This window comes from Pseudomonas sp. GT1P32 (assembly GCF_054897805.1).
This window is the reverse complement of sequence record NZ_CM142704.1, coordinates 6,713,821-6,771,491: the sequence shown is the minus strand read 5'-3', so window position 1 is coordinate 6,771,491 and position 57,671 is coordinate 6,713,821. Positions and strand designations below refer to the sequence as shown.

The window sequence follows — 57,671 nt, the reverse complement described above, 5'->3', positions numbered from 1 at the left end:
CATCCGGTTCATCGTGGGCATAACGGTACTCGTCGCCGTAACCGAGTTGCTTCATCAACTTGGTCGGGGCATTGCGCAGGTGCAACGGCACTTCCAGCGAACCGTGTTCGGTGGCGCTGCGCATCGCGGCTTTGAAGCCCATGTACACCGCGTTGCTTTTCGGCGCACACGCCAGATAGGTGATGGCCTGGGCCACCGCCAACTCGCCTTCCGGGCTGCCGAGGCGTTCCTGCACTTCCCACGCGGCCAGGCACAGACTCAAGGCGCGCGGGTCGGCGTTGCCGATGTCTTCGCTGGCCATGCGCACCACGCGCCGGGCGAGGTACAGCGGATCGCAACCGCCATCGATCATCCGTGCGAACCAGTACAACGCGCCATCGGGATTGGAGCCGCGCACCGATTTATGCAGCGCGGAAATCTGGTCATAAAACGCTTCGCCGCCCTTGTCGAACCGCCGACGGGTATCGCCGAGCAGACTTTGCAGCAGATCGACGCCGATTTCGCTGTTGTCTTCGGCAAGGTCCGAGGCGTTTTCCAGCAGGTTGAGCAGGCGCCGGCCATCGCCATCGGCGGCGGACAGCAGCATCTGAAAGCCTCCATCACTGAGGGTCAGTTGCCGTTTGCCCAGGCCACGCTCTTCGGTCAGTGCACGATGCACCAGTTTGCGCAGCGCCGCTTCGTCGAGGCTTTTGAGCACGTAGACGCGCGCCCGGGAAAGCAACGCGTTATTGAGTTCGAACGAGGGGTTTTCCGTGGTCGCGCCGATGAAAATCAGCGTGCCGTCTTCGACGTATGGCAGGAAGGCGTCCTGCTGCGACTTGTTGAAGCGATGCACTTCGTCGACGAACAGGATGGTGCGTTTGCCGTACTGACCGGCCTGTTGCTTGGCGATTTCCACCGCCTGGCGGATTTCCTTCACGCCGGCCAATACAGCCGAGACCGTTTCGAAGTGCGCATCCGAGACTTCCGCCAGCAACCGCGCCAGGGTGGTTTTGCCCACGCCCGGCGGGCCCCAGAAAATCATCGAATGCAGCGCACCCTGCTCCAGCGCTTCGCGCAAAGGCTTGCCGCGAGCGAGCACGTGTTCCTGACCGACGTACTCGTCCAGATTGGCCGCACGCAAACGGGCGGCCAAGGGCTGAGCTATCGGGGCGCTGCGAAACAGGTCCATCACTGCTTATGAAACCTCACTTTGAACACCGAATCTCCTGTGGGAGCGGGCTTGCTCGCGAAAGCGGTGTGTCAGCTTCGTATACGTCATCTGATACACCGCTTTCGCGAGCAAGCCCGCTCCCACAGGGGTTTTGCGTTTATTCCTGGATGATGTCCGCGCCTTTAGGGATGTCGAACTTGAATTTCGACGCCGGGATCGGCTCGTTGGCCTTCACGCCGGTAAACAGGATGTTGGTGCGCTGACCGACGCTGTCGATCAGTTGCATGTCATTGACCAGGCCATTGCGGAACGACAGGCGCAGGCTGTCGAACAGGGTGTCCTTGGATTTCGGCTTCAGGGTGAAGTCGATCACGCCGCCGGCTTCCTTGGCACTGATGGCGAAGCTCTGGCTGATCTTGGACACGTCACCGGACAACAGCAACGCCGGCGTCTGGCTCAGACGCAGATCGAGGGTCTTGATGGTGGCCTGTTCCAGGTCCGGGTCCCACAGCGTGACCTTCTTGCCGTCAGAAACCACGACTTGCTCGGCCGGCGCATCGGTGTGCCAGTAGAACAGGCCCGGGCGCTGCAGAGACATTTCACCAGCCGTTTCCTGCAATTGGGTGCCGCTGCCATCGAGGGTCAGCTGCGAGAAACGGGCGGTCAGGGTCTGGGATTTTTCCAGCAGTTGGGTCAGGCGCGCCACGTCCTTGTCGTCGGCGTGGGCCGAGAGCGTGGTCAAAGCCAGAACCGGCAGCAACAGCATGCGGATAAGACGCATGGGAGTCCTCATAACATTCGTGGGGAGTACGATGGCGCGTCACTGCGCCATCGTTCAAAACTTCAAATCAAATCAGTCGCGCACCGGGCCAGGCGCCAGGACTTCACGCGAACCGTTGGTGTTCATGGACGTCACGACCCCGGCCATTTCCATGGCTTCGATCATGCGTGCGGCGCGGTTGTAGCCAATCTTCAGCTTGCGCTGAACCGCAGAGATGGACGCGCGACGGCTTTCCAGTACGAACTGCACCGCTTCGTCGTACAGCGCATCGGTTTCAGCGTCGTCATCACCGCCGCCACCGCCATTCTCAAAGCCGCTACCGGCCTCTTCAACACCGGCGAGGATGTCATCGTTGTATTCCGGCGCACCGCGCAGTTTCCAGGCTTCCACCACCCGGTGAACCTCGTCATCGGACACGAACGCGCCATGCACACGAATCGGCAGGCTGGTGCCCGGCGGCATGTAGAGCATGTCACCGTGGCCCAGCAGCTGCTCAGCGCCACCCTGGTCGATGATGGTCCTCGAGTCGATCTTGCTCGACACCTGGAACGCCATGCGCGTCGGGATGTTCGCCTTGATCAGACCGGTGATCACGTCAACCGACGGACGCTGGGTCGCGAGGATCAAATGGATACCGGCGGCACGGGCCTTCTGGGCGATACGGGCGATCAGCTCTTCAACCTTCTTGCCGACGATCATCATCATGTCGGCGAATTCGTCGACCACCACGACAATGGTCGGCAGCTTGGTCAGCAGCGGCGCTTCGTCGTGAATGCTTTCGCGCTTGTACAGTGGGTCGGTCAACGGCGTGCCGGCGTCCTGGGCTTCCTTGACCTTGGCGTTGAAGCCGGACAAGTTTCGCACGCCCATCTTCGCCATCAGTTTGTAGCGACGCTCCATCTCCGCCACGCTCCAGCGCAGGGCGTTGGCCGCGTCCTTCATGTCGGTCACTACCGGGCACAGCAGGTGCGGAATGCCCTCGTAGATCGACAACTCAAGCATTTTCGGGTCGATCATGATCAGTTTGGCGTCTTCCGGGCCGGACTTGAACAGGATCGACAGAATCATCGCGTTCACACCCACCGACTTACCGGAACCGGTAGTACCGGCCACCAGCAAGTGCGGCATTTTGGCGAGGTCGGTGATGACCGGCTTGCCGCCGATGTCATGACCGAGGGCCAGGGTGACCGGGGATTTGAAGTTGTCGTACTCAGGCGTCGACAGCACTTCGGAGAAGCGCACGATCTGCCGGTCTTCGTTGGGAATCTCGATACCGACGGTGGTCCTGCCCGGAATCACTTCCACCACCCGCACGCTGGTCACGGCCAGGGAACGCGCCAGGTCTTTTGCCAGGTTGGAGATACGGCTGACCTTGACCCCGGCGGCTGGCTGGATTTCGTAACGGGTAATTACCGGGCCCGGGTGGATCGAGTCCACCGAGACTTCGACGCCGAATTCCTTGAGCTTGATTTCCAGCAAGTGGCCGACGGCTGCCAGCGACTCCGGGGAATAATTGAGTTGTTTCTTTTCGGCAGGATCGAGAATCGAGATCGGCGGCAAGGTGCCTTCGACGGCGCTGTCGACGAACAGCGGCGCCTGTTTCTCTTTTTCCACGCGCTGGCTTGGCGCGGCGGGTTTCGGCGGCGCGGGGGCAATCACCGGCGGGACCTGCTTCTCGCGGTCCGACATGTGCTTGCTCAGGGCTTGCTCGCGCTCGATCAGGCGCTCCTTGACCTTGGCTTGCTCGCGCTTGTCGGTAACGGTCGGCGCGACCACCTCATGCACGCGATCATCGACTTCACGCAACTGCGCAACCAGCTGCTTGCGCTCGACACGGGCGGCCCACCAGCGGTTGGCCGCGCCCTGGAACAGTTCGAACAGGTCGAGGGTGATCTTGCCGGTAACGTCCATCACCTTGAACCACGAAAGGTCGGTGAACACCGTCAGGCCGAACAGGAACAACGCGATAAACAGCAAGGTGCTGCCCTGGATGTTCAGGGCGTTTTTGGCCAGATCGCCAAGGCTTTCGCCCAACGCGCCGCCCGCGCCGGCCGGCAGACCGGTCGGGGCATGGAAATGGATGTGGGCCAGGGCCGCGCCCGACAGCACCAGGAACACCAGGCCGATCAGGCGCCAGGAAAACAGCCAGCCGCTCCACTGCCATGGCTCGTGGCGTTGGCGGAAGATCTGGTAAGTCTTGACCGCCAGCAACAACGGGAAGATGTAGGCGAAGTAACCCAGCACCATGAACAGGATGTCGGCGCTGTAGGAGCCGACCGGTCCGCCAAAGTTCTGAACATCGTCGATCTTGCTGTTATGGCTCCAGCCCGGATCGTCCTTGCCGTAAGTCAACAAGGCCATCATCAGGAACAGGCACAGGCCGCCGATGGCGATCAATGCACCTTCCTTGAGCCGGTAGTGCAAATGCTGGCGCCAGAGCGGAACGACGGCTGGTTTAGGTGCTGCGGTGGATTTCTTCAAAACGCTTCTTTTCCTGCGCCTATGGCGCGTCCATCTGTTGAATGACTATAAAAAACTGCCCAATCCAGGCAGGTAAAAAAGTTAACCGGCGCAACTGGGACTACTTTTAACACTGCACTCCGGTTTTTATAAACACGGTGCGCACTGAATATTCAAGTGACCGGCACGCATTGTACGGGTTTGTTCGTACGATGCCATGCTGGCAGGCCATGGATCAGCATAGCTAACGGCGCACCGATTGCGATTCAATTTGAGCACGCATTCTCTTTCGTGACAAAGGCTTATGAGGTGTTTTATGAGCGAATCCAAGCATTGCCGCCTGATCATTCTGGGTTCCGGCCCTGCCGGTTACAGTGCAGCGGTTTATGCCGCCCGCGCCAACCTCAAACCTGTGGTCATTACCGGCATACAGGCAGGTGGCCAGCTCACCACCACCGTCGAAGTCGACAACTGGCCCGGTGACGTCGAAGGCCTGACCGGCCCGGTACTGATGGAACGCATGCAAAAACACGCCGAGCGCTTTGACACAGAGATCGTTTACGACCACATCCACACAGCCAAGTTGCAACAGCGCCCGTTCGAACTTATCGGCGACGGCGGCACTTATACGTGCGACGCACTGATTATCGCCACCGGCGCTTCGGCGCAGTATCTGGGCCTGCCCTCGGAAGAGGCCTTCGCCGGCAGAGGGGTTTCGGCCTGCGCAACGTGCGACGGCTTCTTCTACCGCAATCAGGTGGTCGCTGTAGTCGGTGGCGGTAATACCGCTGTCGAAGAAGCGCTGTATTTGTCCAACATCGCCAAGGAAGTCCACTTGATCCACCGACGCGACAAGTTGCGCTCGGAGAAAATCCTTCAGGACAAACTCTTCGAAAAAGCCGCCAACGGTAATATCCGTTTGCACTGGAACCAGAATCTCGATGAAGTGCTGGGCGACGCCAGCGGCGTGACCGGCGCCCGCCTGCGCGAAAGCCACAGCGGCGAAACCAGCGAGCTATCGGTGGCCGGCGTGTTCATCGCCATTGGCCACAAGCCCAATACCGGGCTATTCGAAGGCCAGCTGAAAATGCGTGACGGTTATCTGCTGATCAGAGGCGGCAGCGAAGGCGATGCCACCGCCACCGAGATCCCCGGCGTGTTCGCTGCCGGTGATGTGGCCGACCACGTTTATCGCCAGGCCGTCACTTCCGCCGGCGCCGGCTGCATGGCCGCACTCGACGCCGAGAAATACCTCGACGACATTCCGGCCGTTTGACGGCAAACTTCACGGTGGGCCCAACCGCCCACCACTGCCCTCCCCTTCTGTAAGCCCGGATGCCATGCTGACTTGGTTACAACGCAACACCCTGACCTTTCCGCCGCTGGATAAAGCCATGCGCGATCCCAACGGATTGCTGGCTGCGGGTGGCGATCTGTCCGCCGATCGTCTGATTCAGGCCTATCGCCATGGCTGCTTTCCGTGGTTTTCGGAAGGCCAGCCGATCCTCTGGTGGTCGCCGGATCCGCGTACCGTGCTGTTTCCCGACGAACTGCATGTCTCGCGCAGTCTCAACAAGCTGCTGCGTCAGCAACGCTATCAAGTGACCTTTGATCAGGATTTTGCCGCGGTCATTCGCGCATGCGCTGCACCGCGTGATTATGCCGACGGGACCTGGATCACCGAAGCGATGCAGAACGCCTACCTGGCGCTGCATCAGCGGGGCTATGCGCATTCGGTGGAGGTCTGGGATCAGGGTGAACTGGTCGGCGGGCTCTATGGCCTGGCGATGGGGCAGTTGTTTTTCGGCGAATCCATGTTCAGCCGCGCCGACAACGCCTCCAAGTTCGGCTTTGCCACTTTGGTCAAACACCTGAAAGAATCGGGTTTCGTGCTGATCGACTGCCAGATGCCCACCGACCATTTGCACAGCCTGGGCGCCCGCGCCATTCCTCGTCGCGAGTTTGCCCGCTATCTTGCGCAGCATCTGGACCAACCCAGCCGTGCCACCTGGGTTTGCTGAGCGACTTTCGCGCCGGTGGCTTACACTTAATTCAAAGCTTATACCGAGGGTTGATCATGACCGAGTTGGCGCGTTTGAAGTTTTATGCCACTCAGCCCCACTCTTGCAGTTATCTGCCCGAGGAGCAGGCCACAACGCTGTTCCTCGACCCTAGCCAGCCCATGGATGTGCATGTCTATGCAGACCTGTCTGAAATGGGTTTTCGTCGCAGCGGCGATCATCTTTATCGGCCACATTGCCAGAATTGCAATGCGTGCGTGCCTGCGCGCATTCCGGTAGCGCAATTTTCGCCGAATCGTCAGCAGAAACGCATTTTCAAGCGCAATGCCGACGTGCAGGTGCGCCCGACCAAGCCGAAGTTCAGCGAAGAATACTTCGACCTGTATCAGCGCTACATCGAACAGCGCCATGCCGATGGCGACATGTACCCGCCGAGTCGTGACCAGTTCTCGACCTTCCTGGTGCGTGACCTGCCATTTTCGCGTTTCTACGAATTTCGCCTGGAGGGCCAGCTGTTGGCAGTGGCGGTCACCGACTTGCTGCCGAATGGTCTGTCGGCGGTCTACACCTTCTACGAACCCTCTGAAGAACGCCGCAGCCTGGGGCGCTATGCGATTCTCTGGCAAATCGCCGAGGCCCAGCGCCTGGGGCTTGAAGCGGTCTACCTCGGATACTGGATCAAGAACTGCAAAAAAATGAGCTACAAGACCCAATATCGCCCGATCGAACTGTTGATTAATCAGCGCTGGGTCATCCTGAACTAGAACCCCTTGGCTTAAACCCCATTTTTCGGGCACAATGCACGCCGCTTTTGCCTGGCGCAGTTGCACCGGGCCATTCATTGGACACCGAGGGCTTTACTGCATGTCGAAAGAAGACAGCTTCGAAATGGAAGGCACTGTCGTCGACACCCTGCCCAACACCATGTTTCGCGTGGAGTTGGAAAATGGGCACGTCGTAACCGCGCATATCTCCGGCAAGATGCGCAAGAACTACATTCGTATTCTTACCGGTGACAAAGTGCGCGTCGAGCTGACGCCCTATGACTTGAGCAAAGGGCGCATCACTTACCGCGCTCGCTAATCAAGTCAATACAAGACGCCCGGCTTTTGCCGGGCGTTTTTGTTTGTCTGCTTTTTGTAGCTTGAGATTTGGGTGTATATCCATTTTTTCGGTAACAGCCACTTATGGTTTCGCTTTTACAGCGAGTCACTTGGAAGAGCCCCAAGTAACCAAGGGCTCTTGCCCCTTTCGTTCGGTGGCTCGCTAAGGCTCGCCATACCCTCGCTCCGGTCCTGCTCCGTGGGCCCGCCGCCATCGGCCATCCATGGCCGGGGGCGGCTAACCCGGCATCCATGCCGGGTTGCCCACTGCGCAGAACCTCCACTCGGCCTCTCGAGGGGGCGACTACCGCCACAGCCGCCGAGGCGGCCTGAAAGCCGACCTGGCTCTTCGGTCGTGCGCACACTTCCGCACTGTGGTGGCCCCCACTAATTTTGGATGTTTGCACATTCCCCTGTAGGAGCCGGCTTGCTGGCGATAGCGCCCTCCCAGCCGCCCCTTACTCACGAATGTCCGCAACCTCCTGTAGGAGCTGGCTTGCCGGCGATGGCGTCCTTTCAGGCAACAGATGTGTCGATTGACCCACCGCCATCGCCGGCAAGCCGGCTCCTACAGGGAATCGCGTTTGCTTTGGATTTTCACCACTCATCAGGCCGAGCGTTAGCTCGCCTTCAGCTTTTGATCTGAGCGCCCCCTCGAGAGGCCGAGCGCAGGTTCTGCGCAGTGGGCAACCCGGCATGGATGCCGGGTTAGCCGCCCCCGGCCATGGATGGCCGATGGCGGCGGGCCCACGGAGCAGGACCGGAGCGAGGGCATGCCGAGCCTAGGCGAGGCACCGAACGAAAGGGGCAAGAGCCCTTGGTTACTTGGGGCTCTTCCAAGTGACTCGCCGTAAGGGCGAAACCAATAGCCGCCATTACCGAAGAAACGGATATGTACCCAAACCAAGCAGACAACAAAAAAGGCGCCCGAAGGCGCCTTTCGCTTTACAACAGATCAACAACCGTCAGGCCATTTCAGCCGTGGTTTCAAACTCGAAGGTCAGCTCGCCGTCCTTCAGGTCGATATGCACCACACCACCATGGTCAGCCAGTTCGCCAAAGAGAATCTCTTCCGCCAGCGGACGCTTGATCTTGTCCTGGATCAAACGCGCCATCGGCCGAGCGCCCATTGCCGAGTCGTAGCCACCTGCCGCCAGCCAGCTGCGCGCCGCGTCGGTCACTTCCAGCTGCACGCGCTTGTCTTCCAGCTGCGCCTGAAGCTCGGTAAGGAACTTGTCCACCACGCTTTTGATGACCTCATGACTGAGGCGACCAAACTGGATAATGGTGTCCAGACGGTTGCGGAACTCCGGCGTGAAGCTCTTCTTGATCACTTCCATCGCATCGGACGAGTGGTCCTGATGGGTGAAACCGATCGAAGCACGCGCTGCGGTTTCGGCACCGGCGTTGGTCGTCATGATGACGATCACGTTACGGAAGTCCGCCTTGCGCCCGTTGTTATCAGTCAGCGTACCGTGGTCCATGACCTGCAACAGCAGGTTGAAGACTTCCGGATGCGCCTTCTCGATCTCATCGAGCAACAGCACGCAATGAGGCTGCTTGGTGATGGCTTCGGTCAACAGACCGCCCTGATCAAACCCGACGTAGCCAGGAGGCGCACCGATCAGACGCGATACGGTGTGGCGCTCCATGTACTCGGACATGTCGAAACGAACCAGCTCGATACCCAACGCCTTGGCCAACTGACGCGCCGCTTCGGTTTTACCGACACCGGTCGGACCTGCGAACAGGAACGAACCGACAGGCTTGTCAGGCGACTTGAGGCCGGCACGGGACAGTTTGATCGCGGTCGACAGCGAGTCGATTGCGGCATCCTGGCCAAACACCGTGAGCTTCAGATCACGCTCAAGGTTACGCAGCAGCTCTTTGTCGGAGCTGGTGACGTGCTTAGGCGGAATCCGTGCGATTTTCGCGACGATGTCCTCGACCTGAGGCACTTCGATGCGTTTCACGCGCTTCTCGATCGGTTGCAGACGCTGGTAGGCGCCCGCCTCGTCGATCACGTCGATGGCCTTGTCCGGCATGTGCCGGTCATTGATGTAACGCGAGGCCAGTTCGGCAGCGGCGCGCAGGGCTTCATCACTGTATTCGATATTGTGATGGAGCTCGAAACGCCCTTTCAGGCCGCGCAGGATACCGATGGTGTCTTCCACCGACGGTTCCGATACATCGACTTTCTGGAAGCGTCGTGCCAGGGCACGGTCCTTCTCGAAGATGCCGCGAAATTCCTGGAAGGTGGTCGAACCGATGCAACGGATGTCACCGGACGACAGCAGCGGCTTGAGCAGGTTCGAGGCATCCATGACGCCACCGGACGCAGCACCCGCACCGATGATGGTGTGGATTTCGTCGATGAACAGGATCGCCTGCGGACGTTTTTTCAGCTCATTGAGCAACGCCTTGAAGCGTTTCTCGAAATCGCCGCGGTATTTGGTCCCGGCCAGCAAGGCGCCCAGATCGAGGGAATACACCACGCTGTTGGCCAGCAGGTCCGGCACCTGGTTGTCGACAATACGCTTGGCCAGGCCTTCGGCAATCGCGGTTTTACCCACGCCCGCCTCGCCCACCAGCAGCGGATTGTTTTTGCGTCGACGCGCGAGGATCTGCGCGACACGCTCGACTTCGAGCTCACGGCCTACCAACGGATCGATACGACCCTGGCGCGCGAGTTCGTTGAGGTTACTGGCATAAGCATCCAGAGGATTGCCTGAAGAAGAAGACTCACCGCCCTCGTCGTCCTGCATATCTTGCTCACCTTCAGAGTGATCGCCATGCCCCGGCACTTTGGAAATGCCGTGTGCGATGTAATTGACGACATCAATGCGTGCAACGCTCTGCTGTTTCAGCAGGAACACAGCCTGACTTTCTTGCTCACTGAAGATCGCAACCAGCACGTTGGCGCCGGTCACTTCGCGTTTGCCCGAGCTCTGTACGTGGAAAACAGCACGCTGCAGAACACGCTGGAAGCCCAGGGTAGGTTGGGTCTCGCGATCCTCATCATGAATAGGGATCAACGGCGTGGTGGAGTCGATGAACTCCTGCAGATCATGCTTGAGTTTGTCGAGGTTGGCGCCGCAGGCACGCAAAACGGTGGCGGCAGCCTCATTGTCCAATAAGGCCAGCAGAAGATGTTCGACGGTCATGAACTCATGACGCTTCGAACGGGCCTCCTTGAAGGCAAGATTGAGGGTGACTTCGAGCTCGCGGTTTAACATAGCTTCACCTCATACCCAAGTGGTCGGCGATTAACCGTCCTTCTCGATTTCACAGAGTAGCGGATGCTGGCTTTCCCTGGCGTACTGGTTGACCTGCATGGCCTTGGTCTCGGCAATGTCGCGGGTAAACACTCCACATACTGCCCGTCCTTCTGTGTGGACGGCCAGCATGACCTTGGTCGCCAGCTCGCGATTCAGGTTAAAAAACACCTCGAGCACTTCGACGACGAAATCCATCGGTGTGTAGTCATCATTGAACAAAACCACCTTGTACATCGGCGGCGCCTGTAAAGCAGGCTTGGCCTCCTGAACAGCAATACCTGCGGAATCGTCGTCGTGTAAATCAGGGCGATCCTGATTGAATGTTAGTCGAATCTGGCTGATTGCATGCATGGAAAGAAAGGTTCGTCAGTTGTGCGAATACAGTAGTGGGGACGGTTATGAACGATTTCAATACCGACTGCCGGGTCACCTTGACTATCGGCAAAACGGTGTTACAACCAATAGAGCCCACAGTGGGTAAAAAAGGTCCGCGGAGTCAATCTTATTTACAGGATTCGACTGCGGATGTACTGGATGATACTCCAGTGATGGAGTCTGTTGCAGAGGGATATGAGCATGGCTGTCGGTAAGGTGAAATGGTTCAACAATGCCAAGGGATTCGGTTTCATCAACACCGACGCCCGCGAAGGGCAGGACGAGGACGGCAAAGAGATCGATTTCTTTGCCCATTATTCCGCCATTGAAATGGACGGGTATAAAACTCTCAAGGCCGGGCAACTCGTGAAATTCGAGATCGTCCAGGGCCCTAAAGGCCTGCACGCGGTGAAGATTAAGGCTGCGACTGTCGCAAACGAACAGCCCGTACCCGCCACTCAAGAAGAAACAGTGTCGAACTGACGCAAGCCGTCATCCAGTCATAAAAAAACCGCCCGAAGGCGGTTTTTTTGTTCCGATTCGCTTACATGTGCGAAATCAGTGCATCGCCAAACCCGGAAGACGACACCAGCTTCGCGCCGTCCATCAGACGTTCGAAGTCATAGGTCACGGTCTTCGCGGAAATCGCGCCGTTAGTGCCCTTGATGATCAGGTCGGCCGCTTCGGTCCAGCCCAGGTGACGCAACATCATCTCGGCGGACAGGATCAGCGAACCCGGGTTGACCTGGTCTTTGCCGGCATACTTCGGCGCAGTACCGTGGGTCGCTTCGAACATGGCGATGGTGTCGGACAGGTTGGCACCCGGTGCGATACCGATACCGCCCACTTCCGCCGCCAGGGCGTCGGAGAGGTAGTCGCCGTTCAGGTTCAGGGTCGCGATCACATCGTATTCGGCCGGGCGCAGCAGGATCTGCTGGAGCATGGCGTCGGCGATGGCATCCTTGACGATGACGTTCTTGCCGGTTTTCGGGTTTTTGAACTGCATCCACGGACCGCCATCGAGCAGGGTCGCGCCGAACTCTTCAGCCGCCACTTCGTAGGCCCATTCCTTGAAGGCACCTTCGGTGAACTTCATGATGTTGCCTTTGTGCACGATGGTCAGCGAATCGCGGTCGTTATCGACCACATATTGCAGAGCCTTGCGCGCCAGACGCTTGGTGCCTTGCAGGGACACCGGCTTGACGCCGATGCCGCAGTTTTCGTCGAAACGGATCTTGGTGACGCCCATTTCTTCTTTGAGGAACTTGATGACCTTGGTCGCTTCCGGCGAACCGGCCTTCCACTCGATACCGGCATAAATGTCTTCCGAGTTTTCACGGAAGATGGTCATGTCGACGTCGCCTGGCTTCTTGACCGGGCTAGGCACGCCTTCGAACCAGCGCACCGGGCGCAGGCAAACGTACAGGTCGAGTTGCTGACGCAGGGCCACGTTCAGGGAACGAATACCGCCGCCGACCGGCGTGGTCAGAGGGCCCTTGATGGAAACCACGTAATCCTTGACTGCGTCCAGGGTTTCCTGAGGCAGCCAGGTGTCCTGATCGTAAACCTGAGTCGCTTTCTCCCCGGCGTAGACTTCCATCCAGGAAATTTTGCGCTCGCCGCCGTAAGCCTTCTTAACAGCAGCATCGACAACCTTGATCATGACCGGGCTGATATCAACGCCAATACCATCGCCTTCGATGAAGGGGATGATCGGGTTGTTAGGAACATTGAGAGAATGGTCCGCGTTGACGGTGATTTTGTCGCCGACGGCTGGAACCTGAATCTTCTTGTATCCCATGCTGAACTCCATTGTTTGGATTGAACATCTGGCTTCGTCCGAGCGTACCCCAGTTAAATCGGCGCGCAAACCCTATGTTCTGCCCATCGACTGCAAAGCTGCGCAGTTCGTGTTCTACAAGCCTGAAAGCAAAGGGAAAAGCGCCAAACTCAAGCACGGCCAACGACTCTACGCCCTGCACTCCCCTGCGACCTTTAGACCAATGGACGACAATCGTTACGTATGAACCATCGGCAGATTGCCAGCTACCTATGTATAATGCCGCCCGCTGACCACAGAGTCACGACGGCCGACCTCTCTAGCACGAGACTTTGGACCCGAAAAAGCAGGACTGTTACCGCAGTCCACCCGCTTGACGCTCGACTGATGCACCCAACATCACCGCGCACAAATCTCGACATTCGGCTCATGGATGACTTTGAACGAACGCGCTTACCCGGCGCCCCTCGAGTTTCTGCGCACGCTTTAGCAAAGAAGAGAGAGTTAATCCGAATATGCCCACCCGCTCGAAGATCATCTATACCTTCACCGACGAAGCCCCAGCCCTCGCCACCTATTCACTGTTGCCTATCGTAGAAGCGTTCACCGCTTCGGCTGATATCGCCGTTGAAACCCGCGATATCTCTCTTGCAGGGCGCATCCTGGCCAGCTTCCCCGAGCAATTGGGTGACAAAGCCGTAGCCGACCACCTCGCCGAACTGGGCGACCTGGCCGTTACACCAGAAGCCAATATCATCAAGTTGCCGAACATCAGCGCTTCGGTTCCGCAACTGCAGGCCGCGATCAAAGAGCTGCAAGCCCAGGGCTTCGCACTGCCGGACTACCCGGAAACCGTGACCAGCGACGCCGACAAAGAAGCCAAGTCGCGTTACGACAAGATCAAGGGCAGCGCCGTGAACCCGGTTCTGCGCGAAGGCAACTCCGATCGTCGCGCACCACTGTCGGTCAAGAACTACGCTCGCAAGCACCCGCACAAAATGGGCGCCTGGGCTGCGGACTCCAAGTCCCACGTCGCGCACATGAGCACCGGCGATTTCTACGGCAGCGAAAAAGCCGCCCTGATCGACGCCGCTGACGCCGTCAAAATCGAACTGATCGCTCAAGACGGCACCACCACCGTCCTGAAAGAAAAGACCACCGTGCAAGCCGGTGAGATCCTCGATTGCGCGGTCATGAGCAAAAACGCTCTGCGCCGCTTCATCGCTGCCGAGATCGAAGACGCCAAAGCCAAGGGCGTGCTGCTGTCGGTTCACCTGAAAGCCACCATGATGAAGGTCTCCGACCCGATCATGTTCGGCCAGATCGTTGCCGAGTTCTATAAAGACGCACTGGCCAAGCACGCTGACGTGCTGGCACAGATCGGCTTCAATCTGAACAACGGCATCGGCGACCTGTACGCTCGCATCAAGGCTTTGCCTGCCGAGCAACAAGCGCAGATCGAAGCGGACATCCAGGCGGTCTACGCCGTTCGTCCTTCGCTGGCCATGGTCAACTCCGACAAAGGCATCACCAACCTGCACGTGCCGAGCGACGTCATCGTCGACGCCTCGATGCCGGCGATGATCCGTGACTCCGGCAAAATGTGGGGCACTGACGGTCAGTTGCACGACACCAAGGCTGTGATCCCGGATCGCTGCTACGCGACCATCTACCAGGCCGTTATCGAAGACTGCAAGCTGCACGGCGCTTTCGATCCGACCACCATGGGCAGCGTGCCAAACGTTGGCCTGATGGCGAAAAAAGCCGAAGAGTACGGTTCGCACGACAAGACTTTCCAGATCAAGACCAACGGTGTTGTCCGCGTGACGGACAGCAAAGGCGCCTTGCTGCTGGAGCAGTCGGTTGAAGCCGGCGACATCTTCCGCATGTGCCAGACCAAAGACGCGCCGATCCAGGACTGGGTCAAACTGGCCGTCAACCGTGCTCGCGCAAGCAGCACCCCAGCGATTTTCTGGCTGGACCCAATGCGCGCTCACGACGGCGTAGTGATCGAGAAAGTTCAGGCTTACCTGAAGGATCACGACACCTCCGGCCTGGACATCCGCATCATGTCGCCAGTCGACGCGATGGCCTTCACCCTGGGCCGCACCCGCGAAGGCAAGGACACCATCTCGGTGACCGGCAACGTACTGCGCGACTACCTGACCGACCTGTTCCCGATCATGGAGCTGGGCACCAGCGCCAAGATGCTGTCGATCGTTCCGCTGATGAACGGCGGCGGTCTGTTCGAAACCGGCGCTGGCGGTTCGGCACCGAAGCACGTTCAGCAACTGTTGGAAGAGAACTTCCTGCGCTGGGACTCCCTGGGCGAGTTCCTCGCTCTGGCCGCTTCCCTTGAGCACCTGGGCGTTACTTACAACAACCCTAAGGCGCTGGTTCTGGCCAAGACCCTGGACCAGGCCACCGGCCAGTTCCTGGACAACAACAAGTCGCCATCGCGCAAAGTCGGCAACATCGACAACCGCGGCAGCCACTTCTACCTGGCGCTGTACTGGGCTCAGGCCCTGGCCGCCCAGACTGAAGATGCTGCACTGCAAGCGCAGTTCGGCGAGCTGGCAAAAACCCTGACCGAGAACGAGGCGACCATCGTTGCCGAGCTCAACGCCGTTCAGGGCAAGCCAGTGGACATCGGCGGTTACTACCACGCCAATGCCGAGCTGATCAGCAAGGCCATGCGCCCAAGCAACACTTTCAACGCCGCGATCGCTGCGCTGGTTTAAGGTTGTAAGGATGCAAAGAAGCCCCGGCCCTGTGCCGGGGTTTCTGTTTCTACAGGCTGACCACAATCCTGTAGGAGCCGGCTTGCCGGCGATTGCAATTTATCATTCAACATTTTTATTGATTGACACACCGCGATCGCCGACAAGCCGGCTCCTACAGGTTTCGCATTTCAACATTTGAGGACTATCTATGGACTGGAAACCCCACATCACCGTCGCCACCATCGTCGAAGACAATGGCCGCTTCCTGATGGTCGAAGAAACCAAGCACGGACGGACGGTACTCAACCAGCCCGCCGGCCACCTCGACCCGAACGAAACCCTGACCGAAGCCGCCGTACGCGAAACCCTCGAAGAAACCGGCTGGGACGTCGAGGCCACCGGCGTGGTGGGCATTTACCTCTACACCGCGCCCAGCAACGGCGTGACGTATCAGCGAGTCTGCTTCATCGCCAAACCGCTCAAGCACCACCCCGACTATCAACTGGATGACGGCATCGTCGGCGCAAAATGGCTGACGCGTGACGAACTGCTGGCACAACGCGCAAACTGGCGCAGTGAGCTGATCATCCGTTGTATCGATGATTATCTGGACGGCAAACACTTCGGTCTCGAACTGATCCGCCCTTCTCTTTAGCCTTGTGGGCTGCGGCCTGCTAGAATCGCGTCCTTTTTCAAGACACTCATTGAATCCCTATGCGTGATCCAGCCCCTTCTGACACACAAAAGAAGCGCGTCATTGTCGGTATGTCCGGCGGCGTGGACTCTTCCGTTTCCGCCCTCCTGCTGATCGAGCAGGGTTATGAGGTGGAAGGCCTGTTCATGAAGAACTGGGAAGAAGACGATGGAACGGAATACTGCACCGCCATGGACGACCTGGCGGACGCCCAGGCCGTGTGCGACAAAATTGGCATCAAGCTGCACACCGCCAACTTCGCCGCCGAGTACTGGGACAACGTGTTCGAGCACTTCCTGGCCGAATACAAGGCCGGTCGCACGCCGAACCCGGACATCCTGTGCAACCGCGAAATCAAGTTCAAGGCGTTCCTCGACTACGCCATGGTGCTCGGCGCCGACCTGATCGCCACCGGCCACTACGTGCGCCGCCGCGACATCGACGGCCGCACCGAACTGCTCAAGGGCCTGGACCCGAACAAGGACCAGAGCTACTTCCTGCACGCCGTCGGCGGCGAACAGATCGCCAAGACGCTGTTCCCGGTCGGCGAGCTGGAAAAACCGCAAGTGCGGGCGATTGCCGAAAAATACGAACTCGCCACCGCGAAGAAAAAGGATTCCACCGGGATCTGCTTTATCGGCGAACGCCGCTTCAGCGACTTCCTCAAGCAGTACCTGCCGGCGCAGCCAGGCGAAATCAAAACCACCGAAGGTGAAGTCATCGGCCGCCACCACGGCTTGATGTACCACACCATCGGCCAGCGTCAGGGCCTGGGCATCGGCGGCTTGAAAGACGCCAGCGACGAGCCGTGGTACGTGCTGATCAAAGACCTGGAACACAACGAGCTGATCGTTGGCCAGGGCAATGAGCACCCTTACCTGTTCTCCCGCGCCCTGCTCGCCTCCGATATCTATTGGGTCAACCCGATCGACCTGAGCGAGCCGCGCAAGCTGACCGCCAAAGTGCGATATCGCCAGAGCGACCAGTCGTGCACGCTGGAGAAAACCGCCACCGGCTACCGCGCAACCTTCGATGACCCGCAACGCGCGGTCACCCCGGGTCAGTCCGTGGTGTTCTACGACGGCGAAATCTGCCTCGGCGGCGGCGTGATTGAAGTGGCGGAACCGTGGACCAGCAAAGGCACCCTTCAAGGCGAGCAGCAATGAGCCCCACTCAGGAGCAACTGACGGCGCTGGGCGGTGTGTTTCTCGCCGCCGTCCTTGTCGACAAGATCGCCAAGACCGGCCAGACCAGCGAAGCCGGCCTGACGTGCATGCTTGGCAGCCTGCTGATTCGCGACCCCAAGGACACGCTGGAAGTCTACGGCGGCGACGACATCAATCTGCGCGAAGGTTATCGCGCGCTGATCGGCGCCCTTGAACGCGACCCGAGCACCCTGCAACGCGAACCGCTGCGCTACGCCCTGGCAATGCTCGGGCTGGAGCGTCAACTGGCCAAGCGCGGCGACATGCTCGACGTGATCGGCAAGCGCCTGCCGCAGATTCAGTCCCAGGTCGAACACTTCGGCCCGGCGCACGAAAATGTGATCGCCGCTTGCGGCGCGCTGTACCAGGACACCCTGAGCACCTTGCGCCAACGGATTCAGGTCCACGGCGACATGCGCAACCTGCAGCAGCCGAGCAACGCTTCGAAGATCCGCGCACTGTTGCTGGCCGGGATTCGTTCGGCGCGCCTGTGGCGGCAGTTGGGCGGTCATCGCTGGCAGTTGGTCGTCAGCCGCCGCAAATTGCTGAAAGAGCTTTACCCGCTGATGCGCAGCAGCTGAACCGCGCCCGCAACACCGTTTTGTAATCAGTAACGCGTAATACGCTGGTCAGTTGGCAACGGACCGGCGGATTTTTTCATGTATGATACGCGCCCCATTTCGTTGCCCGACTGTCCGAGAACACCCCATGCAGCTTTCTTCGCTCACTGCGGTTTCCCCTGTTGACGGCCGCTACGCCGGCAAAACCCAGGCCCTGCGCCCAATTTTCAGCGAATACGGCCTGATCCGTGCTCGCGTGCTGGTTGAAGTGCGCTGGCTCCAGCGCCTCGCCGCTCACCCTGCCATCAGCGAAGTGCCGGCGTTCTCCGCCGAAGCCAACGCTGTGCTGAACACCCTGGCGGAAAACTTCTCTCTGGAGCACGCCGAGCGTGTCAAAGAGATCGAGCGCACCACCAACCACGACGTCAAAGCCATCGAATACCTGCTCAAAGAGCAAGCGGCCAAGCTGCCGGAACTGGCTGCTGTCAGCGAATTCATCCACTTTGCCTGCACCAGCGAGGACATCAACAACCTGTCCCACGCCCTGATGCTGCGCGAAGGCCGTGATGACGTCATGCTGCCGCTGATGCGCCAGACTGCCGAAGCCATCCGCGAACTGGCGATCCGTTTCGCTGACGTGCCGATGCTGTCGCGCACCCACGGTCAACCGGCCTCGCCGACCACCTTGGGCAAAGAACTGGCAAACGTGGTTTACCGTCTGGAGCGTCAGATCGCTCAAGTCGCTGCCGTTCCGCTGCTGGGCAAGATCAACGGCGCTGTCGGCAACTACAACGCACACCTGTCGGCCTACCCTGAGATCGATTGGGAAGCCAACGCCCGCGCCTTCATCGAAGACGAGCTGGGCCTGGGCTTCAACCCGTACACCACGCAGATCGAACCGCACGACTACATCGCCGAGCTGTTCGACGCGATCGCGCGTTTCAACACCATCCTGATCGACTTCGACCGCGACATCTGGGGCTACATCTCCCTGGGTTATTTCAAACAGCGCACCATCGCTGGCGAAATCGGTTCGTCGACCATGCCGCACAAGGTCAACCCGATCGACTTCGAAAACTCCGAAGGCAACCTGGGCATCGCCAACGCACTGTTCCAGCACCTGGCGAGCAAACTGCCGATCTCCCGCTGGCAGCGCGACCTGACCGACTCCACCGTACTGCGTAACCTCGGTGTCGGCTTCGCCCACAGCGTGATCGCGTACGAAGCCAGCCTCAAAGGCATCAGCAAACTGGAGCTCAACGCCCAGAAAATCGCTGCTGACCTCGATGCTTGCTGGGAAGTCCTGGCCGAGCCGATCCAGACCGTGATGCGTCGCTACAACATCGAAAACCCGTACGAGAAGCTGAAAGAGTTGACCCGTGGCAAGGGCATCAGCCCTGAAGCGCTGCAAACTTTCATCGACGGGCTGGACATGCCTGCCGCCGCCAAGGCCGAGCTGAAACTGCTCACCCCGGCGAACTACATCGGCAACGCTGTAGAGCAAGCCAAGCGCATCTGATCGACCGCTTTACCCGTTTGAGACGCCCGGCAGCGCCGGGCGTTTTTATTCCCGTCTGAAAAGTGCTTTTTTTCAATAGGTTACACATGAATCCTGACATTCCTCTTCAACTTCTGGGCGGCATCACGGCGCGCGAATTCCTGCGTGACTACTGGCAGAAAAAACCCCTGCTGATCCGTCAGGCGATCCCTGATTTCGAAAGCCCGATCGACGCCGACGAACTGGCCGGCCTGGCGCTGGAAGAAGAAGTTGAATCGCGCCTGATCATCGAGCACGGCGAGCGCCCTTGGGAATTGCGCCGCGGCCCGTTTGCCGAAGACGAATTCAGCAAGCTGCCGGAAACCGAATGGACCCTGCTGGTGCAAGCAGTTGACCAGTTCGTGCCGGAAGTCAGCGAACTGCTGGAACAGTTCCGCTTCCTGCCGAGCTGGCGCATCGACGACGTGATGATCAGCTTCGCTGCGCCGGGTGGCAGCGTCGGTCCGCACTTCGACAACTACGACGTGTTCCTGCTGCAAGGCCACGGCAAGCGCAACTGGAAAATCGGCCAGATGTGCAACTCCGACAGCCCGATGCTGCAACACGCGGACCTGCGCATCCTGGCTGATTTCGAAGCCACCGATGAGTGGGTGCTGGAACCGGGCGACATGCTCTACCTGCCGCCACGCCTGGCCCACTGCGGTGTGGCCGTCGATGACTGCCTGACCTACTCCGTAGGTTTCCGCGCACCGAGCGCCGCTGAAGTGCTGACCCACTTCACCGACTTCCTCAGCCAGTTCCTGACTGACGAAGAGCGTTACACCGACGCCGACGCCCTGCCTGCGGTCGATCCGCATCAGATCCAGCACGACGCCCTCGATCGCCTGAAAGCCTTGCTGGCCGAGCACATGAGCGACGAGCGCCTGCTGCTGACCTGGTTCGGCCAGTTCATGACCGAACCGCGCTACCCGGAACTGGTGGTCGGCCCTGAAGAAATCGAAGAAGACGACCTGCTTGCCAGCCTGGAGCAAGGCGCCGTACTGATCCGCAACCCGAGCGCCCGCATGGCCTGGTCCGAAGTCGATGACGACCTGCTGCTGTTCGCCAGCGGTCAGAGCCGTTATCTGCCGGGCAAACTGCGCGATCTGCTGAAGTTGATCTGCGCTGCCGATGCGCTGCACATCGACAACCTCGGCGAATGGCTGAGCGACGAAGACGGTCGCGGCTTGATTTGCGAACTGATCAAGCAAGGAAGCCTGGGGTTTGCCGATGAATAAAATTCACGTACGTGTCGCAGACTGGCAGAAGGATAACGCCGAGATCCGGCGCATTCGTGAGACGGTGTTCATCGCCGAGCAATCCGTTCCGCCCGAGCTGGAATGGGATGCAGATGACGCAACAGCGGTGCATTTCCTGGCCTTCGAAGGTGACTTTCCGATTGGCACCGCGCGCCTGCTGCCCGATGGGCATGTTGGCCGGGTTTCGGTGCTGAAAGACTGGCGCGGCTTGAAGGTTGGCGACGCGCTGATGCAAGCGGTGATCGGTGAAGCCGAGAAGCGCGGGCTGAAGCAACAAATGCTGAGCGCGCAGGTTCAGGCGACGGCGTTCTATGAACGCCTGGGCTTCAGCCTGGTCAGTGAGGAGTTCCTGGAAGCCGGGATTCCGCATGTGGACATGGTCCGGCATTCGGCTTAAAACCGCGGCGCGACCTTCGCGAGCAAGCTTCGCTCCTACAGAATCACACTGAACCTGCAGGAGCGAGGCTTGCCCGCGAAGAGGCCCGAAAGCACACCACAAAACGCCCCGCCATCTTCGGATGCCGGGGCGTTTTGCTGTCTAGGATTCAACTTGCCCCACCCTGGGCCGACAAACTGGCAATATCAACACTTTGAAGTTGGCGGAGATAACGGATATGTCCCTACGCACCCTGCTCACCACGCTGCTGCTGACCTGCAGTTTTTCGGTCATGGCGGCCACCGAGATCGTGCCGTTGAACTACCACACCAGCGCCGACATGCTGCCGATGGCGCAGGACTTTATCGGCAAGGACGGCCAGGTCAGCGCCTACGGCAACCAACTGATCGTCAATGCCGATCAGCGCAAGATCGACGAACTTAAAGCGCTTATCGCCCAACTCGACACGCAACCCAAGCGCCTGCTGATCACCGTCGACACCAACGAAAACAACTTCCAGGGCGATCAGGGTTATTCGGTGAACGGCGCCAAACCCAGCCAGACCCGAATCATCAATCGCAGCACTGAAAGTCGTGACGGCGGTATTCAGCAAGTCCAGGCCAGCGAAGGCGCACCGGCGCTGATCCAGGTCGGTCAGAGTGTGCCGCTGACCAGCACACAGATCGATTCGTATGGCGATCCCCGCAGCCAGACCGAATACCGCAACGTCACCCAGGGTTTCTATGTCACCGCCAGCATCACCGGCGACATCGTTCACCTGTCGATCAGTACCAACCGTGACCGCATGAGCCAGGAACGTCCCGATGTAGTGAACGTGCAAAGCACCGACACAACCGTCACCGGCCGCCTCGGCGAATGGATCACCCTCGCCGGCGTGAATCGCCAGACTCAGGCCGACAAACAGGGCATGACCCGCAGCTACTCGACTCAGGGCCGGGATGACATGACCCTGCGGGTGAAAGTCGATACTTTGGACTAAACCACCAAAAACTGACTGATTAGTCGTATTAGACCAAAGATGTAGTGCTCGAAAAAAAGCACTACAAAACGTTTGACGAGCCAAAAAAGCGAAGGCATGATGGCCTCGCTCCCGCTAATCAGGGGCCCTGGCAAGGGCCTTCGAGGCGATGCTCGCACCTACCCCGCGAGCCGTTTCGTGTCTGTACCGCCCACAAGGTGTGTTTGACGAGGTTGCCGACTGGAACGAAGTTGTCCCGAGGGACGGAAGCGTATTTAGGTAACCCGGCATCACACTGAAGTTCGTATAAAGGCCCACGACGCCCGAATGCGCTCGCCAGTCCGCCCTTACCTGCTCACTTCCCCTCGAGCCCATCGTTCATCCCGTCGCCAACCCCGCCGAATTCGACTTGACCGCCCAAGCTTCTGGTCTGCGAGCGCATGAATTTTCCACCGCAGAACAACTTTCCGTAAAAGACGCGACGAGGTTTATCTCCATGGCACTGACACGCGAACAGCAAATTGCAGCCCTCGAAAAAGACTGGGCTGAAAACCCACGCTGGAAAGGCGTGACACGCGCTTACTCCGCTGCTGACGTCGTCCGCCTGCGTGGCTCGGTTCAACCTGAGCACACCTTTGCAAAACTTGGCGCCGAGAAGCTCTGGAACCTGGTAACCCAGGGCGCCAAGCCGTCCTTCCGTCCTGAGAAAGATTTCGTCAACTGCATGGGCGCCCTGACCGGCGGCCAGGCTGTACAACAAGTCAAAGCCGGTATCCAGGCGATCTACCTGTCGGGCTGGCAAGTGGCTGCGGACAACAACTCCGCCGAATCGATGTACCCGGACCAGTCGCTGTACCCGGTGGACTCGGTTCCAACTGTGGTCAAGCGCATCAACAACTCGTTCCGTCGTGCTGACCAGATCCAGTGGAAAGCCGGCAAGGGCCCGGGCGACGAAGGCTACATCGACTACTTCGCACCAATCGTGGCTGACGCCGAAGCCGGTTTCGGCGGCGTACTGAACGCTTACGAGCTGATGAAGAGCATGATCGAAGCAGGCGCCGCCGGCGTTCACTTCGAAGACCAACTGGCTTCCGTGAAAAAATGCGGCCACATGGGCGGCAAGGTACTGGTTCCTACCCAGGAAGCCGTACAGAAGCTGACCGCTGCCCGTCTGGCGGCTGACGTTGCCGGTACTCCGACCATCATCCTGGCACGTACCGACGCTAACGCGGCCGACCTGCTGACTTCCGACTGCGATCCGTACGACCAGCCATTCGTGACTGGCGAACGTACCCAGGAAGGCTTCTACAAAGTGCGCGCTGGCCTGGACCAGGCAATCGCTCGCGGCCTGGCTTACGCTCCGTACGCCGACCTGATCTGGTGCGAAACCGCCAAGCCGGATCTGGACGAAGCCCGTCGCTTCGCTGAAGCGATCAAGAAGGAATACCCGGACCAACTGCTGTCGTACAACTGCTCGCCTTCCTTCAACTGGAAGAAAAACCTGGACGACGCGACCATCGCCAAGTTCCAGCGCGAACTGTCCGCCATGGGTTACAAGCACCAGTTCATCACCCTGGCCGGCATTCACAACATGTGGCACAGCATGTTCAACCTGGCGCACGACTACGCCCGCAACGACATGACTGCCTACGTGAAGCTGCAAGAGCAGGAATTCGCCGACGCCGCCAAGGGTTACACCTTCGTGGCTCACCAGCAGGAAGTGGGCACCGGCTACTTCGACGACATGACCACCGTGATCCAGGGCGGTTCCTCGTCGGTTACCGCACTGACCGGTTCGACTGAAGAAGAACAGTTCCACTGATCTGCTTCACCTGAACGAACGGCCGTTGCGGACCGAATAAAAAGCTAACCGCAACGCTGCACATCTGACGCCCCGACTGGTTCGGGGCGTTTTTTTGCGCGCAATCCAACAAACACCGCAAAACCTTGGTAGGAGCGAGCCTGCTCGCGATGAGGCCGGCACATCCAGCAAAGATGCCATCTGACAGACCACTATCGCGAGCAGGCTCACTCCTACAGAAGGACGGTGGTGATTCAGGAAAAATCCTTGATCCAGCGCAGTTTCACGATCAGAAAAACAGGGTAAAACGGTGCCGCCCGCTACTTGCAGTAACGCGCATATAAGACAACTTTCCACCCACCTACCCGTTAAACAGTTTGAAAACCGCTTCAAACAATATTGATTATCATTTAGCGCAAACTATGTTCGTTACATTCCCTACAAAACATAATTGATGAAAAGCCTGCTAATGCCCGCAACGCATGGGCTGCGGGACTTTGGAGGTGCGCTATGTCCTTATTCCTATAAATAATTTCGCTATAGGAATTTTACTTGCACGGTGTTGTGCCATAAAATCAGCGGGATTGATTGCTGCGACATATCGTCACTGCTTTGTTTCTTTTTCAAGCTCAGAGACCTTTGCTCTCTGTTAAGGATTACCAGCATGCCCGAAGCGACAGGACTCATGGCCCACAACTGGGGCTTTGCCATTTTCCTTCTGGGCGTCGTCGGCCTTTGCGCCTTCATGCTCGGCGTCTCCAGCCTCCTCGGGTCAAAAGCCTGGGGCCGCAGCAAAAACGAACCGTTCGAGTCCGGCATGCTACCTACAGGTGGCGCCCGCTTGCGGCTCTCAGCCAAATTCTATCTGGTCGCGATGCTCTTCGTGATCTTCGATATCGAAGCCCTTTTTCTCTTTGCCTGGTCTGTGTCCGTCCGCGAAAGCGGCTGGACCGGATTCGTCGAAGCTCTCGTTTTCATAGCAATTCTGTTGGCAGGCCTTGTCTACCTATTCCGAGTGGGCGCCCTTGACTGGGCTCCGGAAGCTCGTCGTAAGCGGCAAGCGAAGCTGAAACAATGAGGCTTTGGCAATGCAATACAATCTCACCAGGATCGACCCCGATGCTCCTAACGAGCAGTATCCGATTGGCGAACGGGAAACCGTTTCCGATCCGTTAGAAGATCAAGTCCACAAAAACATCTTCATGGGCAAGCTCGAAGACGTGCTTAACGGCACGATCAACTGGGGGCGCAAGAACTCCCTGTGGCCGTATAACTTCGGCCTTTCGTGCTGCTACGTGGAAATGACCACCGCCTTCACGGCGCCCCACGACATCGCGCGCTTTGGCGCCGAGGTTATCCGGGCATCGCCGCGTCAGGCGGATTTCATGGTTATCGCCGGTACCTGCTTCATCAAGATGGCGCCGATCATTCAGCGTCTCTACGAGCAAATGCTCGAACCTAAATGGGTCATCTCCATGGGTTCGTGCGCCAACTCCGGTGGCATGTACGACATCTACTCAGTCGTTCAAGGGGTGGACAAGTTCCTGCCCGTGGACGTCTACGTGCCTGGCTGCCCGCCCCGCCCTGAAGCTTTTCTGCAAGGCTTGATGCTGTTGCAGGAGTCGATTGGACAGGAGCGTCGTCCGCTTTCCTGGGTCGTAGGTGATCAAGGCGTGTATCGCGCCGAGATGCCTTCCGAGAAGGAAAAGCGCCGCGAACAGCGAATCGCAGTCACCAACCTGCGCAGCCCCGACGAAGTCTGATCCAGATCTGCTTCTTATATAGAACGAGACACTGGCTTCATTCTTTACGTTGACCGAAAGCGATAAATAACCATGACTACAGGCAGTGCTCTGTACATCCCGCCTTATAAGGCAGACGACCAGGATGTGGTCGTCGAACTGAATAACCGTTTTGGCCCCGAGGCGTTCACCGCCCAGCCTACCCGCACCGGCATGCCGGTGCTTTGGGTTGCCCGTGCCAAACTCGTCGAAGTCCTGACCTTCCTGCGCAACCTGCCCAAGCCGTACGTCATGCTCTATGACCTGCACGGCGTGGACGAGCGCCTGCGCACCAAGCGTCAAGGGCTGCCAAGCGGCGTCGACTTCACTGTGTTCTATCACCTGATGTCGATCGAACGTAATAGTGACGTGATGATCAAGGTCGCCTTGTCCGAGAGCGACCTCAGCGTGCCGACCGTGACCGGCCTTTGGCCAAACGCCAACTGGTACGAGCGTGAAGTCTGGGACATGTACGGCATCGACTTTGCCGGCCACCCGCACCTGACCCGCATCATGATGCCGCCGACCTGGGAAGGTCACCCGCTGCGCAAGGACTTCCCGGCCCGCGCCACCGAGTTCGACCCGTTCACCCTGAACCTGGCCAAGCAACAGCTTGAGGAAGAAGCCGCGCGCTTCAAGCCTGAAGACTGGGGCATGAAGCGTTCCGGAGCGAACGAGGACTACATGTTCCTCAACCTCGGTCCCAACCACCCTTCCGCGCACGGTGCGTTCCGCATCATCCTGCAGCTGGACGGTGAAGAGATCGTCGATTGCGTGCCTGACGTCGGCTACCACCACCGTGGTGCCGAGAAGATGGCCGAGCGTCAGTCCTGGCACAGCTTCATTCCGTACACCGACCGTATCGACTACCTCGGCGGCGTGATGAACAACCTGCCGTACGTGCTCTCGGTCGAAAAGCTGGCCGGCATCAAGGTGCCCGAGAAGGTCGACGTCATCCGCATCATGATGGCCGAGTTCTTCCGGATCACCAGCCACCTGCTGTTCCTGGGTACCTACATCCAGGACGTCGGCGCCATGACCCCGGTGTTCTTCACCTTCACCGACCGCCAGAAGGCGTACACGGTGATCGAAGCCATTACCGGTTTCCGTCTGCACCCGGCCTGGTACCGCATCGGCGGCGTCGCCCACGACCTGCCGCGCGGCTGGGAAAAACTGGTGAAAGACTTCGTCGAGTGGATGCCAAAGCGTCTGGACGAATACCAGAAAGCCGCACTGGACAACAGCATCCTCAAAGGCCGGACCATCGGCGTCGCTGCCTACAACACCAAAGAGGCCCTCGAATGGGGCGTCACCGGTGCAGGCCTGCGTTCGACCGGTTGCGACTTCGACCTGCGTAAAGCGCGTCCATACTCGGGCTACGAGAACTTCGAATTCGAAGTACCGCTGGCCGCCAATGGCGATGCCTACGACCGTTGCATCGTGCGCGTCGAAGAAATGCGCCAGAGCATCAAGATCATCGACCAGTGCATGCGCAACATGCCGGAAGGCCCGTACAAAGCGGATCACCCGCTGACCACGCCGCCGCCGAAAGAGCGCACGCTGCAGCACATCGAGACCCTGATCACGCACTTCCTGCAAGTTTCGTGGGGCCCGGTCATGCCGGCCAACGAATCCTTCCAGATGATCGAAGCGACCAAGGGCATCAACAGTTATTACCTGACGAGCGATGGCGGCACCATGAGCTACCGCACCCGGATTCGCACCCCAAGCTTCCCGCACCTGCAGCAGATCCCTTCGGTGATCAAAGGCAGCATGGTCGCGGACTTGATTGCGTACCTGGGTAGTATCGATTTCGTTATGGCCGACGTGGACCGCTAAGCATGAACAGCACGCTTATCCAGACAGACCGTTTCACCTTGAGTGAAACCGAGCGCTCGGCCATCGAGCACGAGCTGCATCACTACGAAGACCCGCGCGCGGCGTCGATCGAAGCCCTGAAGATCGTCCAGAAGGAACGTGGCTGGGTGCCTGACGGCGCGCTCTACGCCATCGGCGAGATCCTCGGCATCCCGGCGAGCGACGTTGAAGGCGTGGCGACTTTCTATAGCCAGATCTTCCGTCAGCCAGTCGGTCGCCACATCATTCGCGTCTGCGACAGCATGGTCTGCTACATCGGCGGCCATGAATCGGTAGTCAGCGAAATCCAGAGCAAACTCGGCATCGGCCTGGGCCAGACCACCGCCGACGGTCGTTTCACCCTGCTGCCGGTCTGCTGCCTCGGCAACTGCGACAAGGCGCCGGCGTTGATGATCGACGACGACACTTTCGGTGATGTGCAGCCTGCCGGCGTTGCCAAATTGCTCGAGGGCTACGTATGACCCTGACTTCCTTCGGTCCTGCCAACCGCATCAAGCGTTCGGCCGAGACTCACCCGCTGACCTGGCGCCTGCGTGACGACGGCGAGGCTGTCTGGCTCGACGAGTACCAGGCCAAGAACGGTTACGCGGCTGCGCGCAAGGCCTTCGCCGACATGGCTCAGGACGACATCGTCCAGACCGTGAAAGACGCCGGCCTGAAAGGTCGCGGCGGTGCAGGCTTCCCCACGGGCGTGAAGTGGGGCCTGATGCCGAAAGACGAATCCATCAACATCCGCTACCTGCTGTGCAACGCGGATGAAATGGAGCCGAACACCTGGAAAGACCGCATGCTGATGGAGCAACTGCCCCATCTGCTGATCGAAGGCATGCTGATCAGTGCCCGCGCGCTGAAAACCTACCGTGGCTACATCTTCCTGCGTGGCGAATACACCACCGCCGCCAAGCACCTCAACCGTGCCGTGGAAGAAGCCAAGGCAGCCGGCCTGCTGGGCAAGAACATCCTGGGCAGCGGCTTCGATTTCGAGCTGTTCGTCCACACCGGCGCCGGGCGTTATATCTGCGGTGAAGAAACCGCACTGATCAACTCCCTCGAAGGCCGCCGCGCCAACCCGCGCTCCAAGCCGCCCTTCCCTGCCGCCGTTGGCGTGTGGGGCAAGCCGACTTGCGTGAACAACGTTGAAACCCTGTGCAACGTCCCGGCGATCATTGCCGATGGCGTGGACTGGTACAAATCGTTGGCCCGCGAAGGCAGTGAAGACATGGGCACCAAGCTCATGGGCTTCTCCGGCAAGGTCAAGAACCCGGGCCTGTGGGAATTGCCATTCGGCGTCACCGGTCGCGAGTTGTTCGAAGACTACGCCGGCGGCATGCGCGACGGTTACAAGCTCAAGGCCTGGCAGCCAGGCGGCGCCGGTACCGGTTTCCTGTTGCCGGAACACCTGGACGCACAAATGTACGCCGGCGGCATCGCCAAAGTGGGCACCCGTATGGGTACCGGCCTGGCCATGGCGGTGGACGACAGCGTCAACATGGTTTCCCTGCTGCGCAACATGGAGCAGTTCTTCGCCCGCGAATCCTGTGGTTTCTGCACCCCTTGCCGCGATGGCTTGCCATGGAGCGTCAAGCTGCTGATGGCCATCGAGAACGGTGAAGGCCAGCCAGGCGACATCGAGACCCTGCTGGGTCTGGTCGGTTTCCTCGGCCCAGGCAAAACCTTCTGTGCTCACGCACCGGGCGCCGTGGAGCCGTTGGGCAGCGCAATCAAATACTTCCGCCATGAGTTCGAAGCCGGCATCGCGCCTGTCAGCGCCGTCGTCCCGCCTCTGGCAAGGCCGATCGTAGTCGGCGCTTAACGCTTAAAAAAGGCGAACGGTCCGTGCCGTTCGCCTTCTCGTGTGATGACGCCTTGAACGGCTGTGTTGATTCACGCGAATAACAAGATTCCATTAGCCACGCCCGCTGACACCGGGCCAACGAAGAACTTTGAACCATGGCCACTATCCACGTAGACGGCAAAGAGCTCGAAGTCGATGGGGCAGACAACCTGTTACAGGCATGTCTGTCGCTAGGCCTCGATATCCCTTATTTCTGCTGGCACCCTGCCCTTGGCAGCGTTGGCGCTTGCCGCCAGTGCGCGGTCAAGCAGTACACCGACGAGAACGACACCCGTGGTCGTATCGTCATGTCCTGCATGACCCCTGCCACCGACGGCACCTGGATCTCCATCGAAGATGAAGAGTCCAAGGCCTTCCGCGCCAGTGTTGTTGAATGGCTGATGACCAACCACCCGCACGACTGCCCGGTCTGTGAGGAAGGCGGTCACTGCCACCTGCAAGACATGACCGTGATGACCGGCCACAACGAGCGCCGTTATCGCTTCACCAAGCGTACTCACCAGAACCAGCAACTGGGCCCGTTCATTTCCCACGAAATGAACCGCTGCATCGCTTGCTACCGCTGCGTGCGCTTCTATAAGGATTACGCTGGCGGCACCGACCTTGGTGTGTTCGGCGCCCACGACAACGTGTACTTCGGTCGCGTTGAAGACGGCGTGCTGGAAAGCGAATTCTCCGGCAACCTCACCGAGGTCTGCCCGACCGGTGTGTTCACCGACAAGACTCACTCCGAGCGCTACAACCGCAAGTGGGACATGCAGTTCTCGCCGAGCATCTGCCATGGCTGCTCCAGCGGTTGCAACATCTCCCCGGGCGAGCGTTACGGCGAACTGCGTCGGATCGAAAACCGCTTCAACGGTTCGGTCAACCAGTACTTCCTGTGCGACCGTGGCCGTTTCGGCTATGGCTACGTCAACCGCGAAGACCGCCCGCGTCAGCCTCTGCTGGCCAACGGCGCCAAGCTGAGCCTCGACGAAGCGCTGGACAAAGCCGCTGACCTGCTGCGCGGTCGCAACATCGTCGGTATCGGTTCGCCGCGTGCCAGCCTCGAAAGCAACTTCGCGTTGCGCGAGCTGGTCGGCGCCGAGCACTTCTACTCCGGTATCGAAGCCGCCGAGCTGGAACGCATTCGTCTGGTCATGCAGGTGCTGAAAGACAGCCCGCTGCCGATCCCGAACATGCGCGACATCGAAGACCACGATGCGATCTTCGTCCTCGGCGAAGACCTGACCCAGACCGCCGCCCGTATGGCGCTGTCCCTGCGTCAATCGGTCAAAGGCAAGGCCGAAGACATGGCCGATGCCATGCGCGTTCAGCCTTGGCTCGACGCTGCGGTGAAGAACATTGGTCAGAACGCGCTGAACCCGCTGTTCATCGCCAGCCTGGCTGAAACCAAGCTCGACGACATCGCCGAAGAGTGCGTTCACGCCGCTCCAGACGATCTGGCGCGCATCGGTTTCGCCGTGGCTCACGCCCTCGACGCCAGCGCCCCTGCGGTTGAAGGCCTCGACGCCGAAGCCCTCCAACTGGCCAAGCGCATTGCCGACGCCCTGCTCGCGGCCAAGCGTCCATTGATCATTGCCGGCACCTCGCTGGGCTCCAAAGCATTGATCGAAGCCGCTGCGAACATCGCCAAAGCCCTGAAGCTGCGCGAGAAGAACGGCTCCATCAGCCTGATCGTGCCAGAGGCCAACAGCCTCGGCCTGGCCATGCTCGGTGGCGAATCGGTCGACGCCGCGCTGCAAGCGCTGATCGATGGCAAGGCCGACGCCATCGTCGTGCTGGAAAACGATCTGTACACCCGTACCGACAAGGCCAAGGTCGATGCTGCCCTGACCGCCGCGAAAGTGGTGATCGTTGCCGACCACCAGAAAACCGCCACCAGCGATCGCGCGCACCTGGTTCTGCCAGCCGCCAGCTTCGCTGAAGGCGACGGTACGCTGGTCAGCCAGGAAGGCCGCGCCCAGCGCTTCTTCCAGGTCTTCGATCCGAAGTACATGGACGCGAGCATCCTGGTTCACGAAGGCTGGCGCTGGCTGCATGCCCTGCGCGCTACCTTGCTGAACCAGCCGATCGATTGGACCCAACTGGACCACGTCACCGCTGCCGTCGCTGCAAGCACGCCGCAACTGAACCGCATCGTCGATGCTGCGCCGTCCGCCGCGTTCCGCATCAAGGGCATGAAGCTTGCCCGCGAACCGCTGCGTTACTCGGGTCGTACCGCCATGCGCGCCGACATCAACGTGCACGAACCGCGTACGCCGCAAGACAACGACACCGCGTTCAACTTCTCGATGGAAGGTTACTCGGGCTCGGTCGAACCGCGTCAGCAAGTGCCATTCGCCTGGTCTCCGGGCTGGAACTCGCCGCAAGCCTGGAACAAGTTCCAGGACGAAGTCGGTGGTCACATCCGCGCTGGCGACCCGGGCACCCGCCTGATCGAAAGCACCGGTGATTCGCTGAACTGGTTCTCGGCTGTTCCGCGTGCCTTCAACCCGGCGCCGGGCACCTGGCAGGTCGTGCCGTTCTTCCACCTGCTCGGCAGCGAAGAGAACTCTTCGAAAGCCGCACCGGTTCAGGAACGCATCCCGGCCGCCTACGTCGCTTTGGCCAAGTCCGAAGCGGATCGCCTGGGTGTCAATGACGGTGCCCTGCTGAGCTTGAACGTTGCCGGCCAGACCCTGCGTCTGCCGCTGCGCATCAACGAAGAGCTGGGTGCTGGCCTGGTCGCATTGCCGGCCGGTATCGCGGGCATTCCGCCAGCGATCTTTGGCAAATCCGTTGACGGTCTGCAGGAGGCAGCTCAATGACCTGGTTCACGCCTGAAGTGATTGACGTGATCATCGCGGTCCTCAAGGCCATCGTGATTCTGCTCGCCGTGGTGGTGTGCGGCGCGCTGCTGAGCTGGGTCGAGCGTCGTCTGCTCGCCCTCTGGCAGGACCGTTACGGTCCGAACCGCGTCGGCCCGTTCGGCGCGTTCCAGATCGCGGCCGACATGATCAAGATGTTCTTCAAGGAAGACTGGACCCCGCCGTTCGCCGACAAGATGATCTTCACCCTGGCACCGGTAGTCGCCATGAGCGCCCTGCTGATTGCCTTCGCGATCATCCCGATCACCCCGACCTGGGGCGTGGCGGACATCAACATCGGCATCCTGTTCTTCTTCGCCATGGCCGGTCTGTCGGTCTACGCGGTGTTGTTCGCCGGCTGGTCGAGTAACAACAAGTTCGCCCTGCTGGGCAGCTTGCGGGCCTCGGCACAGACTGTGTCGTACGAAGTGTTCATGGGCCTGTCGCTGATGGGCATCGTGATCCAGGTCGGCTCGTTCAACATGCGCGACATCGTTGAATACCAAGCGCAGAACCTGTGGTTCATCATTCCGCAGATCTTCGGTTTCCTGACCTTCTTCATCGCCGGCGTCGCCGTGACTCACCGTCACCCGTTCGACCAGCCGGAAGCTGAGCAGGAACTGGCTGACGGTTACCACATTGAATACGCCGGCATGAAATGGGGCATGTTCTTCGTCGGCGAGTACATCGGCATCGTGTTGATTTCGGCGCTGCTGGTGACCTTGTTCTTCGGTGGCTGGCACGGTCCGTTCAACATTCTGCCGCAGATCCCGTTCATCTGGTTTGCGCTGAAAACCGCGTTCTTCATCATGATCTTCATCCTGTTGCGCGCCTCGATTCCGCGCCCACGGTATGACCAAGTGATGGACTTCAGCTGGAAGTTCTGCCTGCCGCTGACCCTCGTCAACATGCTGGTGACCGCTGCGATCGTGTTGCTCAACACGCCCGCCGTCGCGGCTCAGTGAGGATAGAGAATCATGAAGTACATATTTGACATCGTGCATGGCTTCTTCACCCAGCTTCGCAGCCTGGTGATGATTTTCGGCCACGCCTTCCGCAAGCGCGACACGCTGCAGTACCCGGAAGAACCGGTCTACCTGCCGCCGCGCTACCGTGGCCGTATCGTCCTGACCCGCGACCCTGATGGCGAAGAGCGTTGTGTAGCCTGCAACCTGTGCGCCGTGGCGTGCCCGGTCGGGTGCATCTCGCTGCAGAAAGCTGAAACCGAAGACGGTCGCTGGTACCCGGACTTCTTCCGCATCAACTTCTCGCGCTGCATTTTCTGCGGCCTCTGCGAGGAAGCCTGCCCGACCACCGCGATCCAGCTGACACCGGATTTCGAGATGGCCGAGTTCAAACGTCAGGACCTGGTTTACGAGAAAGAAGATCTGCTGATCTCCGGCCCCGGCAAAAACCCTGATTACAACTTCTATCGTGTTGCAGGTATGGCGATTGCCGGGAAGCCGAAAGGCTCCGCGCAGAATGAAGCCGAACCGATCAACGTGAAGAGCTTGCTGCCTTAAGGAAGAAAGATGGAATTCGCTTTCTATTTCGCATCGGGTATCGCTGTGGTGTCCACGCTTCGCGTGATCACCCACACTAACCCTGTGCACGCCCTGCTCTACCTGATCATTTCGCTGATCGCCGTGGCCATGACGTTCTTCGCCCTCGGCGCACCGTTTGCCGGTGTTCTGGAAGTGATCGCCTACGCTGGCGCCATCATGGTGCTGTTCGTGTTCGTGGTGATGATGCTGAACCTGGGGCCCGCCTCGGTTCAGCAAGAGCGCGTCTGGCTCAAGCCCGGCATCTGGCTCGGCCCGGTGATTCTCGGCGCCCTGCTGCTGGCTGAACTGCTGTACGTGCTGTTCAGCCACCAGAGCGGCCAGGCCATCGGCCACACCACCGTAGACGCCAAGGCCGTGGGCATCAGCCTGTTCGGTCCGTACCTGCTGGTGGTCGAACTCGCCTCGATGCTGCTGCTTGCCGCAGCCGTGACGGCGTTCCACTTGGGCCGTAACGAAGCCAAGGAGCAATGACGATGCCTGCTATCCCTTTGGAGCATGGTCTGGCGGTCGCCGGCATCCTGTTCTGCCTCGGTCTGGTCGGCCTGATGGTCCGCCGCAACATTCTCTTCGTGCTGATGAGCCTGGAGGTCATGATGAATGCCTCCGCTTTGGCGTTCATCGTTGCCGGTAGCCGCTGGGCGCAGCCGGATGGACAGATCATGTTCATCCTGGTGATCAGCCTGGCAGCCGCCGAGGCCAGTATCGGCCTGGCGATCCTGCTGCAACTGTATCGCCGCTTCCACACGCTCGATATCGACGCTGCCAGTGAGATGCGCGGATGAATCTTCTCTATCTGACTTTCGTATTCCCTCTCATAGGTTTCCTGCTGCTGTCGTTCTCCCGTGGACGCCTCTCGGAAAACCTGTCGGCGCTGATCGGCGTCGGTTCCATCGGCCTGTCTGCCATCGTCACCGCTTACGTGATCTGGCAATTCAACGTCGCGCCACCTGAAGGCGGTCACTACACCCTGGTGTTGTGGCAGTGGATGGCGGTGGAAGGCTTCACGCCGAACTTCGCGCTGTACCTGGATGGTCTGTCCCTGACCATGCTCGGTGTCGTGGTCGGCGTCGGCTTCCTGATCCATCTGTTCGCGTCGTGGTACATGCGCGGTGAAGCCGGTTACTCGCGTTTCTTCGCCTACACCAACCTGTTTATCGCCAGCATGCTGTTCCTGGTCCTGGGCGATAACCTGTTGTTCCTGTACTTCGGCTGGGAAGGCGTGGGCCTGTGCTCGTACCTGTTGATCGGTTTCTACTACAGCAACCGCAACAACGGTAACGCGGCACTCAAAGCCTTTATCGTGACCCGCATCGGCGACGTGTTCATGGCCATCGGCCTGTTCATCCTGTTCGCCCAACTGGGTACGCTGAACGTCCAGGAACTGCTGGTGCTGGCACCGCAGAAATTCCAGGCCGGCGACTTCTGGATGGTCATGGCCACCCTGATGCTGCTGGGCGGCGCTGTCGGTAAATCCGCGCAACTGCCGCTGCAAACCTGGCTGGCGGATGCGATGGCCGGTCCTACTCCGGTTTCGGCACTGATCCACGCCGCGACCATGGTGACCGCCGGTGTCTACCTGATCGCCCGTACCCACGGCCTGTTCACCCTGGCGCCGGAAATCCTGCACCTGGTGGGCATTGTCGGCGGCGTGACTCTGGTTCTAGCCGGTTTCGCTGCACTGGTTCAGACCGACATCAAACGTATCCTCGCCTACTCGACCATGAGCCAGATCGGCTACATGTTCCTGGCGCTGGGCGTTGGCGCATGGGATGGCGCGATTTTCCACCTGATGACCCACGCCTTCTTCAAGGCGCTGCTGTTCCTTGCGTCCGGTGCGGTGATCGTTGCCTGCCACCACGAGCAGAACATCTTCAAGATGGGCGGCCTGTGGAAGAAACTGCCACTGGCCTACGCCAGCTTCATCGTCGGCGGCGCGGCCCTGGCGGCCCTGCCACTGGTGACCGCAGGCTTCTACTCCAAGGACGAAATCCTTTGGGAAGCGTTTGCCAGCGGCAACCACGGTCTGCTGTACGCAGGTCTGGTCGGTGCGTTCATGACTTCGCTGTACACCTTCCGCCTGATCTTCATCGCGTTCCACGGTGAAGTGAAGACCGAAGCGCACGCCGGTCACGGCATCGCTCACTGGCTGCCACTGTCGGTGCTGATCGTATTGTCCACCGCCATTGGCGCGATGATCGTTCCGCCACTGCACGGTGTGCTGCCGGAAAGCGTTGGCCACGCCGGCGGCGAAGCCAAGCACAGTCTGGAAATCGCCTCGGGCGCCATCGCCCTGGCCGGTATCCTGCTGGCCGCGTTGCTGTTCCTCGGCAAGCGTCGTTTCGTTACTGCAATCGCCAACAGCGGCATCGGCCGCTTCCTTTCGGCCTGGTGGTTCGCTGCCTGGGGCTTCGACTGGATCTACGACAAACTGTTCGTCAAGCCATACCTGGCGATCAGCCATGTACTGCGCAAAGACCCGCTCGACCAGACCATCGGTCTGATCCCGCGTATGGCCAAAGGCGGTCACACCGCCCTGAGCCGTACCGAAACCGGTCAACTGCGTTGGTACGCGGCATCGATGGCAGCCGGCTCCGTGCTGGTCATCGGCGCCATCGTGCTGGTAGCGGTCTGAATATGAACCTTGCGAACTTGCGAAAGGAATTGAGCCCGTCATGATTCTGCCTTGGCTAATCCTGATCCCCTTCATCGGCGGCCTGCTGTGCTGGATGGGTGAGCGCTTCGGCGCCACCCTCCCCCGCTGGATTGCGCTGATCACCATGTCCCTGTTGCTCTCCCTCGGCCTCTGGCTGTGGGCCACCGGTGACTATTCATTTGCCCCGGCGCCTGGCGCCGACCCGACCTGGGCGCTTGAGTTCAAGCACATCTGGATCGAGCGCTTCGGCATCAGCGTGCACCTGGCCCTCGACGGCCTGTCGCTGCTGATGATCATGCTGACCGGTCTGCTGGGTGTGCTTTCGGTACTCTGCTCGTGGAAAGAGATTCAACGTCACGTTGGCTTCTTCCACCTGAACCTGATGTGGATCCTGGGCGGTGTCGTCGGCGTGTTCCTCGCCCTCGACCTGTTCATGTTCTTCTTCTTCTGGGAAATGATGCTGGTGCCGATGTACTTCCTCATCGCGCTCTGGGGTCACAGTTCTTCGGACGGCAAGAAAACCCGGATCTACGCGGCGACCAAGTTCTTCATCTTCACTCAGGCTTCCGGCCTGATCATGTTGGTGGCGATCCTGGGTCTGGTACTGGTCAACTTCAACGACACCGGCGTGATTACTTTCAACTACGCCGATCTGTTGAAAACCAAGATGTCGCTGACCACCGAGTACATCCTGATGCTCGGCTTCTTCATCGCCTTCGCGGTCAAGCTGCCAGTCGTACCGTTCCACTCCTGGTTGCCTGATGCTCACGCCCAGGCGCCGACCGCAGGTTCCGTCGACCTGGCCGGTATCTTGCTGAAAACCGCTGCGTACGGTCTCCTGCGTTTCGCCCTGCCGCTGTTCCCGAATGCGTCGGCCGAGTTTGCGCCGATCGCCATGACCCTCGGTCTGATCGGGATTTTCTACGGCGCGTTCCTGGCTTTCGCACAAACCGACATCAAGCGTCTGATCGCCTTCTCGTCCGTTTCCCACATGGGCTTCGTACTGATCGGCATCTACTCCGGCAGCCAACTGGCGCTGCAAGGCGCGGTGATGCAGATGCTGGCGCACGGTCTGTCGGCCGCGGCACTCTTTATCCTGAGCGGTCAGTTGTACGAGCGCACCCACACCCGCGACATGCGTGAAATGGGTGGCCTGTGGTCGAAGATCGCTTACCTGCCGGCCCTCAGCCTGTTCTTCGCTGCCGCGTCGCTGGGCTTGCCGGGCACCGGTAACTTTGTCGGTGAGTTCCTGATCCTGATCGGCACCTTCCCTGCTGCGCCTTTGGTCACCATCATCGCGACGTCTGGCCTGGTGTTCGGTTCGGTCTACTCGCTGATCATGATCCACCGTGCGTACTTCGGTCCGGCCAAATCGGACGCGGTACTGCATGGCATGGACGGTCGCGAGCTGATCATGGTGGTCGGTCTGGCGGCACTGCTGATCTACATCGGCGTGTACCCGCAACCGTTCCTCGATACCTCTGCTGCGACGATGCATGGCGTGCAGCAATGGCTCGGCACCGCCTTCACTCAACTCGCTTCGGCCCGGTAAGAGCGCTATGGAATTCACGACTCAACACTTTATCGCGCTAGCGCCGTTGTTGATCACCAGCGCCACGATCATCGTGGTGATGCTGGCGATTGCCTGGCGCCGCAACCACTCGCAGACCTTCCTGATTTCCGTGGCGGGCCTGAACCTGGCGTTGCTGTCGATCCTGCCAGCCTTGAAAGTCGCGCCATTGGCCGTGACCCCACTGCTGCAGATCGATAGCTTTGCCTGCTTGTACATGGCGCTGATCCTGGTCGCCACCCTGGCCTGTGTGACCCTCGCCCACGCCTACCTCGGCGATGGCGGTTCGGGTTACCCGGGCAACCGCGAAGAACTGTACCTGCTGATCCTGATGGCCGCCGCCGGTGGCCTGGTTCTGGTCAGCGCGCAGCACTTGGCCGGGTTGTTCATCGGTCTGGAACTGCTCTCGGTGCCGGTCTACGGTCTGGTGGCCTACGCCTTCTTCAACAAGCGTTCGCTGGAAGCCGGTATCAAGTACATGGTGCTGTCGGCCGCCGGTTCCGCGTTCCTGTTGTTCGGTATGGCCCTGCTCTATGCCGACTCCGGCAGCCTGAGCTTTGTCGGTATCGGCCAGGCCCTCGCGGCCACCGGTCTGCCAAGCTCCCTGGCGCAGTTGGGCCTGGGCATGATGCTGATCGGCCTGGCGTTCAAACTGTCGCTGGTACCGTTCCACCTCTGGACTCCAGACGTTTACGAAGGTGCTCCGGCACCGGTGGCGGCGTTCCTGGCGACCGCTTCCAAAGTTGCTGTGTTCGCAGTGATGGTGCGTCTGTTCCAGATCTCGCCAGCGGCGAGCAGTGGTGTACTCAGCGACGTGCTGACCATCATCGCCATTGCCTCGATCCTGTTCGGTAACCTGCTGGCCCTGACCCAAAGCAACCTCAAGCGTCTGCTGGGTTACTCGTCCATCGCGCACTTCGGCTACCTGCTGATCGCCCTGGTGGCGAGCAAGGGTCTGGCCGTGGAAGCCATCGGCGTATACCTGGTCACCTACGTGATCACCAGCCTCGGTGCCTTCGGCGTGATCACCCTGATGTCCTCGCCGTACAACGGCCGTGACGCGGATGCCCTGTACGAGTACCGCGGCCTGTTCTGGCGCCGTCCGTACCTGACCGCCGTACTGACCGTGATGATGCTGTCCCTGGCCGGCATCCCGCTGACCGCGGGCTTCATCGGCAAGTTCTACATCATTGCCACCGGTGTCGAGTCGCACCAATGGTGGCTGGTCGGTTCCCTGGTACTGGGCAGCGCCATCGGCGTCTTCTACTACCTGCGCGTCATGGTCACCCTGTACCTGATGGAGCCAAACCTGCGTCGCCACGATGCGCAACTGCATTGGGAACAACGTGCAGGCGGCGTGATGCTGCTGGCCATCGCCGTACTGGCGTTCTTCCTCGGGCTGTATCCGCAGCCGTTGCTGGTCCTGGTTCAACAGGCTGGTCTGGCGGGTTGATCGCTTAGCGGTAGATCGTAGAAAACAGAAACGGCACCTTCGGGTGCCGTTTTTGCGTTTGGGGGGTTTGGTACTGCTGTTTTTCCCCTCCTCTGGCGTGCATATCCGTTTTTGCGGTGATGGCGGCTATTGGTTTCGCCCTTACGGCGAGTCACTTGGAGAAGCCCCAAGTAACCAAGGGCTCTTGCCCCTTTCGTTCGGTGGCTCGCTAATGCTCGCCATGCCCTCGCTCCGGTCCTGCTCCGTGGGCCCGCCGCCATCGGCCATCCCTGGCCGGGGGCGGCTAACCCGGCATCCATGCCGGGTTGCCCACTACGCAGAACCTGCGCTCGGCCTCTCGAGGGGGCGCTCAGATCAAAAGCGGAAGGCGAGCTAACGCTCGGCCTGATGAGTGGTGAAAATCAAAAGCGTATGGGATTCCCTGTAGGAGCCGGCTTGCCGGCGAAAAACGTCCAGACACCGCGCTCATCCAGACAGCCCGCGTCATCGTTGACGACCATCGCTGGCAAGCCAGCTCCTACAATTTCGAACCGTGTGAACCCAATCCCTTGTAGGAGCCGGCTTGCCGGCGAAAAGCGTCCGGACAACGCGTTCACTCAGACAGCACGCGTTATCGTTTGACGTCCATCGCCAGCAAGCTGGCTCCTACAATTTTGAATCGTGTGAACCCAATCCCTTGTAGGAGCCGGCTTGCTGGCGAAAAGCGTCCGGACGACGCGTTCATTCAGACAGCACGCGTTATCGTTGACGTCTATCGCCAGCAAGCCGGCTCCTACAGGGGAACGTGTTCAACTGGGCAATCAGGTCGGCTGATACTGGATCAGGCACAAACAAAAACGGCACCTTGCGGTGCCGTTTGCCTTTCTCAGTCCCGCCGTTTACTTACGTGCGTCTGCCCAGGATTTCAGCAGTTCGTTGTAGCTCACGGTTTCACCCTTAGGCTTTTCGTTCGCCAGTTTCGGTTTTGGTGCACCCGGCTGATCGAACCAGTATTGCGCATCGCGCTCGGGGTTCATTTTCGGGGCGCAGGTGGCTTGGGCCTTCGAGCGTTCCAGACGGGACATGATCGCGTCCTGATCCTTGGCCAGGCCATCGAGCGCCTGTTGCGGGGTTTTGTCGCCGCTGGCGGCTTCGGCGATGTGGCTCCACCACAGTTGCGCCAGACGCGGATAGTCCGGCACGTTGGTCCCGGTCGGGGTCCATTGCACACGGGCCGGGCTGCGGTAGAACTCGACCAGACCACCCAGTTTCGGCGCCAGGTCGGTCATCGCTTGCGAGTTGATGTCCGACTCGCGAATCGGTGTCAGGCCGACGATGGTTTTCTTCAGCGACACGGTTTTCGAGGTCACGAACTGCGCATAGAGCCAGGCAGCCAGTTTCTGTTTCTCAGGCGTGGACTTCATGAACGTCCAGGAACCCACATCCTGATAGCCCAGCTTCATGCCCTCTTCCCAATACGGACCGCGCGGCGAAGGGGCCATGCGCCATTTCGGTGTGCCGTCGGCGTTCACCACGGGCAGACCCGGTTTGGTCATGTCGGCGGTGAATGCGGTGTACCAGAAGATCTGTTGGGCGATGTTGCCCTGGGACGGCACCGGGCCGGACTCGGAGAAGGTCATGCCCGCCGCTTCCGGTGGTGCGTAGGCCTTGAGCCAGTCGACGTATTTGGTCGTGGCAAATACCGCCGCCGGGCCGTTGGTGTCGCCACCGCGAGTCACGCTGGAACCGACCCGGGTGGCAGTCCTCGACGCGAATGCCCCACTCGTCCACCGGCAAACCGTTAGGCAAGCCCTTGTCGCCACCACCCGCCATGGAGAACCAGGCATCGGTGAAGCGCCAACCCAGGGACGGGTCTTTCTTGCCGTAGTCCATGTGCCCGTAGACCCGCTTGCCGTCGATTTCCTTGACGTCTTCGCTGAAGAATTTGGCGATGTCTTCATAGGCCGACCAGTTCACCGGAACGCCCAGCTCGTAACCGTACTTTTCCTTGAACTTGGCTTTTAGGTCCGCACGCTCAAACCAGTCGGCGCGGAACCAATAGAGGTTTGCGAATTGTTGGTCGGGCAGTTGATAGAGCTTGCCGTCAGGCGCGGTGGTGAAGGAAAGGCCGATGAAATCCTTGAGGTCCAGGGTCGGCGAAGTGAAGTTTTTACCTTCATTGGCCATCAGGTCGGTGATGGATTCAGTCTTGCCGTAACGGAAGTGCGTACCGATCAGGTCCGAGTCGTTGACCCAGCCGTCATAGATGCTCTTGTCCGACTGCATCACGGTCTGCAGCTTTTCCACCACGTCGCCTTCCTGCAGCAAATCGTGGGTCACCTTGATCCCGGTGATCTCGGTAAAAGCCTTGGCCAACACCTTGGACTCATATTCGTGAGTGGTCAGGGTTTCCGAGACGACCTTGATGTCCATCCCGCGAAACGGCTCGGCGGCCTTGATGAACCACTTCAGTTCCGCGAGCTGCTGATCCGCCGTCAGGGTGGACGGTTTGAACTCGCTGCCGATCCATTTTTTCGCGGCTTCTTCGTAGGCATCGGCCCAGGCCGAAGCGCTCAAACCGCTGAGTGCCAGCATGGCTGCCAATGAAATGCTATGTCGCAGCTTATTGTTTTTTGTCGAACATAGAGACCTCCTTTTAGGGTTTCGGAGCAACATTGCCGAGCGATTCGACTAGCCCCAACGCATCACAGCCAACAGCCACACCAGGGACAACGCGAACGCTACCCAGATGCTCCAGTCGGTCACGCCGATTACCAGCAAATGCAGGTAGGCGCTGCCGAGAAGACCGATAAACAGCCGATCGCCACGGGTGGTGGCAATCGGCAAAAAACCACGCCGAAGAACGCTCGGCGAGCGTAGTTCCCACGTCGTCATGCCCACCAGAATCAGGCCAATGACGGTGAAGAACGCCGCTGTGGGGACAGTCCAACTCATCCATTCCATCATCAGTTCCTCATACTCGGCCGAGGGCAAAGCCCTTGGCCACGTGGTTACGAACAAACCAGATCACCAGCATGCCCGGCAGGATGGTCAACACCCCCGCCGCCGCCAGCACGCCCCAGTCGATGCCGGACGCCGAAACGGTTCGGGTCATCACCGCCGCGATCGGCTTGGCGTTGACCGAGGTCAGCGTCCGCGCCAGCAACAATTCGACCCAGGAAAACATGAAGCAGAAGAACGCCGTTACGCCGATCCCCGAGCCAATCAGCGGCACGAAAATCTTCACGAAGAACTTGGGAAAACTGTAGCCATCAATGTAGGCGGTTTCGTCGATTTCCTTCGGAACGCCGGACATGAAGCCCTCGAGAATCCACACCGCCAACGGCACGTTGAACAGGCAATGCGCCAACGCCACGGCGATGTGGGTGTCGAACAGGCCGATCGACGAATACAGCTGGAAGAACGGCAACAGGAATACCGCCGGTGGCGCCATGCGGTTGGTCAGCAGCCAGAAGAACAGGTGCTTGTCGCCGAGGAAGCGATACCGCGAGAACGCGTACGCCGCCGGCAACGCCACGCTCAGCGAAATCACCGTGTTCAGGCTCACGTAATACAGCGAGTTGAGGTAACCGGTGTACCAGGCCGGATCGGTGAAGATCACCTTGTAGTTGGCAAAAGTGAAATCCTGCGGAAACAGCGTCAGGCCGCTGAGGATTTCGGTGTTGCTCTTGAAGGACATGTTCAGCAGCCAGTAGATCGGCACCAGCAGGAACAGGATGTAGATCAGCAGTGGAATCAGCTTTCTCTTGCTCATGGCAGACCTCAGCGGTTGGCGTCAGAGTGAGTCATGGCGGTGTAGAACAGCCAGGACACCAACAGGATGATCAGGAAGTACACCAGCGAGAACGCCGCCGCCGGGCCGAGATCGAATTGGCCGATGGCCATTTGCGTCAGGGTCTGGCTGAGGAAGGTCGTGGCATTCCCCGGCCCGCCGCCCGTGAGCACGAACGGCTCGGTGTAGATCATGAAACTGTCCATGAACCGCAGCATCACCGCGATCAACAGCACGCTCTTGAGCTTGGGCAACTGGATGTGTCGGAACACTGCCCAGGCGGATGCGCGATCAATCCGCGCAGCCTGGTAATACACGTCCGGAATCGCCCGCAACCCGGAGAAACACAACAGCGCCACCAACGACGTCCAGTGCCAGAACGTCCATCACCAGCACCGTGACCCAAGCGTCCATGGTGTTGGCCGCATAGTTATAGTTGATGCCCATCGCATTGAGGCTCGACCCGAGCAAGCCAATGTCCGCCCGGCCGAAGATCTGCCAGATGGTGCCGGACCACGTTCCATGGAATCAGCAGCGGAATCGCCAGGATGATCAGCACCAGGGAAGACCAGCGGCCCTTGGTCGGCATGGTCAGGGCGATGGCGATGCCCAGCGGGATTTCGATCAGCAGCACGCAGCCGGAGTAGATGAACTGGCGCAGCAGCGAGTCGTGCAACCGTGGGTCGAGCAGCACCTGCTTGTACCAGTCGGCGCCGACGAAGTAGCGGCTGGACTGGTCGAAGATGTCCTGCACCGAATAGTTGACCACGGTCATCATCGGGATCACCGCACTGAACGCCACCAGCAAAAACACCGGCAGCACCAGCCACCAGGCCTTGTTGTTCTGCACCTTGTTCATGGCAGCACCTCCAGCAGGTAATCGTCGGCATAGACCATCAACCATTGCGCCGGAAAGCTGATGTACGCCGTGCCCTCCGGCACCGGTTTGTCTTCCGCCAGCCCGTACTTTCAACGGCACGCCGTCGAGGTTCAGGGTCATGATCTTGTAGGTGCCGAGGTCTTCGACGTGTACGACCTTTGCCTGCATCGCGTCGTCAAACGGTTCGTCCCACACGTGTACGAACTCAGGTCGGATGCCAACCTTCAGGGTTTTCCATTCGGACTCGGCGATGCGTTGCAGTTGCGTTTTCGGACAACGGCAAATGCGTCGAGGCAAAACCGACACCGCCCGGTTGCGGCTGCACGTCGATCAGGTTCATCCCCGGGCTGCCGATGAAATAACCGACAAAGGTATGGCTCGGCCGTTCGAACAATTCCCGTGGCGTGCCGAATTGCACGATCTGCCCGCCGTACATCACCGCGATCTTGTCGGCGAAGGTCGAGGCTTCGAGTTGATCGTGGGTGACGTAGACCATGGTGATGTTGAACTGCTCGTGGATCTGTTTGAGCTTGCGCCGCAGCTTCCACTTCAAGTGCGGGTCGATCACCGTCAGCGGTTCATCGAAGAGGATGGCGGAGACGTCATCGCGCACCAGCCCGCGGCCCATCGAGACTTTCTGTTTTTCGTCAGCGGTGAGGTTGCGCGCCTTCTTGCTCAGCAGCGTCTGGAGGTCGAGGACCTCGGCAATTTCCTGCACCTTGCTGTGAATTTTCGCTTCGGCCATGCCCTGATTGCGCAGCGGAAAGGCCAGGTTATCGAACACCGTCATGGTGTCGTAGACCACCGGAAACTGGAAAACCTGAGCGATGTTGCGCTTCTCCGGGGTCAGGTCGTTGACCGCTTTGCCGTCGAACAGGACATGGCCCTGGGACGGGCTAAGCAACCCGGAAATGATGTTGAGCAAGGTCGACTTGCCGCAACCCGAAGGCCCGAGCAAGGCATAAGCACCGCCCTGCTCCCAGATGTGGTCCATCTCGCGGATCGCGTAATCCTCGGGGCCGCTCGGCGTGCGCGTGTAACTGTGGGCGAGGTTCTGCAAACGGATTTCGGCCATCAGGCAACCCTCGCGATACGGCGTCCGGGCGCCTGGACCAGCCGCCCCTGCGCATCGAACACAAACAGTTTATGGGTCGGAATGTAGATGCGGATCGGCGCATCGACGTCGTATTCGTGAACACCGGGCAAATGGCAGCACCAGCAGGAAATGCTCGTTGCGCACGTGGAGGAAGGTTTCCGAGCCGCTGATTTCGGCGACCTCGACGGTCACTGCCAGTTCGAGGTCATCGTCGTTGCTCGGCACCAGCGAGATGTGGCTCGGGCGCACGCCGAAGCGGAACTCGCCCTCGCCCACCGGGCGCAAATCGACGTTCAACGGGAAGTGCACGAAATTGGCGAAGCTGACTTCGTTGCCGGCGATGCGTCCGGGCATCAGGTTGATCGGCGGTTCGGAGAACAGCTCGGCGGCCAGCACCGATTGCGGCTGGTGATAGACCTCGGAGGACTTGCCGCTCTGGATCACCCGGCCCTCATGAAGAATGGTCGTGGTGCCACCGAGCGCCAGCGCTTCGTTGGGCTCGGTGGTGGCGTAGATGGCGATGGTGTGCCGCGCCTTGAACAGCTCGCGCATTTCCTGGCGCAGTTCTTCGCGCAACTTGTAGTCGAGGTTGACCAGAGGCTCGTCGAACAGGATCAGTTCGGCGTCCTTGACCAGCGCCCCGGGCCATCGCGGTGCGCTGTTGCTGACCACCGGAGAGCTCCAGCGGATAGCGCTGGAGAAACTTCTCGATGCGCAACATCTTCGCGGTTTCCAGCACTTTGCTCTGGATCAGTTCGTTGGACACACCGGCCTGGCGCAACGGCGAAGCGATGTTCTCGAACACCGTCATGGTCGGGTAGTTGATGAACTGCTGATAGACCATCGACACGTTGCGCAAGCGCACCGGGCGTTGGGTGACGTCGACGCCATTCATCAGGATGCGGCCGCTGTCGGGCTTGTCCAGGCCCGCCATCAGGCGCATGAGACTGGTTTTGCCGGACAGCGTGCGGCCAAGCAAAACGTTGAAGGATCCAGGTTCGAAACTCAGGCACGCATCGTCGATCCAGGTCTGGCCCTCGACGGTGCGGCTGACGTGCTCCAGAGTGAGTGACATGGCTCGGCCTTTTTATTATTGGAGTCAAGCGACCGGAGCAGTAGAGCGAGTTTCATGCCAGAAATTGCAACGTGTTGATCTGGCTTGGAAATCCTTGAAACAGCGGTGAAACCGCTTTCGTTGCTGAACAGAAATGAACAACGACGGCTGAACAATTGAACAATCTAACCGTTGACAATGAACAATAGTGAACAACACTCTACGGACTGTTCACGCTCCCCGTAGGAGCCAGGCTTGCCGGCGAAGGCGTCTTTGAAATCGCCTTCGCCGGCAAGCCTGGCTCCTACAGGTCAGTGGTGTGTCAGTACCATCACGCGAGAGATTCGACGTGATGTGCAAACCCTATAAAAACAATAAAAGCTTGCTCAGAGATCGACTGCCATGGCCGTACCTGCCTCGCCGCTCTCCCACGACGCCATCATCCAGGACTCCTGGTCCCGTTGCCGCGCGTTCGGGCTCGATCATCAGAGTGCCCCGGCATTCGACCAGCTACCGGCAGCGGACATCGCGCAGTTGCTGGAAAGCCAGCATTCCTTGGTGCAGACCACCCATCAAGAGGTCCTGCCCTATTACGAAAACATCCTCAGCAACTCCAATTGCCTGATCATGCTCGCCGACAATCAGGGCCAGGTCCTGACCTCCTGGGGCACCCAGCGTTTCATCGAGCCGAGCCTGACCCGCGGCTTCAGCGCCGGCGCGAGCTGGATGGAGCGTTGCAGCGGCACCAATGCCATCGGCACTGCCCTGGCCTGTGAGCAGGCGGTGCACATCGAGCACGATGAACATTTCCTCAAGGCCAACCGCTTCATGACCGGTTCCGCCGCACCGATTTTCGATGCCGAACGCAAGGTCATCGCGGTGCTGGACGTGTCCAGCGACAGTTACCTGCCGCCGTCCCACACCCTCGGCATGGTCAAGATGATGAGCCAGACCGTGGAAAACCGGCTGATCCTCAACCTGTTCCATGGCCAGCATTTTCAACTGACGTTCAACACCGGCTTGAACAACCTCGACAGCCAATGGGCGGGATTGTTGATTTTCGATGAGACCGGCCAGGTGCTCTCAGCCAATCGCCGCGCCGATAATCTGCTGGGCATCAGCCTGTCGCGGGTCAGTGTCGAGAGCCTGTTCAAGGTCTCATTGCTCGAACTGCTGAATCAGCCGGACGGCCTGCCCTTCTCCCTCCAGGCGTCCGGGCGCAACCGCTTCCAGTGCCTGTTGAAGCGGCCGAAGCAGGCGCCGATCCAGGCAAGAATGTTCGCCGAACCCGCCGTGGCGGCACCCGCACCCGCCGCTATCAGCCTCAATACCCTGCACTTCGGCGACAGCCGTGTGGAAAAAGCCGTGCGCCAGGCCGAGCGCCTGCTGGAGAAAGACATTCCGCTGTTGATCCACGGCGAAACCGGGGTCGGCAAGGAAGTGTTCGTCAAGGCGCTGCATCAGGCCAGTTCTCGCAGCAAACAACCGTTCATTGCCGTCAACTGTGCAGCGATCCCCGCCGAACTGGTGGAGTCCGAGCTGTTTGGCTACGAGAAAGGCGCGTTTACGGGCGCCAATCAGAAAGGCAGCATCGGGCTGATTCGCAAGGCCGACAAAGGCACGCTGTTTCTCGATGAAATCGGTGACATGCCATTGCCAACCCAAGCCCGGCTATTAAGGGTGTTGCAGGAACGCTGCGTACAGCCGGTGGGCAGCAGCGAGCTGTTCCCGGTGGACATCCGCATTATCTCGGCGACTAACCGTTCGTTGCGCGAGCAGGTTCAGTTGGGGCGATTTCGCGAAGACCTGTATTACCGGATCGGCGGATTGACCCTGGAATTGCCACCGCTCAGGGAACGCAGCGACAAGCAGGCGCTGTTCAAACGCTTGTGGGAACAACACCGTGAACCGTCGCAGTGGGCCGGGTTGAGCCGTGAGGTGCTGGAGTTGTTCGACCGCCACCCGTGGCCGGGGAATTTACGCCAGGTCAGCAGCGTGATGCAGGTGGCGCTGGCCATGGCGGAAGAGCAACCGGTGCGGCCGGAGCATTTGCCGGATGATTTTTTTGTCGATCTGGAGATGGAACCGGTCGAGGTGGATGAACCCTTGGCGGTTGATTTGAATGATGTGGAGGATTTGAATCGGCAGTTGCAGGCGGCTGGGGGGAATATTTCCCATCTGGCGCGGCGGTTGGGTGTGAGCCGGAACACCCTCTATAAGCGATTGCGCCAGTCGGAATGACGGGGTATCCGCAGCGGCGGCTCCCGGTTTGCGACCATTCGCGGGCAAGCCTCGCTCCTACAGGGACCGCGCCGTTCGCCAACACCGTGAACGACGCGGTCCCTGTAGGAGCGAGGCTTGCCCGCGAAGACGTCAGCCCTGTCACCGCTAAACCAATCCCACCCCAAAAACAAAAACCCGCACAAGGCGGGTTTTGTTTGTAACAAACGCAGCAATCAGTCAGCCAGACGCCAGGTCGTACCACCCTTGCCATCTTCCAGCACTACACCCATCGCGGTCAGTTGATCGCGAATACGGTCGGATTCAGCCCAGTCCTTGCCGGCACGAGCCGCCAGACGCGCCGCAATCAGCGCATCAACCTCAGCCGCATCAACCCGCCCTTCGGCACCGGCCTGCAGGAAGTCATCGGCCTCAAGCTGCAACACACCCAGCACGCTCGCCAGTTCTTTCAGACGCGCCGCCAGACCCGCCGCCGCATCAAGATCGCTCTCGCGCAGACGGTTGATCTCGCGAACCATCTCGAACAGCACCGCACAGGCTTCCGGCGTGCCGAAGTCGTCGTTCATCACCTGAGTGAAGCGCTCGACAAAAGCTTCGCCGCCAGCCGGTGCCACACTCGGCAGGCCTTTCAACGCGTGGTAGAAACGCTCGAGTGCGCCTTTGGCGTCCTTGAGGTTGTCTTCCGAATAGTTGATTGCGCTACGGTAGTGGCTCGACACCAGCAGGTAACGCACGACTTCCGGGTGATACTTTTCCAGCACGTCGCGAATGGTGAAGAAGTTGTTCAAGGACTTGGACATCTTCTCGCCATTGATGCGAATCATGCCGCAATGCATCCACGCGTTGGCGTAGGTCTTGCCGGTGGCCGCTTCGCTCTGGGCGATTTCGTTTTCGTGGTGCGGAAACTCAAGGTCGCTTCCGCCGCCATGAATATCGAAGGTCTCGCCCAGGCAGCAGGTCGACATCACCGAGCACTCGATGTGCCAGCCCGGACGGCCGTCGCCCCACGGCGATGGCCAGCTCGGCTCGCCCGGCTTGGCGCCTTTCCACAGCACGAAGTCCAGCGGGTCCTGCTTGGACTCGTCGACTTCGATCCGCGCGCCGATGCGCAGGTCTTCGATCTTCTTGCGCGACAGCTTGCCGTAGCCCATGAACTTGGCGACGCGGTAGTACACGTCGCCATTGCCCGGTGCGTAGGCGTAACCCTTGTCGATCAGGGTCTGGATCATGGTCTGCATGCCAGCGATGTGATCGGTGGCCCGCGGTTCCATGTCCGGCTTGAGGATGTTGAGGCGCGCCTCGTCCTCGTGCATCGCAGTGATCATGCGCTCGGTCAGCACGTCGAACGGCTCGCCGTTCTCCTTGGCCCGATTGATGATCTTGTCTTCAATGTCGGTGATGTTGCGCACATACGTCAGGTTATAGCCGCTGAACCGCAACCAGCGGGTCACCAGGTCAAACGCGACCATGCTGCGGCCGTGGCCAATGTGGCAGTAGTCATACACGGTCATCCCGCAGACGTACATGCGCACATTGTTGCCATCCAGCGGTTTGAACACTTCTTTGCTCTTGGTGAGCGTGTTGTAGATCGAAAGCACGTTAGAGGTTCCTTGAATCACTGGCCCCACGAATCACGCAAGGTCACGGTACGGTTGAATACCGGAGCACCTGGTTTCGAGTCCTTGATATCCGCGCAGAAGTAACCTTCGCGCTCGAACTGGAAACGGTCTTCCGGCTGTGCATTGCCCAGGGAGGGTTCAGCACGACAACCAGTGAGTACTTGCAGCGAATCAGGGTTGATGTTGTCCAGGAAACTGGCGCTGTCTTCGGCCTTTTCAGGGTTCGGCGAGCGGAACAGGCGATCGTACAGACGCACTTCGCACTCGACGCTGGCCGCGGCCGGCACCCAGTGAATCACGCCTTTGACCTTGCGGCCTTCAGGGTTCTTGCCCAGGGTTTCCGGGTCGTACGAGCAACGCAGTTCGACGATGTTGCCATCGGCGTCCTTGATTGCTTCGTCGGCACGGATCACGTAGCTGCCACGCAGACGCACTTCACCAGCCGGTTCCAGGCGCTTGTAGCCTTTTGGCGGCTCTTCCATGAAGTCATCGCGGTCGATGTAGATTTCACGGGCGAACGGCAGCTTGCGCACGCCAAGTTCTTCTTTCTGCGGATGACGAGGCAGTTCGAGGTGATCGACCTTGTCTTCCGGGTAGTTGGTGATCACGACCTTCAACGGACGCAGCACGCACATGGCGCGCGGTGCGTTCTGGTCCAGATCCTGACGGATGCTGAATTCCAGCATGCCGAAATCAACCACGCCGTCGGAACGGTTGGTGCCGATCATGTCGCAGAAATTGCGGATCGACGCCGGGGTGTAGCCACGGCGGCGGAAGCCGGACAGCGTGGACATGCGCGGATCGTCCCAACCGTGAACGTGCTTTTCATCGACCAGTTGCTTGAGCTTGCGCTTGCTGGTGATGGTGTAGTTCAGGTTCAGGCGGCTGAATTCGTACTGGCGCGGGTTCGCCGGCACCGGCAGGTGCTCGAGGAACCACTCGTACAGCGGACGGTGGCTTTCGAACTCCAGGGTGCAGATCGAGTGGGTGATGCCTTCGATGGCGTCCGACTGACCGTGGGTGAAGTCGTAGTTCGGGTAGATGCACCACTTGTCACCGGTCTGGTGGTGATGCGCATGGCGGATGCGATACATGATCGGATCGCGCAGGTTCATGTTCGGCGAAGCCATGTCGATCTTGGCCCGCAGCACACGTGCGCCGTCCGGGAACTCGCCGGCACGCATGCGGGCGAACCAGTCGAGGTTTTCTTCGACGCTGCGATCACGGAACGGGCTGTTGCGGCCCGGCTCGGTCAGAGTGCCACGGTATTCCTTGGCTTGTTCAGGGCTCAGGTCGTCAACATAGGCCTTGCCGGCCTTGATCAGTTCAACGGCCCAGTCGTGCAACTGGTCGAAATACTGCGAGGCATAGCGCACTTCGCCGGACCATTCGAAACCCAGCCATTTGACGTCGCTTTCGATGGCGTCGATGTATTCCTGGTCTTCCTTGGCCGGGTTGGTGTCGTCGAAACGCAGGTGGGTGACGCCGCCAAACTCCTGGGCCAGACCGAAGTTCACACAGATCGACTTGGCGTGACCGATGTGCAGGTAGCCGTTGGGCTCAGGCGGGAAACGGGTGACGATCTGCGTGTGCTTACCCGAGTCCAGGTCCGCCTGGATGATCGGGCGCAGGAAATTGACCGGCACGGCAGGGCCGGTCTTGGAATTCGAGGTAGGGTCGACAGTGGGCTTGCTCATAGGATCCTTGAACGTACAAGTGCGCGGCCGGAACACGGGCCTGATAAAACAAAGCCGCTATCATAGCCGAAGCCGTCAAGTCGCTGACAGTACAGGCCCGAAAACGGCTGCATTTAATCGGATGCAAATGAAAAACAGCCTCGAAATTGGCGTCTGTCGCGCTAAACTGCGCACCTTGGCCGACATCGGCCGGACCGGTTGAGGGCTCGACAGCCCTGAAACCCACGAATTCCCAGAAAGAGTACCGATCATGACCCAAGTCAAACTGACCACCAACCACGGCGACATCGTCCTGGAACTGAACGCTGAGAAAGCCCCGATCACCGTGGCCAACTTCATCGAGTACGTTAAAGCCGGTCACTACGAAAACACTGTTTTCCACCGTGTCATCGGTAACTTCATGATCCAGGGCGGCGGTTTCGAGCCAGGCATGAAAGAAAAGAAAGACAAGCGCCCAAGCATCCAGAACGAAGCCGACAACGGTCTTTCCAACGACAAATACACCGTCGCCATGGCCCGCACCATGGAGCCGCATTCGGCTTCCGCCCAGTTCTTCATCAACGTCGCTGACAACAGCTTCCTGAACCACAGCGGCAAGAACGTTCAGGGTTGGGGCTACGCAGTGTTCGCCAAAGTGACCGCCGGTACCGACGTTGTCGACAAGATCAAAGGCGTGTCCACCACCTCCAAGGCCGGCCACCAGGACGTACCAGCAGACGACGTGATCATCGAGAAAGCCGAGATCATTGAGTGATATTGCTGATTTCAGACTTGCATCTGGAAGAGGAGCGCCCGGACATCACCCGGGCGTTTCTGGATTTGCTCGCCGGACGCGCCCGCTCGGCGAGTGCGTTGTACATCCTCGGCGACTTTTTCGAAGCGTGGATTGGCGACGATGCCATGACGCCCTTCCAGCGCTCCATCTGCCAGGCCCTGCGCGACCTCAGCGACAGCGGCACGGCGATTTTTCTGATGCACGGCAATCGTGACTTCATGCTCGGCCAGGCCTTTTGCAAACAGGCCGGCTGTACGTTGTTGAAGGACCCGAGTGTCGTGCAGTTCAACGGCGAGCCGGTGCTCTTGATGCACGGCGACAGCCTCTGCACCCGCGACGAGGCTTACATGAAGCTGCGTCGTTACCTGCGCAACCCGATCACCCTGTTCATCCTGCGCCACCTGCCGTTGCGCACCCGCCATAAACTGGCGCGCAAACTGCGCAGCGAAAGCCGTGCGCAGACGCGGATGAAGGCCAATGACATTGTCGATGTCACCCCCGACGAAGTGCCACGGGTGATGCAGGCCTATGGCGTGAAAACCCTGATCCACGGGCACACCCATCGCCCGGCCATCCACAAGTTGCAGATTGGCGAGCAAGCGGCCAAACGCATTGTGCTGGGGGATTGGGATCGCCAGGGCTGGGCGTTGCAGGTGGATGAGAGCGGGTTTGCGTTGGCGCCGTTTGACTTCACCCCGCCGCCACAACTCGCAGCCCCGCGAACTGACTGACACTTCCTCCTGTAGGAGCGAGGCTTGCCCGCGAAGGCGGCGTGTCAGTCGACATTGATTTGACTGACACGCCGCCTTCGCGGGCAAGCCTCGCTCCTACAGGGGGTCTGCGGTGGGTCTAGTGGCCGGAGGCCGCAGGCCCGGCCTTCGCCGCGAACGGCGGTTTCGCCAGCCACACCAGCACGATCAACCCCATGAACGCCCACCCCAGCAACGTGAAGTAATCCACGGTGGAGAGCATGTACGCCTGACTGGTCAGCACATGATCGAGCTGCGCATACGCCGGGTTGCTCGCACCGCCCAGCGCATTCAAGGCCTCGCGGGTCGCCGGTTCGTAGGTGCTGATGCTTTCGCTCATGTAGGCATGATGCTGATCCGCCCGACGAATCCAGATCCACGTGGTCAACGACGCCGCAAAACTGCCGCCCAGGGTCCGCAGGAACGTCGCGAGGCCCGCGCCATCGGCGATCTGGCTCGGTGGCAGGTCCGACATCAAAATGCTCAAGGTCGGCATGAAGAACAGCGCCACGCCAATGCCCATGAACAACTGCACCAGAGCGATGTGCTGGAAGTCCACCTCGTTGGTGAACCCGGCGCGCATGAAGCAGCTGAGGCCAATCGCCAGGAACGCCAGGCCCGCCAATAGCCGCAGGTCGAACTTGTGCGCGTACTTGCCGACAAACGGCGAGAGGATCACCGGCAGAATCCCGATCGGCGCCACCGCCAGCCCGGCCCACGTTGCCGTGTAACCCATCTGCGTTTGCAGCCATTGCGGCAGGATCAGGTTGATGCCGAAGAACCCGGCGTAACCCAACACCAGCACAATCGTGCCGATGCGGAAGTTGCGATACGCGAACAAGCGCAGGTTGACCACCGGGTGTTTGTCGGTCATTTCCCAGATCACGAACACCGCCAGCGCAATCGCGGAAATGGCCGCGCCGATGAGGATGAAATTCGATTCGAACCAGTCGAGGTCGTTGCCCTTGTCGAGGATCACCTGCAACGCGCCGACACCGATGATCAACGTGATCAGACCGACGTAATCCATTGGCTGATAACTGGTCACCACCGGCCGCGCCTTGAGCTGCGAACGCACCACCATCACCGCGAAAACCCCGATCGGCACGTTGATGAAGAAGATCCACGGCCAGCTATAACTGTCAGTAATCCAGCCGCCCAGAATCGGCCCGGCAATCGGCGCCACCACCGTGACCATCGCCAGCAACGCCAGGGCCATGCCGCGCCTGGCGGGGGGATAGACCGCGATCAGCAGCGTCTGGGTCATCGGGTACAACGGCCCGGCGACCAGACCTTGCAGCACCCGAAAGCCAATCAGCTCCGGCATCGAAGTGGAGATACCGCAGAGAAACGAAGCCAGCACAAACAGAATCGTCGCCCACAGAAACAGTTTCACTTCGCCAAAGCGCCGACTGAGCCAACCCGTCAGCGGCAGCGCAATCGCATTGCTCACCGCAAACGAGGTGATCACCCAGGTGCCCTGCTCCGAACTCACGCCCAGGTTGCCGGAAATCGTCGGCAACGCCACGTTGGCGATGGTGGTGTCGAGCACTTGCATGAAAGTCGCCAGCGACAGGCCGATGGTACTGAGCAGCAGGCTGGGCGGGGTGAAAGACGCGTTATTGCTCATCGCGAATCCTTTGAAACCTGATGGGCGCTGCGCCCTTTACAGACGCAGCTGACCGTGTAGGAGTGAGCCTGCTCGCGATAGCGGTGGGTCAATCAACAAAGATGTTGAATGTTAATCCTCCATCGCCGGCAAGCCGGTCTCACTCCCACAGGGTCGGAGTGATGGCGAATCAGCGTTGCGCGGTTTTGCTGACCGCTGCGCTGTTGTCGTGGATCAATTGCGTGATCATCGCGTCGGCCTCGGCCAACTGACGGTCGTAGACGTTGGTGCTGAACGACGCCTTTTGCGGCGGCTGTTGCGCCAGCACCGGGCCGCTTTGGTCGCGCAGGTTCACATCGACCTGAGTGGACAGGCCCACGCGCAACGGGTGCTTGGCCAGTTCTTCGGCGTTGATGTGAATCCGTACCGGCACACGCTGGACGATCTTGATCCAGTTACCGGTGGCGTTCTGCGCCGGCAGCAGGGCAAACGCGCTGCCGGTGCCCGCGCCGAGGCTGTCGATGGTGCCGCTGAATTTCACGTCGCTGCCGTACAGGTCAGCCTGGATATCCACCGGTTGGCCGATGCGCATGTCGCGCAGTTGGGTTTCCTTGAAGTTGGCGTCGATCCACAACTGATCCAGTGGAATGACGGCCATCAGCGCGGTGCCCGGCTGAACCCGTTGACCGAGTTGTACCGAGCGCTTGGCGACGTAACCGGTCACCGGTGCAATCAGAGTGCTGCGGGAATGGTTCAGATAGGCCTGGCGCAATTGCGCGGCGGCCGACATCACGTCCGGGTGCGACGACACCACGGTGTCATCCACCAGGGCGCTGGTGGTTTTCAGTTGCTGTTTGGCGTTGGCCAAAGCGTTTTGCGCCGAGGTCAGGTCATCGCGAGCGTGAGACAGTTCTTCCTGGGAAATCGCCCCGCCCGCCGCGAGATTTTTCCGGCGGTTGAAGTTGTCCTCAGCCTTCTGCACTTCGGCTTGCTGGGCATTGACCTGGGCTTTCATGCCGTCGACGTTGCTGTACAAGCCGCGGACCTGACGCACGGTGCGCGCCAGATTGGCCTGGGCACTTTGCAGACCGACTTCGGCGTCGTTCGGGTCGAAATTCACCAGCACCTGGCCTTCATGGACCAGGTCGCCGTCATCAGCGCCAATGCTCACGACGGTGCCGGTGACCAGCGGAGTGATTTCCACCACGTTGCCGTTCACATAGGCGTCGTCGGTGCTTTCGTTCCAGCGCCCGAAGAATTCGTGATAACCCCAGACGCCGACACCGGCGAGGACCACCACGATGGCCAGGACCACCAGCATGACTTTGCGTTTGCGCGGGTTGCTGGTGTCTGGACTGTTGTCAGCGGTTTGAATGTTTTGTGCAGTGGCCATGACCATTACCTTGAATTAGTTGTGCTGCGTGGCTGGGGTTGCGTTGGCCGCGGTCAGGGTTTCGCCCTGAAAACCGCCGCCCAGCGCCTGCATCAGTTGGATCGACAGGTCGATTTGCTCGGCATTCAGGTTGGCCAGCTGACGCTGGGCCTGGAGCAATTGCTGCTCGATGCTGAGCACGTCCAGGTAGTTGCCGATGCCGGAACCGTACCGCTGGACCACGGTGTTGTAAGAATCCTGGGCAATGTCGGTGGCGTGCTGCTGAGCGCCGATCTGCCGGCCGATGTCACGCAACTGATTGATGGTGTCGCTGACATCACCGAGGGCTTTCACCAGGCTTTTGTTGTACTGCGCAACGGCGAGGTCGTAATCGGCGTCGCGGGCATCGAGGTCGGCACGCAGGCGGCCACCGTCGAAAATCGGCAGGGAAATGGTCGGTGCGATGTTGAAGAAACGACTGGCGGAACCGAACATCGCGTCACCCAGCAACGATTCGGCACCGGCCGCCGCGCCGAGGTTCAGGTTGGGATAGAACCGGGTCTTGCCGGCGTCGATGTTCTTGCTCGCCGCCTCGACCCGCCAGCGCGCGGCCACCAGATCGGGACGGCGACCGAGCAACTCGGCGGGCAGGACCGACGGCAATGCGACGGCGCTGGCCTGAAGAATCTTCGGCCGAGCGATTTCATTGCCGCGATCTGGGCCTTTGCCGAGCAATACCGCCAGGGCGATTTTCGCGCTTTGCAGGCGTTTCTCGGCGTCGATCAGGCTGGCTTCAGACGTGGCTTCCAGGCTTTCGGTTTGCTGGAACTGGTACTGACTGTCGATCCCGGAACTCAGGCGACGCTGGCTCAGGTCGAGCATTTGCCGGGTGCGTTTGAGGTCTTCGTTGGCCAGGTCATAAACGATGTGCGCCTGACCCAGATCGCTGTAGGCGCGGGCGACGTCGGCAGACAACGTCAACTGAGCGGCCTGCTGATCGACTTCGGCAGCGCGGGCCTGGCCCAACGCGGCTTCCCAGGCGTCGCGCTGACCGCCCCAGAGGTCGAAGTTGTAGTTGAAGCTGGCACCGATGTTACGCACGGTGGAGTAGGCATCGC

44 protein-coding genes and 4 pseudogenes (2 of these 48 only partly in view) are annotated in these 57,671 nt (G+C 59.8%); 31 read left to right on the top strand and 17 right to left on the bottom strand.

What is annotated here, in order from left to right; translation table 11 throughout:
* The 3 genes from ACYZUC_RS30930 to ACYZUC_RS30920 form a co-directional block, all read right to left on the bottom strand.
* Positions 1 to 1,171: the 5' portion of a replication-associated recombination protein A gene (locus tag ACYZUC_RS30930; protein WP_461992492.1), read on the bottom strand. The gene continues 152 nt to the left of window position 1, outside the view; 1,171 of the gene's 1,323 nt are visible here — the first part of the coding sequence; its start codon is at positions 1,169 to 1,171; its stop codon lies off the left edge, out of view.
* Positions 1,172 to 1,310: 139 nt separating this feature from the next.
* Entirely contained in the window at positions 1,311 to 1,934 is a 624-nt protein-coding gene (gene lolA / locus ACYZUC_RS30925) for an outer membrane lipoprotein periplasmic chaperone LolA (RefSeq protein ID WP_008043813.1), read from the bottom strand.
* 72 nt (positions 1,935 to 2,006) lie between these two features.
* Complete coding sequence (locus tag ACYZUC_RS30920) at positions 2,007 to 4,415, bottom strand: DNA translocase FtsK (RefSeq protein ID WP_461992490.1); 2,409 nt, start codon at positions 4,413 to 4,415, stop codon at positions 2,007 to 2,009.
* 295 nt (positions 4,416 to 4,710) lie between these two features.
* On the opposite strand from ACYZUC_RS30920, the gene trxB reads away from it, so the two are divergent.
* The 4 genes from trxB (at position 4,711) to infA (ending at position 7,498) form a co-directional block, all read left to right on the top strand.
* On the top strand, positions 4,711 to 5,670 hold the full coding sequence (gene trxB, locus ACYZUC_RS30915; RefSeq protein ID WP_008029514.1) for a thioredoxin-disulfide reductase: 960 nt from the start codon (positions 4,711 to 4,713) through the stop codon (positions 5,668 to 5,670).
* Positions 5,671 to 5,734: 64 nt separating this feature from the next.
* Positions 5,735 to 6,415, top strand: coding sequence for a leucyl/phenylalanyl-tRNA--protein transferase (aat, locus tag ACYZUC_RS30910; RefSeq protein ID WP_461992487.1), 681 nt, complete (start codon positions 5,735 to 5,737; stop codon positions 6,413 to 6,415).
* Positions 6,416 to 6,471: 56 nt separating this feature from the next.
* The gene (locus tag ACYZUC_RS30905) at positions 6,472 to 7,179 is read left to right on the top strand and encodes an arginyltransferase (protein WP_008029519.1); all 708 of its coding nucleotides are present in this window, start codon (positions 6,472 to 6,474) and stop codon (positions 7,177 to 7,179) included.
* A 100-nt stretch (positions 7,180 to 7,279) separates the two neighbouring features.
* Entirely contained in the window at positions 7,280 to 7,498 is a 219-nt protein-coding gene (gene infA / locus ACYZUC_RS30900) for a translation initiation factor IF-1 (RefSeq protein WP_002553999.1), read from the top strand.
* A gap of 985 nt (positions 7,499 to 8,483) precedes the next feature.
* Here the strand turns inward: infA and clpA are convergent.
* Positions 8,484 to 10,754: an ATP-dependent Clp protease ATP-binding subunit ClpA gene (gene clpA, locus ACYZUC_RS30895; protein ID WP_008033994.1), complete on the bottom strand. Its 2,271-nt coding sequence runs from the start codon at positions 10,752 to 10,754 to the stop codon at positions 8,484 to 8,486.
* A gap of 30 nt (positions 10,755 to 10,784) precedes the next feature.
* Entirely contained in the window at positions 10,785 to 11,147 is a 363-nt protein-coding gene (gene clpS, locus ACYZUC_RS30890) for an ATP-dependent Clp protease adapter ClpS (RefSeq protein ID WP_015094394.1), read from the bottom strand.
* Positions 11,148 to 11,372: 225 nt separating this feature from the next.
* Between clpS and ACYZUC_RS30885 the strand changes: the two genes are divergently transcribed.
* Positions 11,373 to 11,654, top strand: coding sequence for a cold shock domain-containing protein (locus ACYZUC_RS30885; RefSeq protein WP_461992484.1), 282 nt, complete (start codon positions 11,373 to 11,375; stop codon positions 11,652 to 11,654).
* Between the two features lie 61 nt (positions 11,655 to 11,715).
* Here the strand turns inward: ACYZUC_RS30885 and icd are convergent, their stop codons facing one another.
* Positions 11,716 to 12,972, bottom strand: coding sequence for an NADP-dependent isocitrate dehydrogenase (gene icd, locus ACYZUC_RS30880; RefSeq protein ID WP_008033986.1), 1,257 nt, complete (start codon positions 12,970 to 12,972; stop codon positions 11,716 to 11,718).
* On the opposite strand from icd, the gene ACYZUC_RS30875 reads away from it, so the two are divergent.
* The 23 genes from ACYZUC_RS30875 (at position 12,971) to nuoN (ending at position 39,689) form a co-directional block, all read left to right on the top strand.
* Positions 12,971 to 13,198, top strand: coding sequence for a hypothetical protein (locus ACYZUC_RS30875; protein ID WP_032829130.1), 228 nt, complete (start codon positions 12,971 to 12,973; stop codon positions 13,196 to 13,198). The two genes, icd and ACYZUC_RS30875, sit on opposite strands and share 2 nt — an antisense overlap.
* A 268-nt stretch (positions 13,199 to 13,466) precedes the next feature.
* Entirely contained in the window at positions 13,467 to 15,692 is a 2,226-nt protein-coding gene (locus ACYZUC_RS30870; RefSeq protein WP_461992481.1) for an NADP-dependent isocitrate dehydrogenase, read from the top strand.
* A 190-nt stretch (positions 15,693 to 15,882) separates the two neighbouring features.
* Complete coding sequence (locus ACYZUC_RS30865) at positions 15,883 to 16,329, top strand: NUDIX hydrolase (protein WP_008041234.1); 447 nt, start codon at positions 15,883 to 15,885, stop codon at positions 16,327 to 16,329.
* A gap of 59 nt (positions 16,330 to 16,388) precedes the next feature.
* Complete coding sequence (gene mnmA, locus ACYZUC_RS30860; RefSeq protein WP_461992479.1) at positions 16,389 to 17,534, top strand: tRNA 2-thiouridine(34) synthase MnmA; 1,146 nt, start codon at positions 16,389 to 16,391, stop codon at positions 17,532 to 17,534.
* Positions 17,531 to 18,154 (top strand): high frequency lysogenization protein HflD, encoded by a 624-nt coding sequence (gene hflD / locus ACYZUC_RS30855; RefSeq protein ID WP_150631138.1) that lies wholly within the window; start codon positions 17,531 to 17,533, stop codon positions 18,152 to 18,154. The genes mnmA and hflD overlap by 4 nt, the downstream gene beginning before the upstream one ends.
* A 127-nt stretch (positions 18,155 to 18,281) precedes the next feature.
* Positions 18,282 to 19,652: an adenylosuccinate lyase gene (gene purB, locus ACYZUC_RS30850; RefSeq protein WP_008032719.1), complete on the top strand. Its 1,371-nt coding sequence runs from the start codon at positions 18,282 to 18,284 to the stop codon at positions 19,650 to 19,652.
* Between the two features lie 86 nt (positions 19,653 to 19,738).
* Positions 19,739 to 20,908 (top strand): ribosomal protein uL16 3-hydroxylase, encoded by a 1,170-nt coding sequence (locus ACYZUC_RS30845; RefSeq protein WP_008041240.1) that lies wholly within the window; start codon positions 19,739 to 19,741, stop codon positions 20,906 to 20,908.
* Positions 20,901 to 21,326 (top strand): GNAT family N-acetyltransferase, encoded by a 426-nt coding sequence (locus tag ACYZUC_RS30840; RefSeq protein ID WP_017339601.1) that lies wholly within the window; start codon positions 20,901 to 20,903, stop codon positions 21,324 to 21,326. Before ACYZUC_RS30845 ends, ACYZUC_RS30840 begins: the two co-directional genes overlap by 8 nt.
* Before the next feature lie 217 nt (positions 21,327 to 21,543).
* Complete coding sequence (locus ACYZUC_RS30835; protein ID WP_461992476.1) at positions 21,544 to 22,305, top strand: secretin N-terminal domain-containing protein; 762 nt, start codon at positions 21,544 to 21,546, stop codon at positions 22,303 to 22,305.
* 475 nt (positions 22,306 to 22,780) lie between these two features.
* Positions 22,781 to 24,106 (top strand): isocitrate lyase, encoded by a 1,326-nt coding sequence (gene aceA, locus ACYZUC_RS30830; protein WP_008032724.1) that lies wholly within the window; start codon positions 22,781 to 22,783, stop codon positions 24,104 to 24,106.
* A 643-nt stretch (positions 24,107 to 24,749) separates the two neighbouring features.
* Positions 24,750 to 25,163: an NADH-quinone oxidoreductase subunit A gene (locus tag ACYZUC_RS30825; protein WP_003223812.1), complete on the top strand. Its 414-nt coding sequence runs from the start codon at positions 24,750 to 24,752 to the stop codon at positions 25,161 to 25,163.
* Positions 25,164 to 25,173: 10 nt separating this feature from the next.
* Positions 25,174 to 25,848 carry a NuoB/complex I 20 kDa subunit family protein gene (locus ACYZUC_RS30820; RefSeq protein ID WP_007946424.1) on the top strand — a complete coding sequence of 225 codons (675 nt, stop codon included), beginning with the start codon at positions 25,174 to 25,176 and terminating at the stop codon, positions 25,846 to 25,848.
* 72 nt (positions 25,849 to 25,920) lie between these two features.
* A complete protein-coding gene (gene nuoC / locus ACYZUC_RS30815) occupies positions 25,921 to 27,705 on the top strand; it encodes an NADH-quinone oxidoreductase subunit C/D (RefSeq protein WP_461992473.1) in 1,785 nt (594 codons plus the stop codon).
* A gap of 2 nt (positions 27,706 to 27,707) precedes the next feature.
* A complete protein-coding gene (gene nuoE / locus ACYZUC_RS30810; protein WP_008020715.1) occupies positions 27,708 to 28,205 on the top strand; it encodes an NADH-quinone oxidoreductase subunit NuoE in 498 nt (165 codons plus the stop codon).
* On the top strand, positions 28,202 to 29,557 hold the full coding sequence (gene nuoF, locus ACYZUC_RS30805) for an NADH-quinone oxidoreductase subunit NuoF (RefSeq protein WP_008032727.1): 1,356 nt from the start codon (positions 28,202 to 28,204) through the stop codon (positions 29,555 to 29,557). Before nuoE ends, nuoF begins: the two co-directional genes overlap by 4 nt.
* A gap of 137 nt (positions 29,558 to 29,694) precedes the next feature.
* Positions 29,695 to 32,409 (top strand): NADH-quinone oxidoreductase subunit NuoG, encoded by a 2,715-nt coding sequence (nuoG, locus tag ACYZUC_RS30800; protein WP_461992470.1) that lies wholly within the window; start codon positions 29,695 to 29,697, stop codon positions 32,407 to 32,409.
* Positions 32,406 to 33,413, top strand: a complete 1,008-nt coding sequence (nuoH, locus tag ACYZUC_RS30795; protein WP_008032732.1) for an NADH-quinone oxidoreductase subunit NuoH — start codon at positions 32,406 to 32,408, stop codon at positions 33,411 to 33,413. The genes nuoG and nuoH overlap by 4 nt, the downstream gene beginning before the upstream one ends.
* A 12-nt stretch (positions 33,414 to 33,425) precedes the next feature.
* The gene (gene nuoI / locus ACYZUC_RS30790) at positions 33,426 to 33,971 is read left to right on the top strand and encodes an NADH-quinone oxidoreductase subunit NuoI (RefSeq protein WP_008032736.1); all 546 of its coding nucleotides are present in this window, start codon (positions 33,426 to 33,428) and stop codon (positions 33,969 to 33,971) included.
* Positions 33,972 to 33,980: 9 nt separating this feature from the next.
* Positions 33,981 to 34,484 (top strand): NADH-quinone oxidoreductase subunit J, encoded by a 504-nt coding sequence (nuoJ, locus tag ACYZUC_RS30785; protein ID WP_262172360.1) that lies wholly within the window; start codon positions 33,981 to 33,983, stop codon positions 34,482 to 34,484.
* Positions 34,485 to 34,486: 2 nt separating this feature from the next.
* The gene (gene nuoK / locus ACYZUC_RS30780; RefSeq protein ID WP_007940879.1) at positions 34,487 to 34,795 is read left to right on the top strand and encodes an NADH-quinone oxidoreductase subunit NuoK; all 309 of its coding nucleotides are present in this window, start codon (positions 34,487 to 34,489) and stop codon (positions 34,793 to 34,795) included.
* Positions 34,792 to 36,645, top strand: coding sequence for an NADH-quinone oxidoreductase subunit L (nuoL, locus tag ACYZUC_RS30775; protein WP_461992467.1), 1,854 nt, complete (start codon positions 34,792 to 34,794; stop codon positions 36,643 to 36,645). Before nuoK ends, nuoL begins: the two co-directional genes overlap by 4 nt.
* 40 nt (positions 36,646 to 36,685) lie before the next feature.
* Positions 36,686 to 38,218: an NADH-quinone oxidoreductase subunit M gene (nuoM, locus tag ACYZUC_RS30770; RefSeq protein WP_008032746.1), complete on the top strand. Its 1,533-nt coding sequence runs from the start codon at positions 36,686 to 36,688 to the stop codon at positions 38,216 to 38,218.
* 7 nt (positions 38,219 to 38,225) lie between these two features.
* The gene (gene nuoN / locus ACYZUC_RS30765; protein WP_461992465.1) at positions 38,226 to 39,689 is read left to right on the top strand and encodes an NADH-quinone oxidoreductase subunit NuoN; all 1,464 of its coding nucleotides are present in this window, start codon (positions 38,226 to 38,228) and stop codon (positions 39,687 to 39,689) included.
* Between the two features lie 878 nt (positions 39,690 to 40,567).
* Here nuoN and ACYZUC_RS30760 read toward each other — a convergent pair.
* From ACYZUC_RS30760 to ACYZUC_RS30735, 6 genes and pseudogenes are all read right to left on the bottom strand, one after another.
* Positions 40,568 to 42,263 (bottom strand): annotated as a pseudogene (locus ACYZUC_RS30760) (ABC transporter substrate-binding protein).
* 96 nt (positions 42,264 to 42,359) lie between these two features.
* Positions 42,360 to 42,632 carry a DUF2160 domain-containing protein gene (locus ACYZUC_RS30755; RefSeq protein WP_032829048.1) on the bottom strand — a complete coding sequence of 91 codons (273 nt, stop codon included), beginning with the start codon at positions 42,630 to 42,632 and terminating at the stop codon, positions 42,360 to 42,362.
* A gap of 10 nt (positions 42,633 to 42,642) precedes the next feature.
* Positions 42,643 to 43,443 (bottom strand): carbohydrate ABC transporter permease, encoded by an 801-nt coding sequence (locus tag ACYZUC_RS30750; RefSeq protein ID WP_017339615.1) that lies wholly within the window; start codon positions 43,441 to 43,443, stop codon positions 42,643 to 42,645.
* Positions 43,444 to 43,451: 8 nt separating this feature from the next.
* A pseudogene (locus ACYZUC_RS30745) lies at positions 43,452 to 44,320 on the bottom strand (carbohydrate ABC transporter permease).
* A pseudogene (locus ACYZUC_RS30740) lies at positions 44,317 to 45,416 on the bottom strand (ABC transporter ATP-binding protein). The pseudogenes ACYZUC_RS30745 and ACYZUC_RS30740 overlap by 4 nt, the downstream one beginning before the upstream one ends.
* A pseudogene (locus tag ACYZUC_RS30735) lies at positions 45,416 to 46,512 on the bottom strand (ABC transporter ATP-binding protein). Before ACYZUC_RS30735 ends, ACYZUC_RS30740 begins: the two co-directional pseudogenes overlap by 1 nt.
* A gap of 381 nt (positions 46,513 to 46,893) precedes the next feature.
* Here ACYZUC_RS30735 and ACYZUC_RS30730 point away from each other — a divergent pair.
* Entirely contained in the window at positions 46,894 to 48,732 is a 1,839-nt protein-coding gene (locus tag ACYZUC_RS30730) for a sigma-54-dependent Fis family transcriptional regulator (protein ID WP_461992463.1), read from the top strand.
* 215 nt (positions 48,733 to 48,947) lie between these two features.
* Here ACYZUC_RS30730 and cysS read toward each other — a convergent pair whose 3' ends face one another.
* Both cysS and ACYZUC_RS30720 read right to left on the bottom strand, forming a co-directional pair.
* Positions 48,948 to 50,330 carry a cysteine--tRNA ligase gene (cysS, locus tag ACYZUC_RS30725; RefSeq protein ID WP_046047477.1) on the bottom strand — a complete coding sequence of 461 codons (1,383 nt, stop codon included), beginning with the start codon at positions 50,328 to 50,330 and terminating at the stop codon, positions 48,948 to 48,950.
* A 17-nt stretch (positions 50,331 to 50,347) separates the two neighbouring features.
* Positions 50,348 to 52,048: a glutamine--tRNA ligase/YqeY domain fusion protein gene (locus ACYZUC_RS30720; RefSeq protein WP_461992460.1), complete on the bottom strand. Its 1,701-nt coding sequence runs from the start codon at positions 52,046 to 52,048 to the stop codon at positions 50,348 to 50,350.
* A 250-nt stretch (positions 52,049 to 52,298) separates the two neighbouring features.
* Here ACYZUC_RS30720 and ACYZUC_RS30715 point away from each other — a divergent pair, with 250 nt between their 5' ends.
* Entirely contained in the window at positions 52,299 to 52,802 is a 504-nt protein-coding gene (locus ACYZUC_RS30715) for a peptidylprolyl isomerase (RefSeq protein ID WP_253404195.1), read from the top strand.
* Complete coding sequence (gene lpxH / locus ACYZUC_RS30710) at positions 52,799 to 53,554, top strand: UDP-2,3-diacylglucosamine diphosphatase (protein WP_461992458.1); 756 nt, start codon at positions 52,799 to 52,801, stop codon at positions 53,552 to 53,554. Before ACYZUC_RS30715 ends, lpxH begins: the two co-directional genes overlap by 4 nt.
* 118 nt (positions 53,555 to 53,672) lie before the next feature.
* Here the strand turns inward: lpxH and ACYZUC_RS30705 are convergent, their stop codons facing one another.
* The 3 genes from ACYZUC_RS30705 to ACYZUC_RS30695 all read right to left on the bottom strand — a co-directional run.
* Positions 53,673 to 55,202 (bottom strand): DHA2 family efflux MFS transporter permease subunit, encoded by a 1,530-nt coding sequence (locus ACYZUC_RS30705; RefSeq protein WP_461992456.1) that lies wholly within the window; start codon positions 55,200 to 55,202, stop codon positions 53,673 to 53,675.
* 169 nt (positions 55,203 to 55,371) lie between these two features.
* A complete protein-coding gene (locus tag ACYZUC_RS30700; protein ID WP_461992454.1) occupies positions 55,372 to 56,574 on the bottom strand; it encodes an HlyD family secretion protein in 1,203 nt (400 codons plus the stop codon).
* Positions 56,575 to 56,589: 15 nt separating this feature from the next.
* A protein-coding gene (locus ACYZUC_RS30695; protein WP_461992452.1) for an efflux transporter outer membrane subunit crosses the window boundary here: on the bottom strand, positions 56,590 to 57,671 show its 3' portion. It continues 388 nt past the right edge of the window; only the last 1,082 of its 1,470 coding nucleotides appear in the window; the start codon falls outside the window, past its right edge — the gene reads right to left on this strand; the stop codon is at positions 56,590 to 56,592.

What these genes read in the sequence shown, in the direction of transcription:
- lolA (WP_008043813.1), bottom strand. Translation starts at nt 1,934, where the DNA reads ATGCGTCTTATCCGCATGCTGTTGCTGCCGGTTCTGGCTTTGACCACG.
- trxB (WP_008029514.1), top strand. Translation starts at nt 4,711, where the DNA reads ATGAGCGAATCCAAGCATTGCCGCCTGATCATTCTGGGTTCCGGCCCT.
- aat (WP_461992487.1), top strand. Translation starts at nt 5,735, where the DNA reads ATGCTGACTTGGTTACAACGCAACACCCTGACCTTTCCGCCGCTGGAT.
- ACYZUC_RS30905 (WP_008029519.1), top strand. Translation starts at nt 6,472, where the DNA reads ATGACCGAGTTGGCGCGTTTGAAGTTTTATGCCACTCAGCCCCACTCT.
- infA (WP_002553999.1), top strand. Translation starts at nt 7,280, where the DNA reads ATGTCGAAAGAAGACAGCTTCGAAATGGAAGGCACTGTCGTCGACACC.
- clpA (WP_008033994.1), bottom strand. Translation starts at nt 10,754, where the DNA reads ATGTTAAACCGCGAGCTCGAAGTCACCCTCAATCTTGCCTTCAAGGAG.
- clpS (WP_015094394.1), bottom strand. Translation starts at nt 11,147, where the DNA reads ATGCATGCAATCAGCCAGATTCGACTAACATTCAATCAGGATCGCCCT.
- ACYZUC_RS30885 (WP_461992484.1), top strand. Translation starts at nt 11,373, where the DNA reads ATGGCTGTCGGTAAGGTGAAATGGTTCAACAATGCCAAGGGATTCGGT.
- ACYZUC_RS30875 (WP_032829130.1), top strand. Translation starts at nt 12,971, where the DNA reads ATGCTGAACTCCATTGTTTGGATTGAACATCTGGCTTCGTCCGAGCGT.
- icd (WP_008033986.1), bottom strand. Translation starts at nt 12,972, where the DNA reads ATGGGATACAAGAAGATTCAGGTTCCAGCCGTCGGCGACAAAATCACC.
- ACYZUC_RS30870 (WP_461992481.1), top strand. Translation starts at nt 13,467, where the DNA reads ATGCCCACCCGCTCGAAGATCATCTATACCTTCACCGACGAAGCCCCA.
- ACYZUC_RS30865 (WP_008041234.1), top strand. Translation starts at nt 15,883, where the DNA reads ATGGACTGGAAACCCCACATCACCGTCGCCACCATCGTCGAAGACAAT.
- mnmA (WP_461992479.1), top strand. Translation starts at nt 16,389, where the DNA reads ATGCGTGATCCAGCCCCTTCTGACACACAAAAGAAGCGCGTCATTGTC.
- hflD (WP_150631138.1), top strand. Translation starts at nt 17,531, where the DNA reads ATGAGCCCCACTCAGGAGCAACTGACGGCGCTGGGCGGTGTGTTTCTC.
- purB (WP_008032719.1), top strand. Translation starts at nt 18,282, where the DNA reads ATGCAGCTTTCTTCGCTCACTGCGGTTTCCCCTGTTGACGGCCGCTAC.
- ACYZUC_RS30845 (WP_008041240.1), top strand. Translation starts at nt 19,739, where the DNA reads ATGAATCCTGACATTCCTCTTCAACTTCTGGGCGGCATCACGGCGCGC.
- ACYZUC_RS30840 (WP_017339601.1), top strand. Translation starts at nt 20,901, where the DNA reads ATGAATAAAATTCACGTACGTGTCGCAGACTGGCAGAAGGATAACGCC.
- ACYZUC_RS30835 (WP_461992476.1), top strand. Translation starts at nt 21,544, where the DNA reads ATGTCCCTACGCACCCTGCTCACCACGCTGCTGCTGACCTGCAGTTTT.
- aceA (WP_008032724.1), top strand. Translation starts at nt 22,781, where the DNA reads ATGGCACTGACACGCGAACAGCAAATTGCAGCCCTCGAAAAAGACTGG.
- ACYZUC_RS30825 (WP_003223812.1), top strand. Translation starts at nt 24,750, where the DNA reads ATGCCCGAAGCGACAGGACTCATGGCCCACAACTGGGGCTTTGCCATT.
- ACYZUC_RS30820 (WP_007946424.1), top strand. Translation starts at nt 25,174, where the DNA reads ATGCAATACAATCTCACCAGGATCGACCCCGATGCTCCTAACGAGCAG.
- nuoC (WP_461992473.1), top strand. Translation starts at nt 25,921, where the DNA reads ATGACTACAGGCAGTGCTCTGTACATCCCGCCTTATAAGGCAGACGAC.
- nuoE (WP_008020715.1), top strand. Translation starts at nt 27,708, where the DNA reads ATGAACAGCACGCTTATCCAGACAGACCGTTTCACCTTGAGTGAAACC.
- nuoF (WP_008032727.1), top strand. Translation starts at nt 28,202, where the DNA reads ATGACCCTGACTTCCTTCGGTCCTGCCAACCGCATCAAGCGTTCGGCC.
- nuoG (WP_461992470.1), top strand. Translation starts at nt 29,695, where the DNA reads ATGGCCACTATCCACGTAGACGGCAAAGAGCTCGAAGTCGATGGGGCA.
- nuoH (WP_008032732.1), top strand. Translation starts at nt 32,406, where the DNA reads ATGACCTGGTTCACGCCTGAAGTGATTGACGTGATCATCGCGGTCCTC.
- nuoI (WP_008032736.1), top strand. Translation starts at nt 33,426, where the DNA reads ATGAAGTACATATTTGACATCGTGCATGGCTTCTTCACCCAGCTTCGC.
- nuoJ (WP_262172360.1), top strand. Translation starts at nt 33,981, where the DNA reads ATGGAATTCGCTTTCTATTTCGCATCGGGTATCGCTGTGGTGTCCACG.
- nuoK (WP_007940879.1), top strand. Translation starts at nt 34,487, where the DNA reads ATGCCTGCTATCCCTTTGGAGCATGGTCTGGCGGTCGCCGGCATCCTG.
- nuoL (WP_461992467.1), top strand. Translation starts at nt 34,792, where the DNA reads ATGAATCTTCTCTATCTGACTTTCGTATTCCCTCTCATAGGTTTCCTG.
- nuoM (WP_008032746.1), top strand. Translation starts at nt 36,686, where the DNA reads ATGATTCTGCCTTGGCTAATCCTGATCCCCTTCATCGGCGGCCTGCTG.
- nuoN (WP_461992465.1), top strand. Translation starts at nt 38,226, where the DNA reads ATGGAATTCACGACTCAACACTTTATCGCGCTAGCGCCGTTGTTGATC.
- ACYZUC_RS30755 (WP_032829048.1), bottom strand. Translation starts at nt 42,632, where the DNA reads ATGGAATGGATGAGTTGGACTGTCCCCACAGCGGCGTTCTTCACCGTC.
- ACYZUC_RS30750 (WP_017339615.1), bottom strand. Translation starts at nt 43,443, where the DNA reads ATGAGCAAGAGAAAGCTGATTCCACTGCTGATCTACATCCTGTTCCTG.
- ACYZUC_RS30730 (WP_461992463.1), top strand. Translation starts at nt 46,894, where the DNA reads ATGGCCGTACCTGCCTCGCCGCTCTCCCACGACGCCATCATCCAGGAC.
- ACYZUC_RS30720 (WP_461992460.1), bottom strand. Translation starts at nt 52,048, where the DNA reads ATGAGCAAGCCCACTGTCGACCCTACCTCGAATTCCAAGACCGGCCCT.
- ACYZUC_RS30715 (WP_253404195.1), top strand. Translation starts at nt 52,299, where the DNA reads ATGACCCAAGTCAAACTGACCACCAACCACGGCGACATCGTCCTGGAA.
- ACYZUC_RS30705 (WP_461992456.1), bottom strand. Translation starts at nt 55,202, where the DNA reads ATGAGCAATAACGCGTCTTTCACCCCGCCCAGCCTGCTGCTCAGTACC.
- ACYZUC_RS30700 (WP_461992454.1), bottom strand. Translation starts at nt 56,574, where the DNA reads ATGGCCACTGCACAAAACATTCAAACCGCTGACAACAGTCCAGACACC.